Here is a 56,856-nt window from a genome sequence, read left to right as displayed (position 1 = left end):
TCCCCATTGAAAAATGGATTATTGCAATCGGCAAGCACCGAGGCACAATGCCGGGTAAAAAGTGGGTAGCCGTTCAAAGAATTTTGGAGGCGGACAGGCCGGACGGGAAAAGGCCATCCAAGCTGCATAACGACTATTCCTTGTTATCGGGACTGATCTTTTGTGGGAAGTGCGGGGAAAGAATGTTTGCAAAAACCCGCAGCAACGGCAGCGCCCAATTTGACTATATGTGTAATGGCAAATTGCGCGGCGGGGCCGAGGTGTGCGACTGTCAGAACTTGGGCGGCCAGCAGGCCGACGACATTGTTTGCGAATATCTGATGGAGTACGCCAACGAAAGCAGCGATATTTATAAGCTGCTCGAAAAACTCAAAGAGGAATTGCAGGGGGAACAGCGGAAAGACCCGCTTGCCATTGTGGACGAAAATATCAAAAAGTGCAACGACGAGATCGACGGCCTTGTATCCTCTATGACAAAAACAAAGATCGGCCCAGCGTTTATGAAGCACGTCAACGCAAGAATTGAAGAACTAGAAAGCGAGATCACCGAACTAACCGCCGAACGGAATCGGCTGCAAAAAGATATTAGTATCATTACCGACAAGCAGATACAACTTGACCTATTGGCGTCGGCCCTTGCCAGTCTAAAGGACAATTTCAAAAATCTGTCTATCCATGAGCGCCGCACATTGATTCGCCTGATGGTGAAGAAAATCGTGTGGGACGGAAAAGACCTCCATATTTTTATGGACGGCGAATAGTGCCTTGTCGGCTGTCTATTCGTCGTTTGAGGATAGTTTGCCCTTAGATTGGTGGCGTTTTGCCGCCGCCATACAAAGGGAAACAAACGCGGTTTTTGAGGCTGAAAACGAAGAAAATCTCATCAAAACAACAATTTCGTTTCCCTTACAATGGAGGCTATATCATCACGAGAACGGAGTTGGGAAGTCCTACGCGCAACAGATTTGAGAATTTCGGAAGCGCCGCCAGATGACGCAAAAGGAATTTGCACGACTGGTTGGTAAATCCGAGGGTACCATTGGTCCTGGGAGCAAGGCAAGACAAAACCATCCTATAAAGTCTGGAAACGGATAAAAGCAATTATGACGACATAAGGAGAGGCCGCGAGCGATTTTTTCCGCTTGCGGCCTCTTTGTTATTGATGAGATAGTTCTTCGATTACTTGGTCCAAAATTGTCAATTTTTGTGCAGGAGAAAACAGTGAATTACGGAGCCGCCTTTCTATGATCTCGGCATGAAATTCATTGACTCGTTCCTTAACAGTCCTTCCATCTGGTGTGGGGACAAAGTATACCCGAACATTTCGGATTTGATTTCGCCTCATTCCGCCGCCCCCTTGTCACAGGGTATGCGGAACGCAATTTGTCCTATTCGAGGGCACTCAATCCCCTCCGCTTCCGCCGTGATGCAGAGAGGCCAGATAGATGCGCGTAACGTCGTCTCTAGTGTGGCCGAGCAGCTTCGATACCTTCTTGCGGGCCTCCAGCTTCGAGTAACCCTGGTGGAGAAAGTCCTCTTACCGCTCCGCCGCGCAGGTGTGGCGCAGACCGTGAAACGTCATCGGCCGGGGGAGGCCTGTCCGCCATCCCAATCAAACGTTATATTCTCATCCCTATCCATGGCCTTTGGCCTCGGCCGGGGACACGCGCGAAGCGCGCGCGGGAGAACGCATCACAAGGTTTTAGCTGAACGCAAAAAAAGGACCCGACCAATGGTTTTAAGCACTGATCGGGTCCTGGACTGGATTGCGGGGATTCAAAAAAATATCGTAAATACAGTATATAAACCGAACAGCCACGGATGGATCATTTTGATATAGGCTGATTCCAAGATGCCCCAAAAGAACATATAGGTGATACTGGTCCGCCCATTCAAGAGGGAGAACCTCTGCCCAAAATATTCCCAGGAAACCGTGCCGTAGGCTTTCTCTTGGAAGAGGCTGCGACCATTCCCCGGCGGTTTTCCAGCCGCCCAGAAACGAGATAAACAAGATGGTTTCCACCACCACACCAAGTATGGAACCTACCGTAAAAAGTAGTACAATGTTCATTAACAACATGAAGATGTCCCTGCCGGTGGGCGGTCATATGGCGCCAAGTGCTTCAAATAGACGGCTTCCACCCATCGCGCCAGTCCTTCCTGGCGTGCAGGGTGCACAGATCCCGCCGTAGAGGCGCACAGGCGGAGCCGGTCTTAAACGCGGCTACCCCGAAAGCGTTTTACTGCCATGCAAAACTCCTCCGCCGTGCGGAAGAGAAACCCGTTTACACCCTCCGTAACCTGTCCGGGGTTTTTCTCGTCCACCCGATAGAGGACGGGAAGTTCCATCGCCATGGCCTCCAGCATGGAAATGGAGTTGACCTCGGAGAGGGAGGCGGTGGCATACAAAGCGCAGCAGGCGAAGAACTCGGGCATACGCTCATGGGGCACCGATCCGGTAAAGACCACGATGCACCCGTGAGCGAGAAAAACGATCCAGTTACATAGCATTGGGGACGATGTTGGCCTGCCGCTGTACGCCGCAGTCCTTCAAAAAGCCCTGCACTTTGGTGGAGGGGCCAATGACTTCATCAGCTTTCTCCGCCAAATACCCAATGTATGCCCGGGCCGCCTCCCGCGCGAGGGGATAAACGGCGCGCGGTACAAAATAGTGGAGGTATTGATCCCACATGGTGTGCAGCGTGTAGATGAGGGGAATCTTTCGCCTGCGGGCGGTCTCAGCGCCGAACAGGCCGATACCAAATTCTGTGTGGACATGGATGATATCAAAAGAGAGGTCCGCGAGAGTGTTTTCTCGCTCTGTACTGTGGGAGGACGCCATTCCATAACCGTACAGTTCCTTAATCTCGGTGGCGGGGCAGCGGAGTATGCCATCCTCTATACAATGGACGGAAACACTGGGATCGGCAGTCACCACCGTGACCTGATGTCCGATGCGCTCCATGCCCTCTTTGAGCGTTTTGACATGGGTGGCCACGTCGTTGATCTGGGGAAGGTGGGTGTCGGAAAAAAGTGCAATTTTCATAAGAACATTTCCCTTTCTATGAGGCCTTTTCCGCAAACTGACTGTTATACAAATCCGCATAGAAGCCTTTCAATTTCAAGAGTTCCGTGTGGCTGCCCCGCTCCACGATGTCGCCGTCCCGGACCACGAGGATGAGGTCGGCGTTCTGGATGGTGGAAAGCCGGTGGGCAATAACGAAGCTGGTCTTGCCCTCCATGAGTCGGGCCATGGCCTTTTGAATTTCCACCTCGGTGCGGGTGTCCACACTGGAGGTGGCCTCGTCCAGCACCAGAATGGCGGGGTCGGTGAGCATGGCCCGGGCGATGGTCAAAAGCTGCATCTGGCCTTGAGAGACTCCGGCGGCCTCGCCGGATAGCACTGTGTCGTACCCTTGAGGAAGCGTGCGGATGAAGTGGTCGCAGCAGGCGGCCCTGGCGGCGGCCACGATCTCCTCCCGGGTGGCGTCCCGTTTCCCATAGGCGATGTTTTCCGCGATGGTGCCCTCAAAGAGCCAGGTGTCCTGAAGCACCATGCCGATGCGCCGCCGCATCTCACACCGCGGCATGGAGGTGATGTCCTGCCCGTCGATGGTAATGGAGCCGCCGTCCAGCTCGTAGAACCGCATCAGGAGATTCACCAGCGTGGTCTTGCCGCCCCCCCGTGGGGCCGACGATGGCCACCATCTCGTTGGGACGCACCTCCAGATCAAGGCCGGTGATGAGCAGCTTGTCGGGCGTGTAGCCGAACCACACGTTTTGAAAGGCGACGTGCCCCTCGGTGATGGCGGCCGCGCTGCCGTCCCCGTCGGGGCATTCTTCCTCCTCGTCCAGCAGGGCGAAGACCCGCTCCGCACCCGCGATTGCGGCTTGGAGGGAGGTGACCACGTAGGCGGTCTCGGTCACCGGCTCGGAGATTTGATTCACATACTGCAAGAACGCCTGGACGGTGCCCAGGGTGATGGACCCGGCCAAGGCCATGCCGCCGCCGAGGACGGCGGTGGCGATGAAGCCCAGCTGCCCCAGCGCCCGGATGGTGGGGTAGATGGTGAAGTCGGCGAACTGGGCGTTTCGCTGGGCGCGGTACTGCCGTTCATTGAGCGCTTCCGCCGCCGCCAGCATTGCCTGCTGCTGATTGAACACCTTGACCACCCGGTTGCCCGCGTAGACCTCCTCAATCTTGCCGGTCAGCGCGCCCATGGACGCCAGGTTTTCCCCGTAGGCCCGCTGGGCCAGGGTGGAGACATAGCCGGTGGCAATCATGCTGACCGCCAGAGAGACCACGACCACGGCAAAAAGGGTTGGGCTCAGCACCAGCATGGTGATCGCGGCGAACAGAATGGTGAATCCCGAGGAGATGAACTGGGGCAGGCCCTCCTGCATGGCGGCGGACACCTTCTCCAGATCGTTGGTTACCCGGCTCATGACCTCGCCGGTCTTATGGGTGTCGAAGTAGCGCAGCGGCAGCCGGTGCAGCTTTGCGCTGATATCCCTGCGGAAGGAAAGGGTCAATTCCTCGCCCACGCTGGCGATCAGATACTGTTGAAGATAAGCCAACAGGCCGCTGATCAGAGCCGAGGCGGCGATAAGCGCCACAGGCAGCCAGAGGACCTGCAGGGCCGTCTCCACGATCCCGACAGAGCCGTCGTAGGTGCGGATGGCCGCCACCAGCGCGTCGATGCCCCAGCCCACGGCCAGGGGCAGGGCGGTGAAAGCCGCCGAACTGAGCAGCGTGGCCATGACAATCACGATCAGCTTCCGCTTCTGGCGGCCCAGCCGGCTCAGAAGCCGCTTGGCGGTCTCTTTGGTATTCCGGGGGATATCTTCATGGACGAGATTCTGTTTTTTCTGATTTTTCTGATTTTTTGCCATTGGTCACGCCTCCTTTTTCTGCATTTGGCTTTCGGCAATCTCGCGGTAGACGGGGCAGTGTTCGAACAATTCCTGATGGGTTCCTTTTCCCACCAGCCGTCCCTTATCCAGTACCAGAATTTGGTCTGCGTCCAGGATGGTGCTCACCCGTTGGGCGATGATGAGCTTGGCGGGCGCCATCACACTTTGGAGCAGGGCCTTACGGAGGGCGGCGTCCGTCCTCACATCCAGGGCCGAGAAGCTGTCGTCAAAGATGAGAATATCCGCCCGCTTGACCAGCGCCCTGGCGATGGCCAGGCGCTGGCGCTGCCCGCCGGAGAAGTTGGTGCCGCCCTGGGCCACGGGAGCCTCCAGCCCCTTGGGCAGTCTTTTGACAAAATCCTTGGCTTGAGCGATGCGCAGGGCCTCCCAGAGTTCCCCGCCGGTGGTGTCCGCCCGGCCCATGCGCAGGTTTTCCGCGATAGTGCCGCCGAACAGGAACGCCTTCTGCGGCACGCAGGCGATGCGGTCCCGCAGCTCCTGCTGGGAGAGTTCTCGCACGTCCACGCCCCCGAGCAGGATGCGGCCCGACTGGATGTCGTGGAGGCGCAGCAGCAGGTCGGCCAGGGTGCTCTTCCCCGATCCGGTGCTGCCGATGACGGCGGTGGTCTGCCCTGGGCGGAGGGTGAAGCTGAGGTCGCGGATGACCGGCTCCTCGGCCCCTTCATAGGCGAATGTCACATGGTCAAATTCCACCGTGTCGGAGGGTGCAGGCAGCGCCGTCATGGGAGAACGGATCGGGTCGGAGACGGCAGGCTCGGTGTTCAGCAGTTCCCTCAAGCGCTCCAGACAGGCGCGGGCCTTCGGCAGGGTGGTGAGCACCGAGGCCGCCATGATGAGATAGGCCATCGTCAGGGTGGAGTACTCGGCCACTGCGGTGATCTGCCCCACCGCCATGCCGCCGCCCAGGGAAAGGGCCCCGCCCACCCCCAGAATGACCGCCATCAGCGCTCCCATCAGCAGCCACACCACGGGGGTGATGACGGCAAAGAGCCGGTTGAGACGGATCATGTTGTCGGCGTAGTCCTCATACGCGATGCCCGACCTCTCCTCCTCATAGGATTCGTTACCGAAAGCACGGATGACCCGCACTCCGGTGACGGTCTCCCGCACCACCTGATTGATGCGATCCAGCCGGGCTTGGATGCTGCGGGAGAGCGCATTGGACTTTTTGAGGATTACAGCGGTCAGCGCCAGCAGCACCGTCATGAACGCCAGTTGGATCACCGCCATGACGGGGCTGACCATGATGGTCATGACGATGGAGACCACCACCAGGATGGGGGCGGGGACCACCATCTGAAGCATCATGCCCATGGTGCGTTGGAGGTTGATGATGTCCGAGGTGGTGCGGGTGATCATGGAGGAGATGCCCACCGAATCGAACTGCTGGAGGGAGAGCTGTTGGCTCTTTTGCAGGAGCATGGAGCGCATCTCAAATCCAAACAGAGAGGCGAGGTCACTGGTGATCCAGCTTCCCCACGCCGCAATGCCCGTGGACAAAATGGTGACGGCCAGCATCCACACCCCGATTCGGAGGACCGCGTCCATGTCGCCCTGGAGGATGCCGTGATCTACGATGTCGGCCACCAGAGCCGGGATGAGCAGCGTGCCCACCACCTGGCCCAGCAGAAGCAGCACGGCCAGGGCCGTCTTGCCCTTGTGCCGTATAAGAAACTGTTTTAAATAATTCATAGGAACCTCCTTTGCCGGTCTTGCATTTTTTCTCGCCAACGGGTATCATAATCCTTGGAGTCACTCCAATGTCAATGACTAAACTATGAATTTTTTGCGAGGCGCTTATGAGTCAAAAGAAACAGCTTTCCATTTTGGAGTTCTCCCGGCTGACGGGAATCTCACGCGACAATCTGCGGTTTTACGACCGCATTGGCTTACTCAAGCCGGAACTGCGGGGGAAAAACGGGTACCGCTACTACACACGCCGCCAGCTTGGTTCCGCCTACCTGATCGGCAGCCTGCGGCTGTTGGGGGTGGGGCTGGAGGATATTCGGCGCTACTCCGCGGGCCGCACGCCGGAGGAGATGCTGGCCTTGTTTGCCGAACAGGAGGCGCGCATCCAAGTGGAGATCGAAAAGCTGCAAGAGACCAGTGAAATCATGAAGCTGTACGCCGACATGGCGCAGGAGGCCCTTTGCCACAACGAAGATGAATTTTTGGTGGAGGAGCGCAAACGGGAACGAATTTTCCTTTGCCCGTCTTTCCCGGCCGCCCGGGATGAGGATGAGGCGGAAATCCTAGCCTATGAGTACGCCGGAAGTCACGGGATCAACCTGGGGTATCCCATGGGCGTGATGGTTTCCCGGGAGGATCTCCTCACCGGGGTGGAGGCCCCGGCCTGCCGATACTATTTCAAGTCGGCCAGGCATGGGAACGCCTGGAAACCGGCGGGACTTTATGCTGTGGCTTATGGCAAAAGCGAATACCAGAAGCCGCAGGACACCTACCTGCAGTTATTGGGTTTTATTCGGACACAGGACTTGAAGGTGGCCGGGAACGCTTACGGGGAGTATCTATTGGATGATCTGGCGGTCCATGAACCCGATCAATATTATGGCCGCATGGAAGTTTTGGTGGAGCGCAGATCGGACAAAGCGATATTAGGCAGGGCAATCATTTTCTGAACGATGGTCGCTGTTGGTAGCCATAATAGAACGGATGACCAGGCGCCTGAGTATTTTCAGGCGCCTGGTCATCCGTTTTGAGCAATCATTTTTACTGTCATCCCGGCGGCTTTCAATCACATAATTCCGGCGATTAAGGCAAGCATATCCGCTTTGGACATGGCAATCCATCAAAGTAGAGGCCGCGCCGCTGCCGGGTATCATTCGCCGGGCTCCCGGCCGACCGGAAAGACCGCGCGCGCATAGAAACGTCCGTCCGCACAGCCGCTTTCAAAGGAGCCGCCATGGCTTCGCAGAATCCCGGCGCAGGTTTTGAGCCCGATCCCGGTGCTGGCCGCGGCGTTACGCCGCGTCATCGCGTTGCCCACTGTCAGGGCGAGCGTACCATCCTCATGGAAGACTTCGATCGTCACCGGATGGTTCGGGTCCGCATATTTGCGCACATTTGAAAAGAGGTTGTCAACCACCCTTCGGAACAAATCCACATCAACCAGCAAGGTGCAGCGGATTTCCGGCGGTTCCCAGTGAACAGTAAATCCCTGTCCCTCCAGTTCAAATACACTTTCTCCCACCGTCTGCTGGACGAGTTCCATCGCGTCCACCGGTTGAAGATCCAGGTTTTCCGCCCCCTTGCCGTAGACGAGGAAATACTCGAACAGCTTGTCCGAGAGTTCCTTAATCTGAAAAGCCTTTTTTCGGCTGGCGTCCAAATAGCGCTTCCCTTCTCCCGGGCCAAAGCGGCCCATCTCCAAGATATCCAAATATCCAATCAGGGCGGTCAGCGGGGTGCGCAGATCGTGGGACATGGCGGTGACCAGCGCATGGTTGGCCATGCGGGCCTCCTCCTCGTCCCTCTGGCGCTCAACAACCGCGCGGCGCATATTGTTGACGCCGTGAGCCAGTTCACACAGCTCATCCCGGCCCTGTTCGGTGATCTCATAGGAGAGATCGCCGCCCTCCAAAATCTCAAGTTCCCGCCCCAAAAGGCTGACATAGGCGACTTTTCGGCGTATGAGAAGCATTAGCGAGAAGACGAACGCCAAAAAGCCGAGCAGAAAAGACGCAATATTGGCCAGGTTATAGTACGCGAACTCGTAATAGCAGAGGATCTGCGCCTGGACGGAACCGTCCGCGAAGCGGATGGTGTGATAGGTGTACCACGGGTAGTAGGAGTAGTCGAGATCCGCCTCACCGCCGTACGACAGCAGTCCATATTCCGCCGGGACGCTGGAGTCGTAAATCAGCCGCCCGTCGCGGATAAGCAGGAGGGTGACGTACCGCTCCTTCGCCGCCCATTCGTCCAGCGGCTCCCGCTCGCGGAAGGAAAGCCGCTGTTCGTCCACATACGCCTGAAGCCGCGCGGCGCAGGCGGTCTCCTGCCGGTCCTGAAACTCCTGTGAAAGTACCCGCCGGTCAATCGCGCTGCCCAGCGCCCAGCGCGCGCCCACCAGCACCGCCGCAGCCACCGCCAGCGAGAGGAGGCTGACCAGTACCAGTTCCAGGCTCAGCCGGCTCCTCCAAAAACGTTTATTCAATGCGATAACCCTTCCCCCAAACATTTTTCAGATAGCGCGGGTTTTGTGGGTCGTCCTCGATCTTCCTGCGCAGGTTGCGGATGTGGACCATGACCGTGTTGCTGCAGGTGTAGAAGTACGGCTCCCCCCAGACGCTCTCATAGAGGTTTTGCGCGGAAAAAATCTTCTTGCGGTTTTGGGCGAGCAACAGCAGGATGCGGTATTCGAGATCGGTAAGCAGAATTTCCTCCCCATTTTTGCGCACCTCGTTGCAGTCGGTGTGCAACGTCAGCCCCGGCAACTGGATCTGCCCGGCCTGCGCGGTGCCGGATTGCCCCCCGTAGACGCAGTAGCGGCGCAGCATCGCCTTTACCCGGACAGCCAACTCGGCGCAGGAGAATGGTTTCACCAGGTAGTCGTCCCCGCCCGCAGAAAAGCCGACCATCTTGTCAGAATCCTGGCCCTTTGCCGTCAGGAAGAGGATGGGGATGGCATACCGCCGCCGGATCTCCACGCAGGCCGAGATGCCCGTGCGCCCGGGCATCATGATGTCGAGGATCACGAGAGCGAACGTATCGTCAATCTTCGCAATGGCTTCATTCCCGTCCGCGGCCTCGATAACGGCGAAGCCTTCCCCTTCCAGCAGGATGCGCACCACCTCGCGGATCTCCGGGTCGTCGTCCGCGAACAAAATTTTTTGCCGGTCCATACGCGCGCTTCCTCCCGTTTCCATCATAAAACACCTGCTTGATAGTCTGATGATACCATGCCGTCGGCATATTTGCCACCCACGCGGCAAAAGATTCAGATTTCTTAAGAAAATCAACAGCCATTTCTTAAAAGAAAATCAGATAGAATGTTGGGGAAGGGGGCGAAATGATGACAAAAGAGATTGCCATTGAAGTGCGCGACCTGCAAAAGGAATATCATGTGGGGGACGAAGTGGTCGTCGCGCTGCACCGAATCAATCTGTGCATCCTGCGCGGAGAGATTTGCTGTATCTTTGGTACATCCGGCTCGGGAAAGAGCACCCTCTTGAACCAACTGGCGGGCATGGAAAAGCCATCCCGGGGCGGCGTAATTGTGAATGGGGTGCCGATTTCCCTGCTGGACGAAGAGCAGCTCGCCGCCTTCCGGCAGAAGAATATCGGCTTTATTTTTCAGTCCTACAATCTGCTGCCCTCCCTGACTGCGACCGAAAACGTCGCCCTGCCGCTGATGTTCCGCGGGGTGGACCGGCAGGTCCGCGAGAAGGCGGCGAACGAGCTGCTGAGCAGAGTGGGGCTGGCCGGACGCCTGAGTCACTACCCCGGGCAGATGTCCGGCGGACAGCAGCAGCGTGCCGGAATCGCCCGCGCGTTTGTGTCTAGACCTTCTATCATCTTTGCGGATGAACCCACCGGGAATCTTGACACCAAGACCACCGCTGAAATCATGCAGATGATGACCGCTTTTGCCCGGAGGTACCGCCAGACGATCATTCTTGTCACCCACGACCCCGAGATGGCGAAATACGCCGACCGGATCGTCACCCTGATTGACGGAAGGATCGTCAGCGACACGAAAGGAGACCGTATCGAATGAAATGGAATTTGGGAATCGCCCTCGCGCTGGCGTGGGCGCTGCTTTTGCCTGTGCCCGCCTTCGCGGTGGACACTCCGTCCAACAGCGACTACCTGTTCGTGGACGGCTACACCGTCCATGAAGCGTTTTGTCAAGTGCTTTTTAGAGTTATTGACGCAACATAGGCTCTTTTTTCCACGATAAAGCCCCCACGCGGTCATACATGGGGCGGTGGGATTATGGTTGAAGTGGCGAAGTGGCAAAGTGGCAAGGTATCTGGATTTTGCCACTTGGATTTTGCCAGTTCACTTTTTTAGGGCGTGATACCATGCTGCGCCGATACGCTTTGAGGTAATGCGCCCGTCAAGGTTTTTCTTTGCCGCCCGGACAGTACGGGCAGAAATCCCCGCGTCGGCTGCGGCTTTCTCTATGTCCTCGCTGGCAAGCTCTTTTCCGTCTGCCAGTAGGTCAAGTATCAACTTTTCAGCCTGTTCGGTTTTGGTGGCGTTGTTGCCGCCCGCGCCGGACAGCAGCTCGTCAGCGGTTATATCATATTCGCCTATCCACTCAAAGCCTGTTTCCGGGTCAAGACAAAAGGCAACGGGCTTTCCCTCCGGCGCAAGGGAAGATTTGTCGTGAATGATAACACGAACATTCGGCTCACGCTTCACACGCCCGATTAAAAGGACGCTCCTTGCTGCGGCTCTAAAGTCGATAGAACCTAAGCCCCTGTATGCGCTTTGTCCTCCGGCAGCTTTGTTGAGGTGTCCGATAAGGATAACAGCGCACCCTGTACGCTCCGCAACTTCGGCAAGGCGGCGAAAAATAGGGCGCACCTCGTTTGCCTTGTTCATATCGGCTTTGTCGCCCATATACGCCTGTATGGGGTCAAGGATAATCAGACGCGCCCCGTTCTGTATGATTGCTTTCTCTATGCGCTCGTCGGACAGGGTAAGCTCCCGTTTTGCTTCATCAATCACAAGCACCCGGTCAAGGTCTGCGGCGGCTTCTATCAAGCGGGGTTTGACGGTATCTCCCAAACCGTCCTCGGCGGTCTGATAAATCACTTGAAACGGCTGCATGGGCTTCATGCCCGGAAGCGTCCCGCCAGTAGTACAGGCAGCGGCAAGGCGCAGCGCAAAGGTGGTCTTTCCCTCGCCGGGGTTGCCCTGTACTATGGTTACTTTCCCAAAGGGGATATACGGCTCCCATAGCCATTCAACGGTCTGTGTGTCAACCTCGCTCATGCGGATAATTTCAACGGTTTCTTCCTGTGGCGGTTCTTTCAATCCATAGACAGCTTCCCGCAGATATTTCCCGTCTGTGATTTCGCCCCGGCGCGTCTGCACCTCGTTCCAGTCTTTGAAAAGGGGAATAAGGCGGTGGACGGTCAAGCCCTCCAGCATAAGCTCCACAAGGCGGCTGCAAGCGTCGTTTCCGGCTTGGTCGCTGTCAAGGCAGAGATATACGGTCTTGATGTTCGGGCGGTCAGAGAGAAAGCGCATAAGGGCTTTTTCGCCCACGCCACCCAGCGCAAGATAGCTTTGCTTCTGCCAGTCCTTTTTGAACAGACAGAGAAAAGATAACAGGTCAATAGGGGCTTCAAAGACAAACAATCTTTCGCCCTCGCCCCGATAGCAGAAGTTAAAGGCTTTGTCGCTGCCTTTCACATCAAGCCGGAAGTTCCCGGCTGTGCCGCGTTGGTGGGCGTATCGTGGTACTCCGTCCTCGTCCCGTCCTACGAATACGGCGTTATGGTGGGCGGCTTCCTCGTAAATATCCCCGGTGGAAAAGAAAAAGCCCGACACATCTTCATCAATGCGGCGGGCGGCTGTGAGGTAGTTCCTCGCTATGCGGTTATCGGTGCTACGGGGCGGCAGTCGGAAGTCAGAAAAGGACGCGGGACTTGGTCTGTCCGGCGGTTGGGCTGCGCCTTTTTCTCCTGTCAGCAGTTCTACGGCTTCGGTAAAGCTCTTTCCGAAAAACTCCATGACAAAATCAATGGGTGCGCCGCCTTTGCTTTGGCTGTGCCTGTACCATTTGTTTCCCCGGATAGTCAAGCTGTCGTGCCGTTTCCAACGGTATTCCTGTCCGGCGCGGGTAAGCTGCTCGCCCTGTCCTTGCAGAAAAGAAACAAGGTCGGCTTGGTTGGCGCGGTCTATTTGTTCTTGGGTGTAATACATAGTTGATACCTCTCTTTCTGTGGTTGAATTGTTCATAGTTTTGAAGTAAAATAAAGTCAACAAATTTTAATTTGACAAAGGAGTGTGATTGTATGAAAAGGCAACTGCAAGGTATAGCATTGATTTTAGTTAGTATCCTGCTGATGTTAGGATATGGCAATGTGGCTTTTTTTGATTTGAGTTTCAAATGGGCTTTAATCTTTTCAGTTATCGGCATTACTGGCGTTATAATGACATTTTTACCCGATAAGAAGTGAACACATTCCTTTGTCGGATGGGAATAGAGGACGGACAGGCAAATGCTTGCCCGTCCTTTTCTTTATCGCTCCTGTTCCTGCCGCTTGGTGCGGTTCTGTGTCTGCTCCGGCTGCTCGGCTTTCAGTGCAATATCAACGCACTTGCGTATCTTCTGAAGCTCGGCAACTTCGGCGCGGGTAGCTTTCAGTTTGGTGTAGTCGGTATCTCTCTGCTCTTTGAGGTCGGCGTATTCCTGTTTCCATTTGGAGATAGGCAGCGTCTTTGTATCTGTCAGATTTGCATGGAGATAGCGGCTTGCTGCGTTCCATAAGGTCAGCTCGGCGCGGTGGGCTTCCTCATACTTATCCCGTTTGTTCGTCCAGCCGTTTTTCAGCTTTTTCAGTTCGGCATGAATGGGCTTGTACTGCAAATAATTCTCTCCGTTCTCTATCAGCTTTTGCAGCTCTTTCATGCGCTGCTCGGCGGCTTTCATTCCCTCCCGGATAGAAAAGGCTTCATCACTGACAGAGGAAAGAGAAGCGTCCAACTCGTCAAGTGTAGAGATACCATGCTCCGCAAGATAATTGGCTGCCTGTGATATGGTTTTCAGTTCGTCGGCTGCGTGTTGGTGTTGCCAGCTCTGCGAATACTTCCGGCTCTTTTCCCTCTGAACGCTCAAATACTTCATCAGAAGATTTGCAAGGTTCGGGGACTTCGGCGGTTGTAGTTTTCTTGGGGTAGTTTCCCACGCCGCAAGCAGTCCGGCAATCCATTCTTTGAGGTTGCCGATCTGCGCCCGGATTTCCTTTATCAGTCTGTTTGATTTGCGGATAGCCCGGTTCAGTTCACCTTTCTCGGTGGCTATGCCTTTCTTCTCCATTTGACAGGCGGCTACGCCCATGTGGACAGTGGGTATCTCGTCAATTCCTCTCTCGGCGTTGCTGCGGTGGTCTATACGCTCTGTGCTTCCGGCGTGTTCAAGATAGCTGTTTGAAATATCAGCCCACGCCTTGCGCCACAAGAGGGCGTTGCCTTTGTCGTTCCAGCCTGTGAGGTCAACCTTGTGGGTCTTGTATCTGCCATTCGGCAAGCGTATGCGCTCCCCGTTTTCATCAAGGTCATATTCCTTTTTAGACTTCGCCGCCCACGCGCCGCGCTCGTCAAGTGGTCGCATGGTCAGCATGATATGACAATGGGGGTTGCCGCTGTCGGTGTCATGGATAGCAAAATCCACACACATTCCTTTGGAAACAAATTGAGAGGAACAGTATTCCCGGACAAGCCGTATCTGTTCCTCTCGTGATAATTCTATGGGGAGTGCTGCGTCAATCTCACGCGCAAGCTGGGCGTTCCCGGCTTTCTCGTAAAGCTCTACGCTGTTCCATAAGGTAGAACGGTCAGAGAAAGAGGGCGGGGCATGGGGCGGCAGCATGATTTCGGTATGGACAACGCCGCCTTTTCGGGTGTAGTCGTGGGTCATTCCGTCCCACTCGTTTGTCAGCTTTTCGCCGCTTCGGTAGGCGGCTGCGGCAACGGCTGATTTGCCTTTGCCCCGGCTGACTATGCTGATGTTACAATGGTAAATGGCTATGGGTATCACCTCCAGTATAGCGGATATAAAACTTGTGGAAAATGAATAGCTTGCGTAGCAAGGTGTTCGGTTTCCGCAAGTACACAAAAGGGTAGACAGCGCAAGCTGTCGCAGGGGAAGTGTAGCGTCCCCTGTCTGCGGCAAAGCCGCCAATCGTAGCGCGGGGTAAAATCCCTGTGCGGAGATAAAGCCCTCGGCAGAGCGCACACGCCCGTTAGGGTGTATAAGTGCGCCCTTAGTGTCTAAGGGATTTATTCAGCGTTCCCGTTCTCGGCTCGTTTTTTCAGATATTCCCGTACCGGCTCACTCGTCAGTGCAAACCTAAGAAGTGCGGCGGCTTCCTCGTCGCTCATGTTCTTTGCTTCCGGCACAATGCTTTCAAAGACTGCGCCCCGGACGATAAGACGGTGGCTGCGCGTTCTGCGTTCCTCTTTGGATAGCTTCTGACGCAACATCTTTTCCCGGTTCTCAAACTGCCGGATTTTCTTCTTTCCGTCCTCAATCTCGGCTTGCAGTTCCTCGCGGGTTTTCTCTTTTGGTTTTGTCATGGTTGGTCGCTCCTTTCTGCTCATAGACATAGAAAAAGGACAGTCGATTTTCTCGTCTGTCCTGTGGGTGGCTTATTTAGTTTTGCTGTGTACTGTTCGATAAAGTGAAATTATTTATCTAAAGTCTACAGGCACATGGCAATATGGCTCCTGTGTGAAATCCAGATTATCGTGTTGTTCATCAACTAATTCTCCATTCCATTCAAGTCCAGTCTGGAAGCCATTTGCAATAGCTTTTGCTTCCATTTTTGTCAAGAGTAACGCCGTATCTCGGTTCACATCTTCTTCACTGCACTTTGACGGACTACCATAATTATCATAATAATAGCTCGGCTCGCAAAGCCAGTACACCATTTTGGCGGTAACTATATCGCAAGCCGGATTCATTACAATCTGTTCAACTGTAAACATTCCATCGTCATAATTGTAATCTGCAATCATATAATGGAGTTCTTCGGCAGATGTGATATGCGCGAATAATTCGGCAATCTCCTTTTGGTAAGCCTCAAACCCTATTTCTCTCTGGCGACAGAAACCTTTGTAAAATTCTTCATCTTCACTTCCTTCCATTTCCTCGTCAAACTCATCTTGTTCCATATCGAAATAGTATTCATCTCCGGCACAAGACGCACGCTCCATAAGAGCATCAAGTTCTTCTTTTCTTTCTTCTGACAGCATAATAATGTCCTCCTTAAAATTAAATATCTCAATCCCAATTTTTCGCTCTGTTTCTTTAAGAAAAGTATATCACACAACTATGAACAAATCTACATTATTTCAGCCTGTCGGCGGTGTTGTTCTCTCTGGCAAACTGCCGCGCCGCTTCCCGGCGTTCCTCACTGTATGGGGCGGTCAGACGGAAAGAGAAACGCCCCTTTGCAATATCAAACTCCATGCAGCCTGTTTCGGGGTCTGTGTCGGTCTTGCAGCACTCGTCGGGGTACTGCTCGGCATAAGCAGCAAGCCGCCTTTTGAGGTCGGTGTTGTGGGTGCGGATATGGATAAAGGGGTCTTTCTCGTCAAACCAAATATCGGTGGTCTTTTCCTGTTTGGTAAGCCCTGTTCTCATGCAAACTCCTTTCTGCGCCCCTGTTACGCAATAGGGGCATTTTTCGGGTGTTTTCCTCGGCTCTTGACTTGTGGAAAACGGCGTTTTTGACGATAAAAACCGCCCGGACGGGGAATGTATCATCGGGGCGGCTGTTATCGCAAGATTTCTGTTTTTTCCGGCTCTTGACCGTCAGACGCAGAGAAGCGCAGACTGTCGGCAAGTATCGTTTTCAGCAGCTTGTCGGAGAATGTTTCTGTGCCGTTGGGATTGAAAAACAGCTCCGCAACAATGGTCTGCCCGTTCCTCTGTGTCGTGATAATTCCGTCCGGCTTGGTCGGCGGGGTGGGTGTTCCTTTCTTTTCTGTCAATAGGTTGCTCCTTTCTCCGGGCGTAAAAAAGGGACTTCCCGTAGTTCGGAAAATCCCTCTCTGATGTTGCTATTCTGTTTTATGGTGCGGACAGTGCGGCGGCAGCCTGCGCCTTTTTCTTCGCCCGATATTCCCGCGCTTTGATACGGTCATACTCCCGCCTCTTTTCAAGATTTCTCGCCCGGTATTCTCTTGAATAGTTGCGGTGGTAGGCGCGGCTCTTTTCCTTTCTTGCTTCTTCGATTTCCTCCCGCATTTGCCGGATTTCCTGCTCTGTCGGCTCTGCAAGCTGTGTCAGTTCATTTTCAAATCTGCCGATATGGTTAAAGTATATCCCGATATGCTGAATAGCCTGTTTCGCCCTTTTCTTGTCGCGCTCATGCACTTCAATCCGGCTGATAAACTCGTTGAGGATAGTCGGGGTAAGGTCGGTAAAGTCAGCGTAACGGTCTATCAGCTTTACAAACTTCTGCGCCCGTCCTCCCGCGTTCTCAAAAGCGGATAGCTGTTCCCTAAGCTGTTCAAGCTCGGCTTTCAGCGTGTAGTATTCTTCGGAATACTTCTGCGACATCTGCTCATAGCGGTCTTGCGGGATACTGCCCAGAGCGTTGTCCTCATAAAGTTTATTCAGTACCTTGTCAATCTGTTCAAGGCGCGTCGTGATTTGCGGGATACGCTTCTGCTGTTTCTTTGTCTTGTCAGTCTGCTGCATGGCAAGACTCTTTTTCACTAAGGCTTCAAACTCTACCCGGTTGCTGATAGAGTATTCCGCGATTTTTTTCAGCACATCTGTGACGGTCTGCATAAGCAGATCCGCGTCCATGATGTGCGGAGAGCTGCACTTGGGATTTTTGGCTTTTCCCTTGTGGTACTCGCTGCAATAGGCAACATGACGCTTGCCGCCGTTCCTGTAATCTATGCGAATGTGCATTTTTGCGCCGCAGTCTTTACAGAAAAGCAAGCCGGACAGAGGGTGGATTTCTCCGTCCCCGTTGGGGCGTTTGACAGGTGCGTTTTCCAAAATCCGCTGCACATTTTCAAAGTCGGTGCGGTCAATAATCGGCTCATGCACATTTTCTGTGATGTGCCACTGGCTTCTGTCTACATAGTGGTTTCGCTTATCCCGAAAATGCTTTGTAGTCTTGAAGTTGACTACATCGCCGCAATACTCCTGCCGCGTGAGGATATGGGTCAGCGTGGCTTTGTTCCACTTGTAACGGTTATCCTCGTTGAGCGTCTTATTTTTACAAGTTCCCCGCCCGCGGTCTTTCATGTAGAAAGTGGGGGTTGGGATTTGCTCCTGCGTCAGATATACGGCGATTTGGTTTCGGTTTTTCCCGTCCAAAAACAGACGGAAAATAAGGCGTACAACCTCGGCGGCTTCCTCGTCGATTATCCAAAAATCCTTGTTGTCCGGGGCTTTGATATAGCCGTAAGGGGCTTCGGTGGCAATCGGCTTTCCACTCATGCCTTTGGTCTTAATGCCCGTTTTCACTTTCTTGCTGATGTCCTTTGCGTACCACTCCGACATGATATTGATAAAGGGGGCAAACTCTAATGTGTCGGGGTTTTCGCTGTCTATGCCGTTGTTGACTGCGATAAAGCGCACATTGTTCCGTCTGAAAATCTCCATAGCGTTGCCGACTTGGAGATAGTCGCGCCCCCAGCGGGTAAGGTCTTTCATAATGCAGACACCGATTTTGCCGCTTTCCACATCTTCAATCATGCGGGAGTAGGCGGAACGGTCAAAGAACCTGCCGCTTTCGTCGTCGTCAATGTAGTGGCGGATATTGGTTAGGTGCTGTCCTTTGGCGTAGTTCTCTAAAAAGATTTTTTGGTTCTGTATGCTGTTGCTCTCGCCGCCGTCCCTGTCCTCGTCGCCTACGGATAGGCGGGAGTAAAGGGCTGTGATTTTATTGTAATTGCTCATGTGCATATCCTCCTGCGTCTATAAAGTCGTTGTTTACAGTTAAGATTATGCACTCCAGAGGGACGGAAAGGACACCGAACGTGTGCGCAAGGACGACAAGGTGACCGTGGTGGCCACCATCAGACAGACGCAGCTCATAACCTCGGCGGCCGGAAAAGTCAGCGCCACCGTCAAATCAGACAGTTTCCGCATCGGAAAAGACAGCAAAGTCTCGGTTGCGGTGGACTCTGGAGACACCGATTTGCTGACCCTCAAACTCACTGTTTCCAACATCATCTACAAGGGCACCGGGGACTCGCTGCGCTTTCAGCTTACCTACGGAGGGGGCGCTCCTCCCGACCATGGCGAAATACATCTCTTTGAGTGTATAGAATACGAAAAACCCAAAAAGGAGGATCCCGACGAGGACGACAAGCCGAAAAAGGTCACGCATTACGGCCCGCCGGTCCTACTGATCAGCCGAGGGGCGTTTGAAAGCCCGCTTAAAGCAGGTGAGAAGTTCCAAGTGAAAATTCTGCTGCGAAATGCCAGTACCCGGCTTACGGCTTCAAACCTCGTCGTAAGTTTTGAGCCGTCGGAGGGGATCACCTTGCTTGAGAGCACGGCTTCCCAATATTTGCGTACGCTGCGCACGCGAAAGACCGAGGAGCTCATCGTTTTGCTGCGGGCTGAAAAGGATATCCAGAGCCCGTCTCAGAGTTTGGGCGTTTCGGTCAAGTATGACTATGTGGAAAATGATGAGCGTGCTTCCTCAACCGTCTCGGAGAAACTGTTTCTGCCATTTGACGAGTCGATCGGGAAGGGCGGCTCACCAACCCCAAATCTGATCGTGAGCCGCTACAATTACGGTGACCAGGTGGCCGTCGGGGATACGTTCGATCTGACGCTCGCGTTTCGCAATACCAGCCCTGAAACCGGGGTGGAAAACATCGTGCTCTCGCTCGACACCACCGACGGCCTCTCCATTGCGGACGGGTCGAACACCTTCTATTTCCCCGCGCTCGCGCCGGGCGGCAGCATTTCGCAAAAGGTGCGTTTCCAGGCGGTCCCGCAGGAAAAGCAGGACTCCCCTAAAATTGAGATCTCCTTCAAGTATGAATACATGGACGGCGCAAAGCGCAGCCAGGCCACCGCCAGCGAACGAATCGCCATCCCGGTCGTCCAGCCGGACCGCTTTCAGGTTTCCGCGCCGAATCCGTCCGGCCCTGTGCTGCAAAACGAGGAGACGACCATAACCCTGCCCTATGTAAACAAAGGCAAGGGCCAGGTCTACAATGTGGAGGCCGCGCTGGAGGGCGATCTGGAGGCATTGGAGGCACATCAGAATCTCGGAAATTTTGAACCGGGCAGAAGCGGAACCATCGACTTTGTGGTAACTCCGCACACAGCCGGAGCCATTTCGTGCAAGGTAATTGTCTCCTATGAGGACGCAAACACCAAACTCAAAAAACTCGAATTCCCACTTACCTTACAGGTGGAGGAGGCGTTTCCCGATCCCGATCTTTCCGCAACGGATGTGGGGCCTGTAAACGAGACCCCAACCATCCATTGGGCTGTTTGGGCGGTGGGGGCAGGGGCCTTGACGCTGTTGGCAGTTTTGCTCTGGCTGCGCCGCCGGCGCCGCAAGAAGCAGCCGGTCGCAACGGTGACTGACTTCAGCTGGGAACCGGAGGGGCAGGCGCTTCCCGCGGCGGACGAGGAGGATCCCCATGAAGCGCAGTGATCTCATCCGTATGTGCCTGCAAAACCTATTTCGCCATCGGGCGCGCACCCTGCTGACCGTCCTTGGGGTGGTGGTGGGCTGCTGCTCGATCATCATTATGGTCTCCATCGGCGTGGGAATGCGGGAATCGCAGGAGAAGGTGCTCTCGGAGATGGGGGATCTTACCATCATCACCGTCACCTCCGCCGGCAACGACAAGCGCGCGGCCAAGCTGGATGATCAGGCGGTGCGGGAAATGAAACGCATCGCCCGGGTAGAGGTTGCCACGCCGAAGCTCACCGCAGACAATGTGCAGTTCCAATTTTACGCCGGCCAGAATCGCCGTTACGTCTGCACCTGGTCGGATGTGGTGGGACTGGAGCCAGAGGCGGTGGAGAAGCTGGGGTACCGGCTGACTGAGGGGGAATTTCCGGGCAAAAAGGCCTTTACAGTGTTGGTGGGGCAGGATTTCGAGTACTCCTTTTCGGACTCCAAGCGACCGGAAGGACGCAATATGGTCGATCAATACGCCAATGTGATCGTAGCGGACGGTGCGGGTGAGGCAGTGGCCGCCGAATCCAAGAAGCCGGACTCCTATTTTACAGTGTCGAAAACCCCGGTGGAACTGGAAATGGGCGACGAGAAAAAGGTCAGCAAGAAGTTGGTATTTGCCGGCCGGATGAAAGCGGACAATGGCAAGGGCTTCGAAACCTCCCAAGGAATTGTGATGCGAATCCAGGATCTCGCACAGCTGCTTGACCAGGCGAGCCGGGCGGCCGGTAAAAAGGCGAAATCTACAAAATCCTATCCGACCGTTTTGGTCAAGGTTCGCTCCATTCAGGATGTGGAGGAGGTCGAGAACACAATCAAGGGGATGGGCTTTCGCACCAGTTCGATGGAAAACATCCGCAAGCCGATGGAAAAAGAAGCGCGTCAGAAGCAGATGATGCTTGGCGGCCTCGGTGCGATTTCGTTGCTGGTGGCGGCTCTGGGGATCACCAACACCATGATTATGTCGATCACCGAGCGTACCCGCGAGATTGGCGTGATGAAGTCGCTGGGGTGCTTTGTGCGGGATGTGCGAACCGTCTTTCTGCTGGAGGCGGGCTGCATTGGCCTGCTTGGGGGGCTTGTCGGCATTGTGGCGAGCGGTCTCAATTCGGTGGTGATGAATCTGTTCTCCAACCGGGCGGCCGTGACTTCGTTTTCTGCAGCGCTGGCCGTTCTGGGGGAAAAGGGGAGTCGCATATCGGTGATCCCGGTCTGGCTTGTTCTTTTTGCGCTCGCCTTTTCAGTATTGATCGGTCTGGGGTCGGGCTACTATCCCGCCAACAAAGCGGTGCAGGTTTCGGCGCTGGAGGCGATCAAGCACGATTGATCCTCGCCGCTTCCCAGCTTACAGCGAGGCGCAAAAACGCCTTATGCCACGAGGGGGCCTCGTGGAGTCCAGTGCCGGGGCGTGCCTCGCCGAAGGCTAGCCATAGGATTTCCAAGTTCACTTGGAAATCCTATGGCAGAGGCTGAGCAGACTGGTGAAACCAGAGCGGCGGCCTTAAAAATCACAGTCTTTTTTTTATGGAGATAATCGCTTTTACATAAGCAGAATTAGAATTTAACATTGTTGACTCTTTTTCTATTTGCTATTAAAATGAACTTTGATAATAGTTTGAAAGTTAAAGCCCGCTTTAAATATAAATTTGAATCAAGTTTAAAGCAGGATATTTTAACAGGACAGGAGGTGGCGATCCCAAATGAAAGTTTTCATTTACAGCCGCAAGTCGGTCTGGACCGGCAAGGGCAAATCCATCGAAAACCAAGTGGAGATGTGCCGCCAATATATTGCCAACCGGATCGACGGTGGCAAGGACGCCGAGATCGTCATCTACGAGGACGAGGGTTTTTCCGGTAAAAACCTTGACCGGCCGCAGTTTCAGAAGATGCTGGCCGACTCCAAGCGTCAAAAGCCGGACTATATCGTCTGCTATCGTTTGGACCGGATCAGCCGCAGCGTGGGGGACTTCGCACCGCTGGTGGAGGACTTCATCGCACGGGATATCGGCTTCATCTGCATCAAGGAGCAGTTCGACACGTCAACCCCGATGGGTAAGGCGATGATGTATATCGCCAGCGTGTTTGCACAACTGGAACGGGAAACGATTGCCGAACGGGTACGGGATAATATGCTCATGCTAGCCCGCACCGGACGCTGGCTGGGCGGTGGCCCGCCGACAGGTTTCACCTCTGAAAAGGTGGAGGAGGTTGTGGTTGACGGAAAGGTTAAGACTTCCTGTAAACTCAAATGGAACACCGAGGAAATTGAAATTGCAAAGATGATCTATGAAAAGTTCTTAGAAGTTCATTCGGTTTCCGGTGTCAGCAAATTTTTAATGCGTTCCGGCATCAAGTCCCGCAGCGGTAACTACTTTTCCTTACCGGGTATCCGGGATATTCTGTCTAACCCGGTCTACTGTATTGCCGACAAGCAGGCGCGTGACTATTTCCTTGCACATGACTCGGATGTCTGCTTCTCGGAAGAAGCCTGTTCCGATAAGTACGGCTTGCTCTCCTATAACAAGCGGGATTACAGTAAAAAGGGGTCTCCACGGCTGGAAAAATCGGAATGGATTATCGCGGTGGGGAAGCACAAAGGGATTATTTGCGGCCGGGATTGGGTAAGCGTTCAGAACATATTGGAGGCCAACAAGCCGGAAAGCCGGGAACGCAATATGCACAACGATTATTCTCTCCTATCCGGTACGCTGATCTGCAAGAAGTGCGGAGCACGGATGTTTGCAAAGCCCCGCTCCAACGGCAAGGGGCTGTTTGATTACATCTGCGACAACAAGTTGCGCGGCGGTATCACCGTCTGCGATTGCCAGAATCTCGGTGGACAGCAGGCCGACGATTTAATCTGCCGTTACTTGCTGGATTATGCAAAAGAGGATTCCGGTATTTGTATGCTTTTGGAGCAACTTCGACAGAAGATCAAAGCGGAGGATCAGAGCGGAAAGATCGAAGCGGTAAAGCGGCAAATCCAAAAGGTCGAAGCGGAGCTTGACCGTTTGGCGGCCTCCATGTCTCAACCGGAATTGGCGCCGGCGCTGGTGAAGCGGGTCAGCGACCGGGCAAGCGAGTTGGACCGGCAGCGGGAAGTTTACCGGGCCGAACAAGAGCGTTTGCAGTCGAATGAGCAGGCACATTCCGATTCGGAATTGCAGCTTGATTTGATGGTTCATATTTTGGCACATTTTCAGGAGAGTTTTGATAACCTGTCCATCCATGAAAAACGGGAATTGGTTCGCCTGCTCGTCCAGCGGGTGGAATGGGATGGAGAAAACTTCGATATTTTTCTATACGGCGAATAAGGCCCTTTCAGCCGATTGTTCGTCGTCAGGGCAGATTGCCCAGTACGGAAACCGGGACTTGCTGTTTCTTCGGCGGCGCATTCCCGACCCTTATCGCAATCATCACGATGTTTTTCGTCGGGGGCGCAATGGGCGCGTTTTCCTCCGTCGTCTCGACCCTGATCCTCACCGCGGTCATCGTGCTCGGCGTGCTGATGACCTTTGCGGTGTCGGCGCTCCTCTCCCGCACGATCCTCAAGGGGGTGCCGTCCTCCTTTACCCTCGAGCTGCCGCCCTACCGCCGTCCGCAGATCGGCAAGGTGATCGTCCGCTCGATCTTCGACCGGACCCTCTTCGTGCTCGGGCGCGCGATTGCCGTCGCGGCGCCGGCGGGGCTCGTCATCTGGGTGATGGCCAACGTCACCGTCGGGGATATGAGCCTGCTGGCCCACTGCGCGGGCTTCCTCGATCCCTTCGCGCGGCTGCTCGGGCTGGACGGTGTGATCCTCATGGCGTTCATCCTCGGGTTCCCGGCCAACGAGATCGTCGTGCCGATCATCATCATGGCCTATCTCGCGACGGGGAGCATCCTCGATTTCGACAATCTCGCACAGCTCAAGACGCTGCTCGTCGACAACGGCTGGACCTGGCTGACGGCGGTGTGCACAATGCTCTTTTCGCTGATGCACTGGCCCTGCTCGACGACCTGCCTGACCATCCGCAAGGAGACGCAGAGCTGGAAGTGGACGGCGGTCTCCTTCCTCGTGCCGACGGTGATCGGCATGATCGTCTGCTTCCTCGTCGCGGGCGCGGCCCGGCTGCTCGGGCTGGCATGACAAAAAAGCGTCCCGCATTCAAGCGGGACGCTTTTTCACAGGTCCTTGACGAAGCCGCGCAGGACCTCGCAGGAGGCATGAAATTTTTCTTCCTCGGCGCCGGTGAGGGGGAGGCGGACGATTTCCTGGACCCCGCCGCGTCCGATGACCGCGGGCACCCCGCAGAAGACGCCGTATTCCCCATACTCCCCCTCGAGCAGGGTGGAGACGGGGATGATGCGGTTTTCGTCGTGCAGGATGCACTTGATGATGCCCGCGGCGGTGGTGGCGATGCCGTAGTAGGTCGTACCCTTGCGCTTGAGGATTTCCCAGCCCGCTTGGACGGTGTCGTGGACGAGCCGGTCGAGGTCGACCCCCTCGAAGCGGCCGGGATTGTCCCGCAGGACCTCGGCAAAGGTCTTGCCGCCCACGGTGACGCGCGACCAGGGGACCATCTGGCTGTCGCCGTGCTCGCCGAGCGCGAAGGCGTGGACGCTGCGCGGGTCGACGCCGACCAGCCCGCCGAGGAGCGCCTTGAGGCGGGCGGAGTCGAGCGCGGTGCCGGTGCCGATCACCTGGCTTTTGGGGAGGCCGGAGAGCTTCCAGACGTCCTGCGCGATGAGGTCCACCGGGTTGGAGACGATGAGGAAGATGCCGGAAAATCCGGCGTCCATGACCGGCCCGACGATCGAGCGGACGATCTCCTTCGAGAGGCCGAGGGTGTCGAGCCGGGTCTGGCCCTCGCGGGGCGGCGGCCCGGCGGTGATGACGACGATGTCCGCGTCGCCGCAGCCGGCGTACCCGCCGGCCGTCACCCGGATGTTACGGCCAAGGTAGTCGATGCCGTCCCGCAGGTCCATCATCTCCCCGTGGGCGCGTTCGGCGTCGCGGTCGACGAGCAGGATTTCGTCGCAGAGCCCCTGCGTCAAAAGGCTGAACGCGGTGGAGGAGCCGACGAGCCCCGCCCCGATGATGGCGACCTTGCTGATATGCTGTTTCATGGGATCACCTCGAGAGAATCATTTCTCCCTAGTATGCCCCAATCAGTCGAGCAGATGCTTCGAGCGCCAGTTCCCGCTGCGCCAGCGCAGGAAGGAGACGAGCCCGCGGAAGCACTCGTCGCAGGTCATGGCGATCCAGATGCCGGGCAGCCCGAGCCCGAGGACGACGCCGAGCAGGTATCCGCCGCCGACCGCGACCGTCCAGACGGTCGTGACGTTGAGGCAGATGGGGAAGCGGATGTCGCCCGCCGTCTGAAGGGCGCGGAATAGGACGATGTTGGCCGCGCGGCCGAGCTCGAGCAGGATTTCGATGCCCATGATCGTGCGGCACATGGAGAGCACCTGCGGGTCGCTCGTAAAGAGCCCGAACAGCGGCTCGCAGAGCAGGAAGAGCAGCAGCGAGATCACAAAGGAGACGAGCATCGCGGCGCGCAGCGTCGCGTTGACGCGGCGGTCGGTCTCCTCGACTTTTCGCGCGCCCATCAGGTAGCCGACGATGATCTGGGTGGCCTGCGCGATCGCGGACCCGTAGATGTAGGAGAGCATCGCAAACATGTTGGAGTAGGCGCGCGCCGTGATGACAAAGATGGGCAGGGAGTTGCACATCGTCTGAATGACGATCTGAGTCAGGTTGTAGGAGATCGATTCGCCGCCCGAGGGGATGCCGATCTTGAGCAGGCGCTTCAGGTGATCGAAGGGGAAGGGCCGCAGGTTCCGGAAGTCGACGGGGGTGCGGATCGTGCGCTTAAAGAGCCAGATGACGATGACGACGCCGACCAGGCGGGACAGGTCGCTCGAGATGGCGGCGCCCGCGACGCCGAGCATGGGGATCGGCCCCATGCCGCCGATGAGCACAAAGTTGCCGGCGATGTTCAAAAGGTTGATGACGATCGAGATGAACATTGTCTGCTTGGTGAGGCCGTGCGCGCGGAAGAAGGCGACGAAGGTCAGGTGGATGGCTTGCAGGGGCATGCCGATGCCGATGATGCGCAGATAACCGCTCGCCTCGGGCATCAGCTCGGGCGGGACCCCCATCAGCCCGTAGATCTGCGTGGAAAAAAAGGTGAGGGCGACGAAGATGACAAGCGAGAGCGTGACGTTGACCACGAGCGAAACGGTGTAGGTCTGGGCGACCCGTTCGGTGCTGCCCGCGCCGATGTACTGGGTGATCAGGATGGTCGCCGCCATGCAGATGACCGAAAAGGAGATGAGCAGCAGATTGGTGATGACGTTGGCGTTGCCGATCGCCGCGACGGCGGTGGGGGAGGTGCGGGCCACCATCATCTGGTCGACGTTGCTGACGAGCATCTGGAGGACCAGTTCGACGAAGATCGGCCAGGTAAGCTGGAAGAGGTACCCGCGCGAATTGACATTTTGATCCATAAGCGTCCCCTGTTTACATCATAATAACGGAGTCATTATAGTACCTGCACGAAAAAAGTCAATGGATTTTCAGCACATCGCACAAATAAAGCGGACAGCACAAAAATGCTGTCCGCTGTAAGCCCGTGGTTCGTTATTTTGACATGAGGTCGCAGATGGCGTTGGAGAAGGCGACGGGGTCGTCGATCGACATCCCTTCGATGAGCAGTGCCTGCGAATAGAGCAGGAAGGCGTACTGTTTCAGCCGGTCGCGGCCGCCCTCATCCCCATAGAGCTTTCGCATTGCCGCGAAGACGGGGTGGGAGGCGTTGACTTCCAGCACCCGCTCCGCCTTGGGCTTCTGCTCGCCGGGCATCGCGCTGAGCACCTTCTCCATCTCGAGCGAAACCATGCCGTCGCTCGAGAGGCAGACGGGGTGGGACTTAAGCCGGCTGGAGAGGCGCACCTCCTTGACCTTACCGTCAAGGGCGTCCCGCAGAAAGCCGAGCAGGTCCTTGTTCTCCTCGTTCTGCTTTTTGATCTCTTCCTTTTCCTCCTCGGTCTCCAAACCGAGGTCCTTGTCGGCGACCGACTTGAATTCCTTGTCCTCGTACTTGAAAAGCATCCGGAGCGCAAACTCGTCGACGTCGTCGGTGAGGTAGAGGATTTCATAGCCCTGATCGCGGAGCAGCTCGGTCTGGGGCAGCAGGCCGATCTTTTCCACCGTCTCGCCGCAGGCGTAGTAGATGTATTTCTGCGACTCCTTCATGCGGCCGACGTACTCCGACAGGGTGACGAGCTTTTCTTCGCTCGACGAGTGGAAGAGCAGCAAATCCTGCAAGAGGTCCTTCTTGGCGCCGTAATCGTTGTAGACGCCGAACTTGAGCTGGAGGCCGAAGTTCTTCCAAAATTTCTCGTATTTTTCCCGGTCGTTTTTGAGCATCGAGAGCAGCTCGGAGTGGATCTTCTTTTCGAGCCGCCCGGCGATCACCTTGAGCTGGCGGTCGTGCTGGAGCATCTCGCGGGAGATGTTGAGGGAGAGGTCCTGCGAGTCGACAAGGCCCTTCACAAAGCTGAAGCAGTCGGGCAGCAGGTCGGCGCACCTGTCCATGATGAGAACGCCCGAGGCGTAGAGCTGGAGCCCTTTCTCGTAGTCGCGGGAGTAGTAGTTGAAGGGGGCGCGGGCGGGGATGAAGAGCAGGGCGTTGTAGGTCGCTGCGCCCTCGGTGGAGCTGTGGATGACGAGCGCCGGGTCCTCGAAGTCGAAGTATTTCTCCTTATAGAAATTGTTGTAGTCCTCATCCTTCAGCTCCGACTTGTTCTTCTTCCAGATGGGCACCATGCTGTTGAGGGTCTCGTGCTCGGTGTAGTCCTCGTATTCGGGCTTGTCCTCGGGGCAGCCCTCCTTGAGACGGCGGGCGGGCATGTCCATGCGGATGGGGTAGCGGATGTAATCGGAGTACCGTTTCACGAGCGCGGAGACGCGGTGCGGGTCGAGGAACTCGTCGTAGTTCTCCTCCCCCTCGTTCTCCTTGAGGGTCAGCACGATCTTTGTGCCGTGGCCGTCCATTTCGCAGGGCTCGATCGTGTAGCCCTCGACGCCGCGGCTCTCCCACTTCCACGCCTCGTCCGAGCCATAGGGACGGCTGTAGACGGTGACGCGGGAGGCGACCATGAACGCCGAATAGAACCCGACGCCGAACTGGCCGATGATATCGATGTCCTCCCGGTGCTCGCCGTCCTCCTCCTGCTTGAAGGCGAGGGAGCCCGACTTGGCAATCGTGCCGAGGTTGCTTTCGAGCTCGTCCTTCGTCATGCCGCAGCCGTTGTCCGTGATCGTAAGGGTGCGGGCGTCCTTGTCGAGGGCCAACTCGATCGAGAAGTCGTCCCTCGAAAGCCCGGTGAGATTCTCCGAAAGGGAGTGGTAGTAGAGCTTGTCGATCGCGTCGGAGGCGTTGGAGATCAGTTCGCGTAAAAAGATCTCCCGGTGGGTGTAGATCGAGTTGATCATCAATTCGAGCAGCCGTTTGCTCTCGGCCTTGAACTGCTTGGTGCGCATGAAACCAGACCTTTCTATCAGAATATCATTAAAAACGAAAAGTTAGCACTCAATTAGTTTGAGTGCTAACTATACTATAATATAAGTCGCAGGAAAAATCAAGTCTAAATTGTGAACATTTTCGGCAGTAAAACGCGCTCTTTCCGACACTCATCTTACAGAAGGACAAAAAGGGGGGACCGGCATGGGCCGGATCAATCATCTGCTGAAGTTCGTCTGCATCGCGGCGGCGCTGACACTGCTAGCCGCTTCCCCGGCGCTGACCGCCCGACCGCCCGAGCCGCCGGCCGAGACGGTCGAGATGCGCCTGCTGCCCGACGACCGCCCGATCCGCGTGATGGGCGACGGCCGGGTTCTCGAGCTGCGCGCTCCCGCCGCCGAGCAGCTGCCCTCCCACGGCTTTGACGCGGAGCTGATGCCCGTCTACGACACGGCGGAGCCGGTCGCCATCGCGCAGATGCCGGTGCGGGACACGCCGGAAACGCCGGTTCCCCGCGCCTGCCCGTTTGACGGGGGAGCCGTGTGAAACGCCGGCAGGCATTGGCCGCGGCAGCGCTGACCGTCCGCTGTCTGGGGGTCTGGCTGACCGAATAAGAATAAAAAAAGAACCGCCGGACGGCGGTTCTTTTTTTGTGCGTTAAGACTGGGTATAGGCCTGGCCCGTGTGCTCCTTGTAGTGGTGCGCTTCCTCGAGCATCATGTCCTTGACCTTCATCAGGCGGATCTGGGTGCTGCGTTCGTTCTCGTCGAGCTTCATCGTGATGTACTTGATGTTCTCCCGCAGTTCGGGGATCACGACGTGTTCGAGCGCGTTGACGCGGCGGCGGGTCTTCTCGATCTCGGCCGCCATCAGCTGGCAGGACTTCTCCACCTCGGCCAGCCGCAGCAGGTCGGGCAGGATGTCCGAGAGGGACTTGATCGCGCCGTCGAGGTCGGAGGAGGTGAAGGCGAAGCCGTAGGAATAGATGTTGTTTTCGTCGCCCGAGCGGGTCTTGTACTCGAAGACGGGAATCTCGACGCTCATGACGTTGCGCTCCGACGCCTCGAGGTAAACCTCCTGCATCGGGGCCATCATCGCCACGTTGAGCACCTCGTCGTCCATGCCCGCGCGCGCCAGCACGAAATTCTTGTTGGCGGCGGCGATGCCCGCCTCCACGGTTTCGCGCAGGGTCTTGTTTTCCCGCACCAGCTCGAGGAACTGACGCATCAGCTCGTCGCGCTTATCCTTGAGGAGCTTGTGGCCGCGCGTGGCGGTGACCAGCTTTTTCTTGAGCCTGGTCAGCTCCATGCGGGTTGGGTTCACCTGTGTTTTTGCCACGGTGCATCACCCCTCCTGCTGGCCGTAATACTGATCGAGGAACTTGTCGTCGATACGTTTCAGCTCGCTGCGCGGCAGAATGCGCAGCAGCTTCCAGCCGATGTCGAGGGTCTCCTCGATGTCGCGGTTGGCGTCGTAGCCCTGCGAGACGTACTCCTGCTCGAACGCCTCCGCGAACTTGGCGTAGAGCTTGTCGATGTCGGTCAGCGCGGCCTCGCCGAGGATGACCATCAGCTCCTTCGCGTCCTTGCCGCGGGAATAGGCGGCGAACAGCTGGTTCATCGTGTTCGCGTGGTCGGCGCGGGTCTTGCCGGCGCCGATGCCCTTGTCCTTCAGACGGGAGAGGGAGGGCAGCACGTCGATCGGCGGGGTGACGCCCTTGCGGTAGAGCTCGCGCGACAGGATGATCTGACCCTCGGTGATGTAGCCGGTGAGATCGGGGATCGGGTGGGTCTTGTCGTCCTCGGGCATCGTCAGGATGGGGATCATCGTGATCGAGCCGGTCTTGCCCTTCTGGCGTCCGGCGCGCTCGTAGAGGGAGGCGAGGTCGGTGTACATGTAGCCGGGATAGCCGCGGCGTCCGGGGACCTCCTTGCGGGCGGCCGAAACCTCGCGCAGCGCGTCGGCGTAGTTGGTGATGTCGGTGAGGATGACCAGCACGTGCATGTTCTTCTCAAACGCGAGGTACTCAGCCGCGGTCAGCGCCATGCGCGGGGTCGCGATGCGCTCGACGGCGGGGTCGTTCGCGAGGTTGATGAAGAGCACGGCGCGGTCGAGCGCGCCCGTCTCGCGGAAGGACTCGATGAAGAAGTTGGACTCCTCGAAGGTGATGCCCATCGCGGCGAAGACGACCGCGAACTGCTCGTCGGTGCCGCGCACCTTCGCCTGGCGCGCGATCTGCGCGGCCAGCTGGGCATGGGGCAGGCCGGACGCCGAGAAGATGGGCAGCTTCTGGCCGCGGACGAGGGTGTTCAGCCCGTCGATCGCGGAGATGCCCGTCTGGATGAACTCCTGCGGGTAGCTGCGGGCCGCCGGGTTCATCGGCAGGCCGTTGATGTCCATGCGCTTCTCGGGCAGAATATCCGGGCCGCCGTCGATCGGGCGGCCGAGGCCGTCGAAGACGCGGGAGAGCATATCCTCCGAGACGCCCAGCTCCATGCTGCGCCCGAGGAAGCGGACGCGGGAGTTGGAGAGGTTGATGCCGGTCGAGGACTCGAAGAGCTGGACCAGCGCGTCGCTGCCGTTGATCTCCAGCACCTTGCAGCGGCGCTTTTCGCCGCTAGCAAGCTCGATCTCACCCAGCTCGTTGAAGGTGACGCCCTCCACGCCGCGGACCAGCATCAGGGGGCCTGCGACCTCCTGTATGGTACGATATTCCTTCGGCATTAGAACTCCTCCTTCTGTTTGGCTGCGAGCTCGGCGATCTCGCTGGCGAGCTCCCGCTGGATCGACTCGTACTCCGGTCCGATCTGGTCGGGCAGGATGTACTTGAAGCGGCCGATCTGCTCGCGCACCGGCAGGTTGACGAGGGAATCGACCGGAATGCCCTTGGAGAGGCCCCCGACCGCCGCGTCGTAATAGTCGAGCACGAGCTTCATCATTGTGAACTGCTTGGGCAGCGGGGTGTAGGTGTCGACGTCGTGGAAGGAGTTCTGGTGCAGGAAGTCCTCACGGATCGACCGCGCGGCCTCCAGCTTGATGCGGTCGGGCGCGGACAGCGCATCCATGCCGACGAGCTGGACGATCTCCTGCAGCTCCGATTCCTCCTGCAACAGCAGCATCATCCGCTGGCGCAGGGAGGACCACTCGGCCGCGACGTTCTCATTGAACCATTTCTCGGTGGTATCAGTGTAAAGGGAATAGCTTGTCAGCCAGTTGATGGCGGGGAAGTGGCGCTGGTAGGCCAGCTGTGCGTCGAGGCTCCAAAAGACCTTGACGATGCGCAACGTCGCCTGCGAGACCGGCTCGGAGATGTCGCCGCCCGGAGGGGAAACGGCGCCGATCGCCGAAAGGGAGCCCTCGCGGCCCTCGGAACCGAGCGTGATGACGCGGCCGGCGCGCTCATAGAACTGCGCGAGGCGGCTGCCGAGGTAGGCGGGGTAGCCCTCCTCGCCGGGCATCTCCTCGAGTCGGCCGGACATCTCGCGCAGGGCTTCCGCCCAGCGGGAGGTCGAGTCGGCCATCAGCGCGACCGAGTAGCCCATGTCGCGGAAATATTCGGCGATCGTGATGCCGGTGTAGATCGACGCCTCGCGCGCCGCGACGGGCATATCCGACGTGTTCGCGATCAGCACGGTGCGCTCCATCAGGCTGCGGCCCGTTTTCGGGTCCTTCAGCTCGGGGAACTCGTTGAGCACGTCGGTCATCTCGTTGCCGCGCTCGCCGCAGCCGATGTAGACGACGATGTCCGCCTCGGCCCATTTCGCCAGCTGGTGCTGGATGACCGTCTTGCCCGAGCCGAACGGACCGGGGACGGCGGCCACACCGCCCTTGGCGATGGGGAAGAGGGCGTCGATGACGCGCTGACCGGTGACCAGCGGCATGTCGGGGGAGAGTTTTTCCTTGTAGGGGCGGCCGCGGCGGACCGGCCAGCGCTGCATCAGCGTCAGGGGCTGCTCGGTCCCGTTGGCCGTCTCGATGACGGCGACCGTCTCGGTGATGTTGTAGTCGCCCTCTTCGATCGATTTGATCGTGCCGACGACCCCCACGGGGACCATGATCTTGTGCAGGACGATCTCCGTCTCCTGCACGGTGCCGATCACGTCGCCCGCGACGATCGCGTCGCCCTGGCGGACGACGGGGGTGAAGTGCCATTTCTTCTCCCGGTCGAGGGAGGGGACTTCGACGCCGCGCGCGAGCGAGTTGCCGATCTTCGCGCGGATCTCCTCCAGCGGGCGCTGGATGCCGTCGTAGATATTCGAGATGAGGCCGGGGCCGAGCTCGACGCTCATCGGCACGCCGGTCGATTCCACCGGCTCGCCGGGGCCGAGGCCGGAGGTCTCCTCATAGACCTGGATCGACGCCTCGTCGCCGTGAATCTCGATGATCTCGCCGATGAGGCGCTGCCCGGAAACGCGCACCACGTCGAACATGTTGGCGTCGCGCATCCCCTCGGCGATGACCAGCGGGCCGGCCACCTTTTTGATCGTACCTTTGCTCATAGCTTGCTTTCACCTGCTCTATTCCGGTTTCGGAGGCCCCGCAGCGGCGGGGTCCGCGAAAGCCCTATTTTGCCGGCGGTCAGTTGCCGCCGAAGATGATGTCGGAGCCAACTGCCTGCTCCACCGATTTTTTCACGTTCCGGATGCCCATGCCGGTGTTCCCCGAGACGCCGGGGATGGGGATGATGGCGGGGAGGCGCTGGGCGCGGTAGCGGTCGATCTCCGTTTCGAGCTGGGCGGCGAGCGCCTCGGTGACGTAGACCACCGCGTAATCGCCTTCCGCGAGCCTGCGCAGCTGCTTTGCGGCCTCGACCGGGTCGGTGACCGGGAAGGTGTCCAGGCCGAGCGCCGCGAAACCGTAGATGCTGTCCCGGTCCCCCATGACTGCTGTCCTATACATACATCTCCCTGATCCTTTCCCGGATCGACGCCTCCGGCAAATCGTTGAGCTTGCCGGAGAGGATGATCCGCACGCACTTGATCTCGTTTTCCCGCCCGAGGATATAGGCGGCGAGCGGCCCGATGCCGAACGCCTGGAACTGCTGCGGGCGGATCGACTCGATGATCACGTTGTCGCACCACCGCTCGAACGCGGAGGGCGACTGCTCGAGCGCCGAGACGGCGGCCGCGTAGTCGGTCGTGGAGAGGTAGTCGCTGACCGCCTCGAGGCTGTCGGCGGCCGCGCGTGCGAGCTGATAGACGTCGAGCGACCGGCAGGGCGCCAGCGCGCGGCGGATGAATTCGAGGGACTTGCCCGTCTTCTGGCAGCGCACGGCGGTCTTGATGTCCGCCGCCGCGACGGTGAGCTTGGCGTATTTGGCGATCAGCTCACTGTCGCTCTCCCGCCCGGCGCGCTCGATCGCTTCGAGCGCGGCGCGGTCGATGACGATGTCGCAGAGCTGGCCGTCCCGGGTCTGGGAGAGGGCGGTATACGCCTCCTCGGCCGGGGCGCGCATCGCCTCGGGCAGCAGGCCGAATTCCTTCTGGCGCACGGCGTCGAGGATCGCGCGATAGTCGACCGTCCCGTGTGAAATGAAGATGCCGAAGTCCTCTTCGCCGGTGCAGACCAGCTTGACCGCGGCCTTGAGATTGTGGTAGTCGTTGGCGTAGAGGAAGACGTCGAACACCGACATGTCCTCCACCAGCTCCCCGATCAGGCTCCAGGTCTTCTCCCGCTCGGCCGCGAGCATGCGCTCGGCGCCGATTCCGGGCTCGCCGTCCCCCCAGCCGCGGTCGGCCAGCAGGCGCATGCACTCGTCGTAGCTTTTGGCCGCGAGCAGCTGTTCGATCGCCTGTGAGTTGAGGAGGGAGAGCTCCTTGGAGCGGATACGCGCAACGGCATAGGTATATAACGAATCGGACATTGCCTAACCTCCTTTGCGCGAATTAAGAGAAGAGAAGCTCCTGGACCCGGTCCTGCAAACGCTCGCGCGCCGCGTAGAAGAGCGCCTCGATCGAGCAGTTCTCCTCGATGCCGCCGTAGCTGAGCACGAAGCCTCCGTCGATGTCGCGGGTCTCCCGCGAGACGGTGAGCTTCCCGTTCGCGGATTTCGCGAGCGAGGTCTCAAAGCTGGCGGGCAGCCGCCCGAGGTCGGCGGGGGAGAAGAGCAGCTCGCCCTCCTGCGGGAGGGAAAACTTGCTGATCATCTTGAGGATCAGCGCGAAATAATCGGAATCGGGGAGCTTGTAGATCGACTGGCGGGCGCTTTCGATCGCTTCGCCGATGATCTCCTGCTTGGCGGCGAGCACCGCGCGGCGCTGCGCCAGTTCGGCGGCGGATCTCGCGGCGGCCAAATGGTTCTGCACGTCGGTTTTCGATTTGGCCAGGATCGCGCCGGACTGCGTCCGCGCGTCCTCAGCCGCCTTCGCGGCGAGCTGCCCGGCCTCCTCCTTCGCCTGTGCGATGACCGCGTCCGCGGCCTGCTGCGCCTCGTCCCGAATCTGCTGTACAATTTTTTCTAGTCCGGTCATAGCAGAATTCTCCTTGCTTTGAAAGTGCGGAACATTCCGCCGGGGATCACAGGCTCAGGCCGCCGACGCCGAAGATCGAGAGGATCGAAACGAGCAGGGCGAGGATCGCGTAGGTCTCGACCATCGCCGGGAAGATCATGGACTTACCGAACGTCTCGGGGCGTTTGCAGATCATGCTGATCGAGGCGACGGAAGCGCGCGCCTGGCGGATCGCGGACCAGAGGCCGACGAACGCCATCGGCATGCAGGCGGCGAAATAGAGCAGGCCCTTGACGAGGGAGATGTTGGGGTCGCCGCCGAGGATGCCGATCTGGGTGAGGGTGATGAAGGCGATCAGCAGGCCGTAGATGCCCTGCGTACCGGGGAGAAGCTGAAGGATCAGGACTTTACCAAAGCGGTTGGGGTCTTCGGTGACCGCGCCAGCCGCGGCCTCGCCGGCCATGCCGACGCCGATCGCGGAACCGATCCCAGCCATCAAAGCGGCGAGGGCCGCACCAAGCAACGCAAAAGCAATTCCCAAAGAACTCATTTCAGATTTCCTCCTTAAATTTGTAATATTTCGTATGGGCGGCGAACGGCGTGAACGCACGGCCGCCCCCCTCATAGAACTTGCCGAAGAACTCGACGAACTGCAGGCGGTTGGTATGGACGTAGGCGCCCAGCAGGTTGATGCCGATGTTCAGCGTGTGCCCGATCAGAAATACGATGATGAACATGATCGCGCCGACGATGCCGCCGCCCGCCATGCTGCCCATCTTGTTGAAGACCTGCGCGATGACGCCGGTCGCGAGCCCGAGCGCCAGCAGGCGGGAGTAGGAGAGGATGTCGCTGAGGTAGCCGGTGACGTTATAGGCGCTGTAAAGCCCCTGCGCCAGCCGCGCGAACGGGTTTTTGGAGTCCCGCCCGCCCGTCAGGATGATCCCGACGAGCCCCGCGAGCGCGCACCATGCCGCAACCGTCGCGGCAATCGGCGGAAGCTGGAAGGGGATGCCGAGCATCTCGGTGATCATCGGCATCGTCAGCAGATAGACGATGCCGCCGCCGACCAGCAGGTACCAGAACACGACGTCGCAGACCGCGTCGTAATATTTCCCCTCCCGCGCGTACTGGTAGAACTTGAGCCCCAGCCCGACGAAGAGGTGGATGATGCCGATGAGGAAGGAGAAGGTCAGCAGGCGGATGGGCTCGCTGACCGGCTCGAACCAGATGGGCCGCAGCGCCAGGTCGCTGTGGAAGAAGGTCGACGAGATGACCGCGACCGCGTCCCCGAAGAAGCTGCCGAACATGAATCCCCAGAAGGTGGTGGACAGCCCGCACCAGAAGAACATCTTGACCATCTTGCCGATTCCGGGCTCCATGTTCTTGTACTTGAGGATCACGACCGCGCAGGCGATCGTCATGACGAGGCCGTAGCCCGCGTCGGAAAGCATCATGCCAAAGAGGATGTAATAGAAGAAGGACATGATGGTCGTCGGGTCGATCTCGTGCCTGCCGGGGAGGCTGTAGCTCTCGACGACCGATTCGACCGGGGTGGAGAAAGGGTTGTTCTTGAGCACGACCGGCACGTCCTCGTCGGGGTCGGGAGCGGTGAGCTCGACGGCCACGTCGAATTTGGAGGAGAGCTCCTCCGAAAGCGGCCGGGCGTTCCGCGCGGTGACGTAGCCGGAGAGGATGAACGCCCGCCGCGACTGCATGAGCCGCCCGATGACGTCGTATTTTTCCGCCCGCAGCCGCAGGTAATCGGCCAGCAGCTTGAGGTCCGGGCGGTCGCCGCCGCGCGAGACGATCTCCGTCCGGGCGGCTTCGATCGCCTCGTTTGCCTGCGCGACCTCCGCTTCGAGCAGCTTTTTGCGCTCGGCGGGGCTCTCGGCGGGCGGGGAGGCGGGCCGGGTAAAGCCGATGGCGCGCAGCGCCTCGTCGACCGCGGCCGCCTCGGCGCGCGGGGCGACGATGAAGACGCAGGTCTGGTCCTGCGAATGGCTGACGAGATCGACGTTGACCGTCGCGTCGGGGGCCTGTCCGGCGATCCGGGAATAAACCTCGTCGAGGGAGAGGTCCTCGGGGAAGGAGCCGATAAACGCCGCCGTGGAGCGCGTCCCGGTGAACCGAAGCGGGACGTCGAGCCCGAGCCAGGGGACGAGCGCGTCGAGCTGGGTCTCGAGCTTGAGGATCTCCGCGCGGTTCTCCGCGATCTTTTTCGAGAGCGCGTTCAGGCGCAGCGCCTGTGCGAGCACGTCGTCGGCGCGTTCGCCGAACGCGGCGTACTCATCGGCGGTCAGCGGCCCGCGCCCCTCGAGCGAGGAAAGCAGGGAGGACTTGACGGGGGAATAGGCGTCGAGCACCTCCAGAGCCTGATTGACGGCGGAGAGGTCCTTCTCGAACTGAGACCGGACGGCGGAGGTGTCGGCTTTTTCAAAGACGCTGTCCTGCAGGGCCAGGTCGGAGATTTCGACGACGCCGCGCCGCTGCAGGGCTTCAAGAATGGATTTGCGGTCTTTTTTCAGCGCGCATATGCTGATGCGCTGCATCTGCAGCACCGCCATGAAACGGATGCCTCCTTTTTCATGAAATTGGGCAGGGGGATCAGATCAGCTCGGAGAGAATCAGGCGACGGACCTCGGCCCCCTTTGCATCCGCGCTGGCGCGCAGCGAAGCGATTTCCTTCTTGACGGATTCGAGCGCCGCGCTCTGCATGGCTTCGCCCTGTTGCTTTGCTTCGGCAAGCGCCGCGTCCGCCGCGGCTTTCGCCCCGGCGACCGCCTGGCCGACCGCTTCGGCGGCGTCGGCTTTCGCGCGAGAGAGAATCTCCTCCCGTTGGCGCGCCGCCTCCTGCTCGATCTGTTCGGCTGCAAGCTCCGCTTCGCGGACAGCCCGAATGGTCTCCTGTTCCATAGTATCACCACCCACTTATCTGATTTTACTTGATCCGTGTATGGAAGGCCCCATGGCCGGGTAAACGTCGTTGGGATATCCTGTATAGTATACCGCCTTTTTTAGGAAGAATCAACAAAGCGCGGCCCGCTGAAGAAAAAATACAATAATTTTTTATTACCTTTCCACAAATTGGGCCGATGACACGCAATCGGGCATTTTCCAGCCCGTTAGCTACATTATTACAATAAAAAAGGAAAAAACATACTGATATTGTACTATATAAAGGCAACAGAATCAAGGCATTATCGGAAGTAATTTTGTGAAAAATAATAATTTATTATTTTGCGGAAACACAATGGAAGAAAAAACCGTTTGGGGTTGAACGGGAAGGGAATCCGTAGTAAAATGGCGATAGAAGGCGGCCTGTGTCAATCATAGCATGCCGCGCCGGGGCCGTAATTAGACAGATTTACCGGATTGTCGGAAAACGAGACGGTTTTCGCAATCTGTATGGACAGATCGGGGGAGACGGGATGATCAGAGGCCGACGCATATGGTACCGGTGGCTGGCCGCCGCGCTGGCCCTGCTGTTCGCGTGCGCGGGGCAGCCCGCGTTCGCGGAGGATGCGGTCGAACCGGCCGTTTCTCCGACGGAAAAGACGCTGGATGAGGGGAAGAGGCTCGCGGATATCGCGTTCACCGCGAAGGACGGGAATGATACCGTGTTGGGTCATTTTGCCTGGGCGCCCGAAGTCCCTTATGATCAATCTCTTACGCAAGCGGATTCCGGATCTTATACGGTCATCTTTACGCCGGAGCCTGTTGAGCAAAACGGGAAGGTTTATTCAGAGGCGCGGCAGGCGGTCGCCGTCACCGTTATGCCGAAGGAATCACCCGACCCCGCCTACGACACCGCGTCCGCGATCACCGACGCGGTCCGCGGCATCGCCGATCGGTCGGACGACGAGGTCCGCCGCATCGCCGAGGCGATGCGCGCGCTCAGCGGCCGCGAGCAGGACAGGCTCTCCCGGTCGACGCTCGAAAAGCTCGACGCGGAGTACTGCAAGCGCTTCGGGTACACCCATGAGACGGCGGTCGACGTGCGCGACGACGGCGTTTCAAGCAACCGCATCCCGCGCGGTTCCCACGCCTACGGCGTGGCGGCCGCCACCGGGGGGAACCGCACGGTGAAGCTCTACCAGCAGAAGCCGTCGGGCAGCTCGGTGCTCCAGTTTGAGCTGGAGGTGGACGGCGGCTCCGCCTCGCTGCCCGCGCCGATCGTCGTATACGTCGCGCTTCCCGGCAATATCAGCGGTTCCCGCGATTATTACCTGAAAAGCACGGACGGGGAGATCTCCGCGAGCGTTTCGCGCGACTATCTCGCCTTTACGACCAGCACCCTCGGCCGGTTCCGCCTCTACCGGGAGCGCTCCTCCGGCCGGGACGACGATGACGATGATGACGACGACCGCTACCGCTATCGATCCCGGAACACCGGCCGGGATTACGTCGTCACCTCCTTTTGGGAGTCGGTGATCGACGCGGTCCACGACGCGAAGGAGGGCGACCGCCTGCGCGTCAACATCGGCGCCCGCACCGAGATCCCCGCCGACCTGCTGCGGGAACTGAAAGGCCGCCGTGTCATGCTGGTGCTGAGCCCCTCGCGCGGGGACAGCGTTACGATCCGGGGGGAGGAGGTCGTCTCCATCCCCGTTTCGCGCGACTACTACACGATGAAAAACCTGCTTTCCCTCTATGAGCGGGGGGACCGCTTCGACGATCCGCCCGCATCCGGTGAGGCGGCTCCCGCCGCTCCGGCGCCGCCCCCCGTGGCACGGCCGCCGGCGGCTTACGTCCCGGCCGCGCCCGTCTACGCGCCTCCGGCCGCGTCTTCCGCCCCGGCGGAATCCGCCGTGAGCGTGACAGAGCCCCCTGAGGAGGAGCCGCTTCCGGACGTGGAGATCGCGGCGGAGGAGGACGACCCGCCCGCATCCTCCGAGGAGCAGCCCGCCAAGCCGCAGGAGCCGACCGGCGGCGAGGAGAACCCCTTCGGGCTGGCGTTATTCGCGGCGGTTGCGGTAGCGGCCGCGGCCCTGCTCTCCTGCGTGCTGACGCTCGCCATCTGGGGAGCGCGGCGCAGGAGGGGAAGATAGGCGAAAACAGTTGACTTTCCGCAAGTTTGTGCTATATTGAAGACAGAGTCCGAGGTCCGGAATTTAGAATGACATCTTCACACCCTCACCCCCTATAGCATGGAGCGGTCCGCGCATCTGCGCGGGCCGCTCCGCTTTTTGTGTGAAAAAGTAAGAGAATTGTAAGAAAACTGTTGCAAAATCAGTAAGAACCGTTCGGTATGCTCTTTTTGTGTGAAATAGATGTTGACATTTTTTTAGCAATACTGTATTATTGTACCGTTATGTTAATACAATAGGCGGAAATAATTTCACATGTCTGAATCCAAACGGCGGGGAATGTCGTTTGTATCAACAGAGTTTCATGGCAGCCGGGCGGGCGCCCGGCGGAAAAAGATTCTTGAACGAAGGAGTTATGAGGAATGCTTGGGATAAAAAAGAAAAATCCGGAATCTGCCGCGGCGGGCGCGGAACAGGAGGCGCCGAATTCGACCGCCGGGGTGAGTCAGGACATTGCACGCTTCACCAAGCGCAAATCCCATAAGAAGCGGATTGCCATCGCGGCGGTGGCGGTCGTGGTGGTCGGCGCAATCGGATGGAAGTTCCTCTTCGCGAGCGCGCCGGCGATGGCTCCGGTCATGTCCACAGCCTTGCAGAAGACCGAGCTGGTCAACAGCATCAGCCTGACCGGCACGGTGGAAAGCGCGGAGGCTTCCTATGTACATACGACCCTCAACAGCACGGTGAACACCGTTGCGGTAAAGGTCGGGGACCACGTGGAGGCGGGCGACCTGCTCGCCCAGCTCGACACCTCCGATCTCGAGCTGTCGATCGCGGAACAGCAGGCGGTCATCAGCAAGATTTCCCGCCAGAACCAGTACGCGATGGAAAACGCGCAGAAGAAGCTCGAGGACGCCAAGAGCGACATCTCCAACAACGTGGACGCGGAGCTGATCGCGGCGGAGAACGCCCTGCGCAGCGCGCAGCAGAACCTGAACGACGCGCGCCGCGACCTCAACGACCACAAGGATGACCTCGAGTACGCGGACGATGTCATGAACAACCTTGAGAAAAAACTCAACCGCGCGCGCAATGAATACCAGGACGCGGAAAAGAAATACCAGATCGCCGAGCGGGAACACAAGGATAACGGCACCCCGATCCCGCAGGACGTCATCGATGAGCTTGACCGTTCGGAGAAGGCTTACGATGAGGCGCTCAAGGAGTGGCAGAAGAACGACAACGAGTACGGCGGCGACCTGAGCAGCTACAGCAAGGAGTACCGCTCCGCGCGTATCGCTTATGAGAACGCGCTCGCCAACAAAAATGCGATTGAAAACAGCGTCAACCGCAATCTCGACAACCTCGAAACCAGCATCAAGGGGCAGGAGATCGACGGCGACCTCACCTCCCAGCAGATCTCGCTCAAAAAGCTGCAAAAGGATCTCAGCGAGTCGACGGTTACCGCGCCGATCTCCGGCACGGTGACGGCGGTCTACGCCAAGGAGGGGGTCCCGGCGGCGGGGCTGCTCTTTGTGGTCGAGAACACCGACGACCTGGTCATCAAGACCGCACTCAAGGAGTACGACGTCGCGACGGTCCAGGAGGGGATGCCCACCGAGATCAAGTCGGACGCGACCGGCGAGGAGGTCTTCGAGGGGACGGTCGGGCGCATCTACCCGACGGCGGTCAAGGCGTCGGACGGCTCCACCAGGACGGACGGCGGCGTTGAGTTTGAGACGGAGGTCTCGATCAACGATCCGGCTTCCACCGGGCTGCGCGTCGGCATGAACGTCCGCCTCAACATCGTTACGCAGAAAAAGGAGAACGTCTGGGCCGTCCCGTTTGAGGCGGTGGGCACCGACGCGCAGGGCCAGAGCGTGGTCTATGTCGCCAAACCGAACGAGGAGGGCGCGATGATCGCAACCGCCGTTCCCGTGACCACCGGCATGGAGACCGACTTCTACCTCGAAATCTCTTCCGACGGCCTTGCGGACGGCGACCAGGTGCTCTCCGACGCGAGCACGGTCATTCCCGGCATGCCCGTCACGCTGGCGGCCGGCATGGGCGGCGCGGCTCCCGCGGGCGCCGTGATGGAGGGCTGAGCATGAGCGACGAAAAACTTGCCTGGAGCCCCATGCCGGACGGCAGCCTGATCATTGACATGCAGGGGATCTACAAGCGCTTTTACATCGGCCAGCCCAATGAGCTGGAAATCCTCAAGGGCATCGACCTGCAGGTCGGCCGCGGGGAATTCGTTTCGATCGTCGGCGCTTCCGGTTCCGGCAAGTCGACGCTGATGAACATCATCGGCGCGCTCGACCGGCCGACCGAAGGAAGCTACACCCTCGACGGGGTGCCGATGCGCGACGTGCCCGACAACATGCTTTCGGAGATCCGAAACTGCAAGATCGGGTTCGTCTTCCAGACCTTCAACCTCATCCCGCGCACCTCGGCGCTGCGCAACGTCGAGCTTCCGATGCTCTATTCGGGCATGGGCGCTTCGGCCCGCAGCCGCCGCGCGAAGGAACTGCTCGACATCGTCGGCATGGCGGACCGGATGAAGCACCAGCCCAGCGAGCTGTCGGGCGGACAGAAACAGCGCGTGGCCATCGCGCGCGCGATGGCCAACGATCCGGCGATCATCCTGGCGGACGAGCCGACCGGTGCGCTCGACACCCAGACGGGCCATATGGTCATGGACCTCTTCCACCGCCTGCACCGGGAGGAGGGGAAAACGATCGTGCTGATCACCCACAACCCTGAGCTTGCCGCCGAAACCGAACGGATCGTTACGATCAGCGACGGGCGGATCATCCGTGCCGAGAAAGGGGGGATGCCGCGTGCAGCTGTTTGAAAACATTTCCCTGGCGGTCGCGGGCCTGCGCGCCAACAAGATGCGCGCGCTGCTCACGATGCTCGGCATTATCATCGGCATCGGCTCGGTCATCACGATCGTTACCGTCGGCGACGCGATGACCAATTCGGTCACCGCCGTCTTCAACGACATGGGCGCGAATTCCTTCCAGCTCTTCCTGTCCGACAAACCGGATGAAAACGGGGCCTTAAATTATAACCGCAGCTACGAGGCCGAGGACTATTTGAATGACGACATCCTCAGCCTCTACACAGAACGGTTTGACGATGAAATCGAAAACTGGGCCGTCACCGTCAACGCGGGCAACGGCCGGGCGCAGGTGGGCCGCCGCCAGACCGACGCATGGGTTTACGGCGTCAACGCCAATGCCCTGGGCATCCAGAACATCACCCCGATCGCCGGGCACGACCTCAACGACCGGGAGGTCAGCGGGGAAAAGTACGTGGCGGTGGTCTCCAAAGGCATGCTTGAAAAGCTGCTGCCCGGCGTCTCCCCGCAGCAGGCGCTTGGGCAGGAAATTAAAGTGCGTCTCACCGCTGGGCTCTATACCTTCAACGTCGTGGGGGTCTATGACTACCAGATCTCCGGCATGATGGCGAGCATGGCGGGGGACACCAGCCGCCAGATGTTTATTCCCGTGGGGGTGGCCAAGCAGATCGCCAAGGACGGCGGCGCGGAGGCCAAGAACGTCGACGGCTACTATGCCGTGCAGGTCAAGGCGAAAGCGGGCGTGGACGTGCAGGACTTCGCGGATCGTTCCACGGAGTATATCAACCGCTCCTTCTACCGGGACAACAAATATGTGAAAATCGAGTCCCAGAACATGGACAGCATGATCGGCCAGATGACGGCCACCCTGGGCACGATGAAGATGGCGGTTTCAGTCATCGCGGCGATCTCCCTGCTGGTGGGCGGCATCGGCGTCATGAACATCATGCTCGTGTCGGTGACCGAGCGGACCCGCGAGATCGGCACCCGCAAGGCGCTCGGCGCCAAGAACAGCGCCATCCGCGTGCAGTTCATCGTCGAATCGATGATCATCTGCCTGATCGGCGGCGTCATCGGCGTTTTGCTCGGAACCACGCTCGGACGGCTCGGTTCGGTGGTGCTCGGCGCGCCGAGCTGGCCCTCGCCGGTCGTCGTGCTGGTGGCCGTCACCTTCTCGATGGCGATCGGCGTCTTCTTCGGATATTATCCCGCGAACAAGGCGGCGAAGCTCGACCCGATCGAGGCGCTGCGCTACGAATAAAACTTACCAAAAAGGACGGGCAAAAGCCCGTCCTTTTTGGAATTGCGCCGGTCGGACAACATGGTATAATAGAGGTGTTCAGGCAACCCGATATTTTGGAAGGAGCTGTTTTTTATGCCGTTGGTCACTACCACCGAAATGTTCAAGAAAGCCTATGAGGGCGGGTACGCGGTCGGCGCGTTCAACGTCAACAACATGGAGATCGTCCAGGGGATCACCGAGGCCGCTTCCGAGCTGAAAGCGCCGGTCATCCTTCAGGTTTCCGCGGGTGCGCGCAAATACGCCAAGCACGCCTACCTGGTCAAGCTGGTCGAGGCCGCCGTGGTCGACTGCCCCGAAATCCCCATCGCGCTGCACCTCGATCACGGCGCGGATTTTGAGATCTGCAAATCCTGCATCGACGGCGGGTTTACCTCGGTCATGATCGACGGCAGCTCCCGCGCCTTCGAGGACAATATCGCCGAGACCCGCAAGGTCGTCGAATACGCCCACGCGCGCGGCGTCGTGGTCGAGGCCGAGCTGGGCAAGCTCGCCGGCATCGAGGACGCCGTCAACGTCGCGGCGGACGACGCGCAGTTCACCAACCCCGCCGAGGTCGAGGAGTTCGTCAGCAAGACGGGCGTCGACTCGCTGGCCATCGCCATCGGCACCAGCCACGGCGCCTTCAAGTTCAAGCCCGGCCAGAAGCCGCAGCTGCGCTTCGACATCCTCGAAGAGGTCAGCCGCCGCCTGCCCGGCTTCCCGATCGTCCTGCACGGCGCTTCCTCCGTTCCGCAGGACCTCGTAAAGGTCATCAACCAGTTCGGCGGCGCGATGCCCGACGCGATCGGCATCCCCGAGGAGATGCTGCGCCAGGCGGCCACGATGGCGGTCTGCAAGATCAACATCGATTCGGACGTGCGCGTGGCGATGACCGCCGCCATCCGCAAGTACATGGCGGAGAATCCCAGCCACTTCGACCCGCGCCAGTACCTGACCCCGGCGCGCACCGCGGTCAAGGAGATGGTCTCCCACAAGATCACCGAAGTGCTCGGCTGCGCCGGAAAGGCGTAAGCGGTTTTCACCCGGAAAAGCCCGGCGGACGGCGTCCGCCGGGCTTTTTTGCGTCAGGGCGCGCCCGGCGCGCATAGGATGGGGCAGGAGGTGAGCGCATGGCTTCGTACTATTACGGTCCGCGCCCGGCCCAGATCCCGATGCGGCACCACGGGCGCAACTGGCCGACCAATATCAATACCCCCGGCGTGCACGCCTTTCAGAGGGGGCCGCGGAGCATCTTTGAGGAGCAGGAGTATTTCCGCACCGATCCATACGGCCGCCCGTTGCCCCGCTGAGGGGAAAGGAAGCGGCGGGGCGAGCGCCCCGCCGCTTTGATCTATGGAAAGCCGGCGCTACCCTTCGGCCATCATCCGCTGGGCGAACCGGCGCATGTCCTCGATCGAGTGGATCTCGCCGGCATGCTCGTTGATCGCGAGCTTCACCTCCAGCGGGAGCGCGTCGAAATAGCTGGCCATCGTCACGTCCGCGCCGAACCCGAACGAAAAGAAGTTCGGATAATCCTGCATGAAAATCACCTCCGCAGATAGCTTGCGCGGAATTTGCGATTCCATGTGAGCAATTTCTGGATAGAAAAAAGGCCGGGCGCATGCCCGGCCTTTTTTGTCAGACGTTATTTTTTGGAGGCGGTTTCGCGCTCTTCGCGCCGCTTGCCCTTTTCGCGGAGGTTGTCGTTGATGTCGATCATCCGCTGTACCGCGAGATCGAAGTCCTTGATCTCCTCGTACTGCTCGACGAGCGGGCTGGTGGCGAGATCGCTGTAGGTTTTCTCCTTTTCGCGGTAGACCAGCTTGAGCAGGACCGGCGTGACGATGGTCGTCACGACCACCATGATCACGACCGGTCCGAAGAAGTCCTGCTTCATCAGCCCGGAGGAGATCCCCTTGTTCGCGACGATGAGCGCGACCTCTCCGCGGGAGATCATGCCCACGCCGATGCGCCTGCACTCCTCATTGGAATAGCGGCAGAGCTTCGCGCCGAGCCCGCAGCCGACCACCTTGGAGACGATCGACCAGAGCACGAGCAGGACGGAGAAAAGAACGATCGCCGTGCTCATCTGCGGCAGGACCACCTTGGTGCCGATGCTTGCGAAGAAGATGGGGGAGAGCAGCATGTAGGACACCGTCTCAAAGCGGGTGGCGACATAGGTGACCTTGGTGGTGTTGGAGATGATGAGCCCGGCGATGTAGGCGCCGGTGATGTCCGCCACGCCGAAAAACCGTTCGGCCGCAAAGGCGTAGAGCAGGCAGAAGGCGAAGGAGATCACCGCGTAGCGGCGCTTGTCGTCGTGCCCGGTCATCCATTTTTCAATCAGCTTGTGCAGCAGGACGCCGACGGCAAGGCTCAGCGCGAAGAACGCGACGATCTTGACGAGCACGGCCACGATGTTGATGCTCGGGTCGGAGACGCTCGTGATAAGGGTCAGCGCGATGATGCCGAGGATGTCGTCGATGAGGGCCGCGCCGAGGATCGCGTTGCCGGAACGGGTGGAGAGCTTGCCCATCTCCTTGAGCGTTTCCACGGTGATGCTCACGGAGGTCGCCGTCAGGATGACACCGATGAAGAGGTTCTGCAAAAAGTTTTCGCCGCCGCGGTTGAAGAACCAGGAGAGCAGGAATCCGCCGGCGAGCGGGACGAGCACGCCGCACAGCGCGATGACGAAGGAGGCGCGCCCCGACCGCTTGAGCTCGGCGATGTCGGTTTCAAGCCCGGCGGTGAACATCAGGACGATGACGCCGATCTCGGCGCACTGGTCCAGGAAGGCGGTCTCATGCAGGACACCGAGCATGGCGGGTCCGAGCACCAGCCCCGCGAGCAGGGCGCCGACCACCTGCGGCATGGCGATCCGCTTGGTCAGGATGCCGAGCAGCTTGGTGCTCAACAGGATGATCGCCACGCTGAATAAAAAATTGTAGGATTCCACGGGAATCCCCTCCCTTCCACAAGAGCCCTCCCGGGCGATTTTTAAAAAACATCACCCAGTATAGTCCTTGCGGAGGCAATTTGCAACATGAAATCTGGTCAAGAAATGTATAACATCGCGGATGAATTTGGCTAATTTGTCGATGAATTGCGGAAGCCCTCTTTTCATCGCGCGTCGGATATGTTATAGTGTGATAAGAAAAATTTGGAAGGGAAGAGAAGGCTGAATGAAACCCTCAAAGGTCTATTACACCAATCTGCACACCACGCTTGAGGAGAACCTGTTGCAAAAGCTCCGCAGGCTCGTCAAGGCCGCGGGGATCGATTCGATCGATTTCAAGAACAAATACACGGCGATCAAGATCCACTTCGGGGAACCGGGCAACCTCGCGTTCCTGCGCCCGAACTTCTCCAAGGTGATCGCGGACATCGTCAAGGAAAACGGCGGCAAGCCTTTTTTGACCGACTGCAACACCCTCTATGTCGGGCGGCGCAAGAACGCGCTCGACCACATTGAGGCGGCCTACGAAAATGGCTACACCCCCTTTTCGACCGGCTGCCAGATTTTGATCGGAGACGGGCTCAAGGGCACCGACGAGCAGATCGTCCCGATCGGTGGGGAATATGTGAAGGAGGCGAAGATCGGCCGCGCGGTGATGGACGCGGACATCGTCATCAGCCTCACCCACTTCAAGGCACACGAGTGCACCGGAATCGGCGGCGCGATCAAAAACCTCGGCATGGGCTGCGGTTCCCGCGCGGGCAAGATGGAAATGCACTCGGCGGGCAAGCCGTTCGTCGACCGGAGCCTCTGCGTCAGCTGCGGCATGTGCTTTAAGAACTGCGCGCACGGCGCGATCTCCTTCCCCGGGAAAAAGGCGCAGATCGACCATGACAAGTGCGTCGGCTGCGGCCGCTGCATCGGCGTCTGCCCGGTCGACGCGGTGCAGGCCGCGCAGGACGAGGCGTTCGACATCCTCAACAGGAAGATTTCCGAGTACGCATGGGCGGTCGTCAAGGACCGCCCGGGCTTCCACGTCAGCCTGGTGCTCGACGTGTCCCCCTTCTGCGACTGCCACCCTGAAAACGACGTGCCGATCGTGCCCGACGTGGGCATCTTCGCCTCCTTCGACCCGGTGGCGCTCGACACCGCCTGCGCCGACGCGGTCAACGGGCAGCCGGTCCTCCCCGACAGCCTGCTCGCCAGGCGGGACGCGGAGGAAAAGGACCACTTCCATGCGCTGCATCCCGACACCAACTGGCGGGCCGGCATCGAGCAGGCTGTCAAAATAGGGATGGGAAGCGCGGAATACGAGCTGGTCGAGATCAAATAGCAGGAAAAAGCCTCCCGCAGTATGCGGGAGGCTTTTATTGTTTCGTGGAGCCGGGGAGGACGCCGTCACTGGGCGCGGTAGCCGTGCTTGAGGAGCAGCTGGCGGATCTTCTCGTGCGGGTCGATGATCGCGCTGACCGACATGTCGTGGTTGATCGCGGCGATGAAGTAGGCGATATACTTGGAGACGTCGACCTCGTGGAACCACTCGCGCGAGAGCAGCTCGGGAGAACGGTAGGTGAGGTTGGTGCCGAACACGCCGGAGAGGAGCCCCTCCTCGTAGGCCCGGTCGAACTCGTCAAGGCCGTTGGTGAAAATCGCGTAGGTGGCGTAGGCGAAGATGCGGGAAGCGTTGCGCTTTTTCAGCTCGCGCGCGACCTCGAGCATCGACTCGCCCGACGAGATGATGTCGTCCGCGATGAAGACGTCCTTGCCCTCGAGGGAGTTGCCGAGATATTCGTGCGCCACGATGGGGTTGCGGCCGTTGACGACGCGGGCGTAGTCGCGGCGCTTGTAGAACATGCCCAGGTCGATGCCGAGCACGGAGGCGTAGTACATGTTGCGGCTCATCGCGCCCTCATCGGGGCTGACGACCATCAGGTGCTCGCGGTCGAGCCGGATGTCCGGGATGCTGCGCAGCAGGCATTTGAGGACCTGGTAGGAGGGGGAGACGTTGTCGAAGCCCATGAGGGGGACCGCGTTTTGCACGCGCGGGTCGTGCGCGTCGAAGGTGACGATGTTGGAGACGCCCATGTTCTGGAGCTCCTGGAGCGCCACGGCGCAGTCAAGCGACTCCCGGTAGTTGCGGCGGTGCTGGCGGCTGCCGTAGAGCATCGGCATGATGACCGTGATGCGGTGCGCCTTGCCGCTGGCGGCCTGGATCAGCCGCTTCAGGTCCTGGAAATGGTCGTCGGGGGACATGGAGTTCTGGTGTCCGAAGATGTTATAGCTGCAGCTGTAGTTGCCGACGTCCACGATGAAGAAGAGGTCGTCCCCGCGGATGGTCGACTTGATAAGGCCCTTGCCGTCGCCGGAGGAAAAACGGGGACATTCGCTTTCAACGATGTAGCTTTCCTTGTAAAGGGGGCTGCCCTCCGCCCATTTCACGAGGTGCGCGTCGATCTTCTCGGTCAGCTCGCGCGCGCCGGTCAGGCTGATCAGCCCAAGTTCCGCCACCCGGTCACCCGACCGGAAGATGTCTTCCGCATCAATCTGCCCTGCCATTCATAACGCTCCTTTTCGTTCCGCGGTCCCCAAAGGGCCCGCCGATCCTTATCTGCGGCCCGAATTATGCAAAATCGGGTCGAAAAAATACAATTTGATTATACATGATCGTTTCAGGATTGTATACGCTTTTCATCCCCGAATCTAAAAAATGGGTAATATCTACAAATTTCGATCTCCGCTCGGGAGAGATTTGTCCGTTGCCGTCATGCGCCGCTTTAAAGGAAGAAAAAGGCCGGGACCGCACGCGCGGTCCCGGCCGGTTTTTTCTAGTCGGCGAAATTGTCGAAATATCCCTGGATGAGGACGATGGGCGTGCCCTTGTCTCCGCTGCCGCTCGTCAGGTCGCACAGGCTTCCAATCAGGTCGGTCAGGCGTCGGGGGGTGGTGCCCTGCGTCTCCATCGTGCCCTTGAGGTCGGCCTTTTTGTTGCGGATGTACTCGGAGACGGCCTGCTTGAGCTCGCTGCCCGAGAGGTCGCGGAACTGGTTGTCCGCGAGGTATTTGAGCTTGACCTCATTGGGCAGGCCGCTGAGCCCCTCGGTGAATCCGGGACTGACGACCGGGTCCGCAAGCTCCCAAATCTTACCCACCGGGTCGCGGAAGGCGCCGTCGCCGTAGACGAGCGCCTCGATCTGCCTGCCGGTCGCCTCGCTCAGTTTGCGCTGCAGGTCGTGCGCGAAGGCGGCGCAGTCACGCGGGAAGAGCTTGACGCGGCTCTCGGTCGACTTGTTGCTGCCGAGCAGGCCGTAATCGGCGTTGAAGCCGCTTCCGTTGACGGGGGCGGAGAGGATGTCGTCGAGGCCGTAGACCGTCTCGGCGCCCGCCGCGCGCAGAAGGCGCTTGGTGCGCTCGCGGGTGTGGATGTCGCAGCAGAGGACGTGCTTTGTATGGTCGAGGACGGCGGTGGGGCGGTTTGCAAAGAGGATTTCCACGTCGGCCCCCTCCTCGCGGATGAGGGAGGCGTAGTATTCGACGTAGTCCACGCCGGTGAACAGGTGCTTATTCTCCCCGAAGAGCGCGCGGTAGCGCTTCTCGTCGAGCACGTCGGCCCACGGGTTGACCCCGGCGGCTTCGAGCTTTTCCTCCGAAACGAGGGTGTTGCCCACCTCGTCGCTCGGGTAGCTGAACATCAGCACGATCTTTTTCGCGCCGCGCGCAATGCCGCGCAGGCAGATGGCGAACCGGTTGCGGCTGAGGATGGGGAAGATCACGCCGATGGGGTGATCGCCGAATTTGGAGCGGACGTCCTCCGCGATGTCGTCGGTGGAGGCGTAGTTGCCCTGCGCCTTGGCGACGACCGCCTCGGTCACGCCCACGACGTCGCGGTCGTGGAAGGAAAAGCCCTCGCTTGCGGCGGCTTCGAGCACGGAATCGGTGACGATCTGCGCGAGGTCGTCCCCCGGCCGGATAATCGGGGCGCGCACGCCCCGGACAGTGGTACCGATCATTCTTGACATGAGTGAATCCCTCCGATGGCGGCTGATCCGCCGGTTTGCACGCCGGAACGGCGCGGCGGCCCTCCCTGCGGGAAGGCCGTACCTTAATCCCCATTATACAGGAATTCGCCGTAAGATACAATGATTCTGCAAAAAAGCGGAAAAAAATTTGCGTTTCCCGCCAAAAAAACAAAAAGGACGGAATCAACCGTCCTTTTCAGCGGCCCGTCAGGGCTCCACCTGCACCACGCTGAATTCTTCGCCGCAAAAATCCGACTTTCTGAAGTAACGCCTGGCCATATTGGTGGTGGAGAAGGGCTTGGCAAGCGCGATATCGTTCAGAAGAATCCGCGTGTTGAAGAGATAGCGGCTGTCGCCCTGCCGTTGGATCCGGATGACGTAATGCATCGCCTGACACTTCCTTTCCTCCATTTTGTGCGTAGAGCAGGAGTGTCAGTATAGCACGCTTTGGATTCCAGAACAAGTAATATCAGGGAAATTTCAGCGTATTATGTAAAATTCGGAAGGCCGATTGTCGCAAAAAAGACAAAAACGCCCGCCGGTTCAACCGGCGAGCGTTTTGGATAGGGCGCGGATGCGTTCCCGGCAATCGGCGCCGAGCCGGTTGAACCAATTGGCAAGCGCCTCCTGCCATTCGATTTCGTCGAGCGGGCGCAGCGCCCCCTCCTCCCACACCGCCCGGATCCGGCCGAGCAGCAGGGCGGCGGTCGCCTCGTCAAAGGAGGAAAAGATTTCCGCGTATTCGTCGTCGTAGACGCACCCCGCGCCGAGCAGGTCGCAGAGGTCGTCGAGGCTGCGCAGCTCCTCCCGGATGATCCGCGCCTTGCGCGCGGCGTCGTCGCAGAGGAGCACCTCGTCGGCGACGGCGCTGAACGCGTCGTTGCCGAGGCGTTCCCCGTCGATGAAGAGGAGCGTCGCGTCCTCCTCCGCGACGACAGCGAAGGGAGTGAGCGCGCCGCCCGCGCGGTTGACTTCCCCGGCGAAGCGCGCGGCCCCCTCTCGGATATAATCGTTGAGGCGGGCGTTTTCAAAGGCGCAGGAATCGATCAGGCCTTCCGCGGCCCGCAGCAGCAGCGCCGCGCGCTGTTCGGGGGCGAGGGGGCGCAGCCGCTCCTCCAGCCCGGCGCGTTCCCCGGCGCCGAGCGCCGCGTCCTCCCGGCCGAGCAGGCGGGCGAGCAGCAGGTTTTGGAGCGCGATCGTAAAGAGGTTCACATAGGCCTCGGCGGGGGAGGTGCGGTTTTGGCGCGCCCAGCCGCGCAGCAGGCCGTCCAGCACCGGTGCGAATCGGCCGCAGAAGCGGTTCTCCAGCGCGAGCGACTCGAGCCGCTCGCGCACGCCGAAGATCCCGCTCGCGGAGACCTCCCGCGCGAGCGGATACTCAGTGAGCACGACGAAGTCTCCCGGGTGCCTGCGGACCTTCCAGTCCCGCAGGTACTGGGGGAAGGTGACGTCGAGCAAAATCCGGTAGCCCTCGTTGACGGTGGGGGTTCGGGTCGCGCGCACCCGGGAGAGCAGGCCTTCGCAGGCGCGCTCCTCCCGGTCCAGAAGCCCGGTCCCCATCCGGTAGAGCGCGTCCATCGAGTGTTCCCGGAGCAGCGCGAGGCTCTCCTGCGGGGTCGGAGCGTGTTTGAGCGCCACGTCGATGCAGTAGCCGATATCGTCCATCAGCTGGTCGGCAGTCTCCGCGGGAACGGAGCTGCTCTCGCCGCGCGTGATCTCCTCGATCTGCGACCGGAGGAGCCCCAGCAGCCCCTCCTGCATCGCGGCGAGCGCGCGTTCGTCCAGCAGGCCCGCGTCCGCCGCCCGCCGCATGAGCGAGGCGGTGTAGACGCCGTAATCGATCCCGTCGAGCGGGGTTCCGCTTAAAAGCGAACGGTTCTCCACTGTTCGTCCTCCTCCACCGCGTAATCGCCGGCCTCCCCGGCGGGCTTGTCCGATTCAAGGGGCGCCTCGACGCTGCCGTAGGCGCGCACGTTGCGCGCCATCGTTTCCATGTCGCGTCCCGCGAGCAGTTCGAGCGAACCCTCGCAGTCGCCGTCAAAGCACTGCTTCATCACGGCGATCAGCTCGTCGTCGGGCAGGGAATCGAGCGTGTCGTTTTTGAGGTAGTAGAAGAGCTCGGTCAGCGCGCAGAGGGTGTCGGCATAGTTCTGCCCGTCGACGTAGGCGGAATCGCAGAACGCCTCGGCGAGCTTTTCGAGCACGCCGGGGCCCACCTCGATGCGGCGGCTGTTTTTAAGCGCGTCGGTCCGTACCTTCAGCAGCGCGACGGCGTCTTCGTGGGTCAGCGACAGGCCGTAGGGGCGGGTGAGGTCGTTGAGTCGAAGCAGTTCGTCAGCGTCGCGGCGGATCAGCGCGTCGTCCTGCCGGCTGAGTAGGGAGAGTAGTCCGCTCATGCCATTCAGCTCCTTTTACAGATTGGTACTTGACAAAACCCGGGGAATGTGCTATAGTGTAGAAGGAAAAATTTATGGTTTTTCGGAAAAATCCAACAAAGATTATCATAACACAAGCCGGGTGGGATGTCAAGCAGCCGCCCGGCTATTTTTATCGCCTTTTGGGCGGACATCTGCCGGACGGAAGGGCCGCAAACTGAAGAAGCGCCGCATCCACCGGATGCGGCGCTTCTTGTGAGAGGGGGAGATTATTCGAGGTTGAGCCTGTGGGAGAGGATGTAGTTGGTCAGGATAAAGTAGACGACCGAGAAGATGACCGTGATGATGAGGGTCGGGATCACGATCATATGCATCGCGCCGACGAATTCCCGCGCGAAATCGTAGGCCCCGTAGCCGAACTGGTAGGACCCGTAGCTGCCGTAGGGAATCGTGTGGTCGTAGATGCGCCCGACCAGGGAAAAATAGAGGTTGGTGATGATCTGCTCGACAATGCTCAGCCCGATATAGGCACCGAAGGCGGTGAGCACCCGGTGCTTGCCGACGAGATGGCCGATCGAGATGGCGGCGTAGATCATGAGCACGCTGCCGATCGTGCCGATGAGCATCAGGAAGACGAACTCGAAGAAGAGGGTGACCTCGCTGATGCCGACATAGTGCGCCAGGAAATCGGACAACTGGCGGAGGAACTCGGGGATCTCCCGAAGCAGATCCAGGCTGAACGCCATGATGAAGACCGACAGGACGGTGACGAAGGTGCAGATGGCCAGCCACATGATCGAGACGATCAGCTTGCTGGCGATCAACTGCCAGGTCCGGACGGGCAGGGTGAACATGAGGTAGCCCTCGTCGCGCAGGAGGTTCTTATAGAACCGCTGGATCATGACGACATAGACGAGCACGAAGAGCGCGATGATAAGGATGACGTAGAGCATCATGGTCAGCACGGTCGCGAAGTCAGGAATGTCGTTGAAGTTAAAAAAGATGTTGTTGAGGATCGCGAGGAGCAGGATCGCGCCGAACACCGGCAGGAAGAGCCGCGCGGTGGCGCGGATTTCGTATTTAAGCAGTTTTTTCAGCATCTGAATACCTCCCGGAAGAGCGCGTCGACCGACATGCCCTTTTCCTCGCGGATCTGATCGACCGAGGAAACCATGATGATCTCGCCGCGGCTGATGAAAATGACGTCCTCCAGCACCTGCTCGATATCGGTGATGAGGTGGGTGGAGATGATGATCGTCGCGTTTTCATTGTAGTTGCCCAGGATGGTGTTCAGGATGTAGTCGCGCGCCGCGGGGTCGACGCCGCCGATCGGCTCGTCGAGCAGGTAGAGCTGGGCCTCCCGGCTCATGACGAGGATCAGCTGGACCTTCTCCTTGGTGCCCTTGGACATCGTCTTGAGCCGGTCGTTGGGGTTGATGTTCAGGCGGCTGAGCATGTCATATGCCTTGGCCTCGTTGAAATTTGTGTAGAAATCCCGGAAGAAGGCGATCAGGTCGCGGACCTTCATCCAGTCGTTGAGGTAGGTGCGTTCCGGCAGGTAGGAGACGACCTCCTTGGTGTCCGGCCCGACCGGGAAACCCGCGATCGAGAGATCTCCGAGGGAAGGGGTCAGCAGGCCGTTCGCGAGCTTCATAAAGGTGCTTTTGCCGCTGCCGTTGGGCCCGAGCAGGCCGACGATCCGGCCGCGCCCGACGTTCAGGTTGATTTGATTGAGCGCACAGACTCCGCTTCCGTAGAACTTGGTGAGCCCATGGCATTCCAGTATGGTGTCCACTTATCTTACCTCCTCGGCCGCAGCGGATTCCACAAGCGCCACCGTCTGGGGCGTGGTGAATCCGAGCGCGCGCATTTTTTGGAAAAAGGCATCGATCTGTTCCTGTGCGAGGGCTTTTTTTGCAGCCTCGATCAGCCCCGTATCCTCCGTGATGAACCGGCCGCTCGTACGCTGGGTATAGAGCAGCCCGTCCCGTTCCAGCTCGGAGAGCGCCCGCTGCATCGTGTTGGGGTTTACGGCCGCTTCGGCGGCCATGTCCCGAACGGAGGGCAGGCGTTCTCCCGGGCGGTAGAATCCGGAGATAATGCGCAGCTTGATCTGTTCGATCAGCTGCGCATAGATCGGGCGGTCATTTTTCAGCTCCCACGTCATTGTGTTCAGCTCCTGTCCCGATAGAATTGTATTAATAACCTAACACAATAATACGATACCATTTCCAATTTGTCAACCCCTAATTTGGAAAAAGAAGAACCCCGCCCCGCTTTCGCGGGGCGGGGTTCGGGGGAATCGCTCACCAGCGGCGCGCCCCCTCGATATGGACGCCGCGCGCCTGCGCGTAGACATAGCTTGAGAGGGGGCGGCGGTAGGCGTCGAAGGTGTGGGTGGACACGAGGATTTCGTCCCCTGTGACTTCCGTCACAAAGAGGGAGTGGTACCATTTGTCCGAAGCGTCGCCGAGTTGGATGAGATCTCCCCGCTCCAGCTCTTCGAGCGCCGCCGCCCGACCGTAGGGCCCGACCGAGCGGTTGCCCGTCAGGAAGCGGTAGAGATAGGGCACGCCGCTCCAGGCGGCGGCGCGGTCGGAGGCGGAATTGTAGTACCAGCCGGTATCGCGGGTGTAATTCATGACGCCTGTGCCCGCGTAGAGGCACTGGGAGACGAAGCTGGTACAGTCGCCGCCCATGCCGTCGAAGCTGATGTAGCGCGGATTGCGGGAAAACGCCCATTTTTCGGCATAGGCGGCGGCCTTGGACCGGTCGTAGGGGATCTGGGTGGGCATAGGGATCGCTCCTTTCCATGGTACAGTATATGCAGTTGACTTTTTGCCGGGATTCCTTTAAAATTTAAACGACGAAACGCATCCAGTTGGCAGGACCATGCCATCCGAAAGCAAGCTGCCGCCGGATGGTTTTTTTAATGTTCCGGGCCGATCGAAAAAGGAGGGACGCGCCGTGGGCTTCGACCGATATGTGCTGAGCGGCGGGAAACGCCTGCGGTGCGGCTTTACGACCGGTTCCTGCGCGGCGGGGGGGGGGGGGGGGGGGGGG

The 56,856-nt window shown here is 59.0% G+C and carries 54 protein-coding genes and 1 pseudogene (1 of these 55 only partly in view); 17 read left to right on the top strand and 38 right to left on the bottom strand.

The window, feature by feature from the left end; translation table 11 throughout:
• Window positions 1–761: the 3' portion of a recombinase family protein gene (locus tag NE609_RS05670; protein WP_256151982.1), read on the top strand. It extends 868 nt beyond the left edge of the window; 761 of the gene's 1,629 nt are visible here — the last part of the coding sequence; the start codon falls outside the window, past its left edge; its stop codon occupies window positions 759–761.
• Between the two features lie 1,015 nt (window positions 762–1,776).
• On the opposite strand, the gene NE609_RS17765 is transcribed toward NE609_RS05670, so the two are convergent.
• The 6 genes from NE609_RS17765 to NE609_RS05645 all read right to left on the bottom strand — a co-directional run bounded on the left by NE609_RS17765 (window position 1,777) and on the right by NE609_RS05645 (window position 6,627).
• On the bottom strand, window positions 1,777–2,031 hold the full coding sequence (locus NE609_RS17765; RefSeq protein WP_370867142.1) for a hypothetical protein: 255 nt from the start codon (window positions 2,029–2,031) through the stop codon (window positions 1,777–1,779).
• Window positions 2,032–2,214: 183 nt separating this feature from the next.
• A complete protein-coding gene (locus NE609_RS05665) occupies window positions 2,215–2,469 on the bottom strand; it encodes a glycosyltransferase (RefSeq protein WP_256151981.1) in 255 nt (84 codons plus the stop codon).
• Window positions 2,470–2,500: 31 nt separating this feature from the next.
• A complete protein-coding gene (locus NE609_RS05660) occupies window positions 2,501–3,046 on the bottom strand; it encodes a glycosyltransferase (protein ID WP_256151980.1) in 546 nt (181 codons plus the stop codon).
• A gap of 16 nt (window positions 3,047–3,062) precedes the next feature.
• Entirely contained in the window at window positions 3,063–3,650 is a 588-nt protein-coding gene (locus NE609_RS05655) for an ABC transporter ATP-binding protein (protein ID WP_256151979.1), read from the bottom strand.
• Window positions 3,577–4,893: an ABC transporter ATP-binding protein gene (locus tag NE609_RS05650; RefSeq protein WP_256151978.1), complete on the bottom strand. Its 1,317-nt coding sequence runs from the start codon at window positions 4,891–4,893 to the stop codon at window positions 3,577–3,579. The genes NE609_RS05655 and NE609_RS05650 overlap by 74 nt, the downstream gene beginning before the upstream one ends.
• Window positions 4,894–4,896: 3 nt before the next feature.
• A complete protein-coding gene (locus NE609_RS05645) occupies window positions 4,897–6,627 on the bottom strand; it encodes an ABC transporter ATP-binding protein (RefSeq protein ID WP_256151977.1) in 1,731 nt (576 codons plus the stop codon).
• 107 nt (window positions 6,628–6,734) lie between these two features.
• On the opposite strand from NE609_RS05645, the gene NE609_RS05640 reads away from it, so the two are divergent.
• Window positions 6,735–7,574, top strand: coding sequence for a MerR family transcriptional regulator (locus NE609_RS05640; RefSeq protein WP_256151976.1), 840 nt, complete (start codon window positions 6,735–6,737; stop codon window positions 7,572–7,574).
• Window positions 7,575–7,774: 200 nt separating this feature from the next.
• Here NE609_RS05640 and NE609_RS05635 read toward each other — a convergent pair whose 3' ends face one another.
• Window positions 7,775–9,109: a HAMP domain-containing sensor histidine kinase gene (locus tag NE609_RS05635; RefSeq protein ID WP_256151975.1), complete on the bottom strand. Its 1,335-nt coding sequence runs from the start codon at window positions 9,107–9,109 to the stop codon at window positions 7,775–7,777.
• On the bottom strand, window positions 9,102–9,797 hold the full coding sequence (locus tag NE609_RS05630; protein ID WP_256151974.1) for a response regulator transcription factor: 696 nt from the start codon (window positions 9,795–9,797) through the stop codon (window positions 9,102–9,104). The genes NE609_RS05635 and NE609_RS05630 overlap by 8 nt, the downstream gene beginning before the upstream one ends.
• Before the next feature lie 170 nt (window positions 9,798–9,967).
• On the opposite strand from NE609_RS05630, the gene NE609_RS05625 reads away from it, so the two are divergent.
• Together NE609_RS05625 and NE609_RS05620 are read left to right on the top strand one after the other, a co-directional pair.
• Window positions 9,968–10,672, top strand: coding sequence for an ABC transporter ATP-binding protein (locus tag NE609_RS05625; protein ID WP_370867141.1), 705 nt, complete (start codon window positions 9,968–9,970; stop codon window positions 10,670–10,672).
• Window positions 10,669–10,836 carry a hypothetical protein gene (locus tag NE609_RS05620; protein WP_256151972.1) on the top strand — a complete coding sequence of 56 codons (168 nt, stop codon included), beginning with the start codon at window positions 10,669–10,671 and terminating at the stop codon, window positions 10,834–10,836. The genes NE609_RS05625 and NE609_RS05620 overlap by 4 nt, the downstream gene beginning before the upstream one ends.
• A 120-nt stretch (window positions 10,837–10,956) precedes the next feature.
• Here NE609_RS05620 and NE609_RS05615 read toward each other — a convergent pair whose 3' ends face one another.
• Window positions 10,957–12,834, bottom strand: coding sequence for an AAA family ATPase (locus NE609_RS05615; protein WP_256151971.1), 1,878 nt, complete (start codon window positions 12,832–12,834; stop codon window positions 10,957–10,959).
• 92 nt (window positions 12,835–12,926) lie between these two features.
• Here NE609_RS05615 and NE609_RS05610 point away from each other — a divergent pair, with 92 nt between their 5' ends.
• Window positions 12,927–13,091 (top strand): hypothetical protein, encoded by a 165-nt coding sequence (locus tag NE609_RS05610; protein ID WP_158538937.1) that lies wholly within the window; start codon window positions 12,927–12,929, stop codon window positions 13,089–13,091.
• Between the two features lie 62 nt (window positions 13,092–13,153).
• Here NE609_RS05610 and mobQ read toward each other — a convergent pair whose 3' ends face one another.
• The 6 genes from mobQ to NE609_RS05580 form a co-directional block, all read right to left on the bottom strand.
• A complete protein-coding gene (gene mobQ, locus NE609_RS05605) occupies window positions 13,154–14,671 on the bottom strand; it encodes a MobQ family relaxase (protein WP_196057958.1) in 1,518 nt (505 codons plus the stop codon).
• 242 nt (window positions 14,672–14,913) lie between these two features.
• Window positions 14,914–15,210, bottom strand: a complete 297-nt coding sequence (locus NE609_RS05600; RefSeq protein WP_238135263.1) for a DUF3847 domain-containing protein — start codon at window positions 15,208–15,210, stop codon at window positions 14,914–14,916.
• Window positions 15,211–15,324: 114 nt separating this feature from the next.
• Window positions 15,325–15,888, bottom strand: coding sequence for a DUF4274 domain-containing protein (locus NE609_RS05595; RefSeq protein WP_196057960.1), 564 nt, complete (start codon window positions 15,886–15,888; stop codon window positions 15,325–15,327).
• Between the two features lie 94 nt (window positions 15,889–15,982).
• Window positions 15,983–16,279, bottom strand: coding sequence for a hypothetical protein (locus tag NE609_RS05590; protein WP_238135264.1), 297 nt, complete (start codon window positions 16,277–16,279; stop codon window positions 15,983–15,985).
• Between the two features lie 134 nt (window positions 16,280–16,413).
• Entirely contained in the window at window positions 16,414–16,629 is a 216-nt protein-coding gene (locus NE609_RS05585; protein WP_107632102.1) for a transposon-encoded TnpW family protein, read from the bottom strand.
• 79 nt (window positions 16,630–16,708) lie between these two features.
• Window positions 16,709–18,559: a recombinase family protein gene (locus NE609_RS05580; RefSeq protein WP_238135265.1), complete on the bottom strand. Its 1,851-nt coding sequence runs from the start codon at window positions 18,557–18,559 to the stop codon at window positions 16,709–16,711.
• A gap of 82 nt (window positions 18,560–18,641) precedes the next feature.
• On the opposite strand from NE609_RS05580, the gene NE609_RS05575 reads away from it, so the two are divergent.
• The 4 genes and pseudogenes from NE609_RS05575 to NE609_RS05560 form a co-directional block, all read left to right on the top strand.
• The gene (locus NE609_RS05575; protein ID WP_256151970.1) at window positions 18,642–20,282 is read left to right on the top strand and encodes a COG1361 S-layer family protein; all 1,641 of its coding nucleotides are present in this window, start codon (window positions 18,642–18,644) and stop codon (window positions 20,280–20,282) included.
• The gene (locus tag NE609_RS05570) at window positions 20,269–21,639 is read left to right on the top strand and encodes an ABC transporter permease (protein ID WP_256151969.1); all 1,371 of its coding nucleotides are present in this window, start codon (window positions 20,269–20,271) and stop codon (window positions 21,637–21,639) included. The genes NE609_RS05575 and NE609_RS05570 overlap by 14 nt, the downstream gene beginning before the upstream one ends.
• A 373-nt stretch (window positions 21,640–22,012) precedes the next feature.
• Window positions 22,013–23,626 carry a recombinase family protein gene (locus NE609_RS05565; protein ID WP_256151968.1) on the top strand — a complete coding sequence of 538 codons (1,614 nt, stop codon included), beginning with the start codon at window positions 22,013–22,015 and terminating at the stop codon, window positions 23,624–23,626.
• Between the two features lie 74 nt (window positions 23,627–23,700).
• A pseudogene (locus NE609_RS05560) lies at window positions 23,701–24,441 on the top strand (nucleoside recognition domain-containing protein); the annotation flags it as partial.
• A gap of 35 nt (window positions 24,442–24,476) precedes the next feature.
• Here the strand turns inward: NE609_RS05560 and NE609_RS05555 are convergent.
• From NE609_RS05555 to htpG, 3 genes are all read right to left on the bottom strand, one after another.
• Entirely contained in the window at window positions 24,477–25,421 is a 945-nt protein-coding gene (locus NE609_RS05555) for an L-lactate dehydrogenase (RefSeq protein WP_256151966.1), read from the bottom strand.
• Window positions 25,422–25,463: 42 nt separating this feature from the next.
• Window positions 25,464–26,804 (bottom strand): MATE family efflux transporter, encoded by a 1,341-nt coding sequence (locus NE609_RS05550; protein ID WP_256151965.1) that lies wholly within the window; start codon window positions 26,802–26,804, stop codon window positions 25,464–25,466.
• Between the two features lie 133 nt (window positions 26,805–26,937).
• On the bottom strand, window positions 26,938–28,842 hold the full coding sequence (gene htpG / locus NE609_RS05545) for a molecular chaperone HtpG (protein WP_256151964.1): 1,905 nt from the start codon (window positions 28,840–28,842) through the stop codon (window positions 26,938–26,940).
• Window positions 28,843–29,026: 184 nt separating this feature from the next.
• Here htpG and NE609_RS05540 point away from each other — a divergent pair, with 184 nt between their 5' ends.
• Window positions 29,027–29,368 carry a hypothetical protein gene (locus NE609_RS05540; protein ID WP_256151963.1) on the top strand — a complete coding sequence of 114 codons (342 nt, stop codon included), beginning with the start codon at window positions 29,027–29,029 and terminating at the stop codon, window positions 29,366–29,368.
• A 111-nt stretch (window positions 29,369–29,479) separates the two neighbouring features.
• On the opposite strand, the gene NE609_RS05535 is transcribed toward NE609_RS05540, so the two are convergent.
• The 9 genes from NE609_RS05535 to NE609_RS05495 all read right to left on the bottom strand — a co-directional run bounded on the left by NE609_RS05535 (window position 29,480) and on the right by NE609_RS05495 (window position 38,184).
• Window positions 29,480–30,160, bottom strand: a complete 681-nt coding sequence (locus NE609_RS05535; RefSeq protein ID WP_121585539.1) for a V-type ATP synthase subunit D — start codon at window positions 30,158–30,160, stop codon at window positions 29,480–29,482.
• A gap of 6 nt (window positions 30,161–30,166) precedes the next feature.
• On the bottom strand, window positions 30,167–31,546 hold the full coding sequence (locus tag NE609_RS05530) for a V-type ATP synthase subunit B (RefSeq protein ID WP_256151962.1): 1,380 nt from the start codon (window positions 31,544–31,546) through the stop codon (window positions 30,167–30,169).
• Window positions 31,546–33,321 (bottom strand): V-type ATP synthase subunit A, encoded by a 1,776-nt coding sequence (locus NE609_RS05525; protein WP_121585541.1) that lies wholly within the window; start codon window positions 33,319–33,321, stop codon window positions 31,546–31,548. The genes NE609_RS05530 and NE609_RS05525 overlap by 1 nt, the downstream gene beginning before the upstream one ends.
• 79 nt (window positions 33,322–33,400) lie before the next feature.
• Window positions 33,401–33,721 (bottom strand): V-type ATP synthase subunit F, encoded by a 321-nt coding sequence (locus tag NE609_RS05520; RefSeq protein ID WP_101550451.1) that lies wholly within the window; start codon window positions 33,719–33,721, stop codon window positions 33,401–33,403.
• The gene (locus NE609_RS05515) at window positions 33,714–34,685 is read right to left on the bottom strand and encodes a V-type ATPase subunit (RefSeq protein WP_256151961.1); all 972 of its coding nucleotides are present in this window, start codon (window positions 34,683–34,685) and stop codon (window positions 33,714–33,716) included. Before NE609_RS05515 ends, NE609_RS05520 begins: the two co-directional genes overlap by 8 nt.
• Before the next feature lie 22 nt (window positions 34,686–34,707).
• Window positions 34,708–35,292: a V-type ATP synthase subunit E gene (locus NE609_RS05510; protein WP_256151960.1), complete on the bottom strand. Its 585-nt coding sequence runs from the start codon at window positions 35,290–35,292 to the stop codon at window positions 34,708–34,710.
• A 46-nt stretch (window positions 35,293–35,338) separates the two neighbouring features.
• A complete protein-coding gene (locus NE609_RS05505) occupies window positions 35,339–35,821 on the bottom strand; it encodes a V-type ATP synthase subunit K (protein WP_101550457.1) in 483 nt (160 codons plus the stop codon).
• A gap of 1 nt (window position 35,822) precedes the next feature.
• Window positions 35,823–37,835, bottom strand: coding sequence for a V-type ATP synthase subunit I (locus NE609_RS05500; protein WP_121585543.1), 2,013 nt, complete (start codon window positions 37,833–37,835; stop codon window positions 35,823–35,825).
• Between the two features lie 40 nt (window positions 37,836–37,875).
• Window positions 37,876–38,184 (bottom strand): hypothetical protein, encoded by a 309-nt coding sequence (locus NE609_RS05495; RefSeq protein ID WP_158595503.1) that lies wholly within the window; start codon window positions 38,182–38,184, stop codon window positions 37,876–37,878.
• Window positions 38,185–38,699: 515 nt separating this feature from the next.
• Here NE609_RS05495 and NE609_RS05490 point away from each other — a divergent pair.
• The 6 genes from NE609_RS05490 (at window position 38,700) to NE609_RS05465 (ending at window position 45,756) form a co-directional block, all read left to right on the top strand.
• Entirely contained in the window at window positions 38,700–40,319 is a 1,620-nt protein-coding gene (locus NE609_RS05490) for a hypothetical protein (RefSeq protein WP_256151959.1), read from the top strand.
• A 401-nt stretch (window positions 40,320–40,720) separates the two neighbouring features.
• Window positions 40,721–42,403 (top strand): efflux RND transporter periplasmic adaptor subunit, encoded by a 1,683-nt coding sequence (locus tag NE609_RS05485; RefSeq protein WP_256151958.1) that lies wholly within the window; start codon window positions 40,721–40,723, stop codon window positions 42,401–42,403.
• Between the two features lie 2 nt (window positions 42,404–42,405).
• Window positions 42,406–43,155 carry an ABC transporter ATP-binding protein gene (locus NE609_RS05480; protein WP_279221660.1) on the top strand — a complete coding sequence of 250 codons (750 nt, stop codon included), beginning with the start codon at window positions 42,406–42,408 and terminating at the stop codon, window positions 43,153–43,155.
• Window positions 43,142–44,425 carry an ABC transporter permease gene (locus NE609_RS05475; RefSeq protein ID WP_256151957.1) on the top strand — a complete coding sequence of 428 codons (1,284 nt, stop codon included), beginning with the start codon at window positions 43,142–43,144 and terminating at the stop codon, window positions 44,423–44,425. The genes NE609_RS05480 and NE609_RS05475 overlap by 14 nt, the downstream gene beginning before the upstream one ends.
• 114 nt (window positions 44,426–44,539) lie before the next feature.
• Window positions 44,540–45,478 carry a class II fructose-1,6-bisphosphate aldolase gene (gene fba / locus NE609_RS05470; protein ID WP_101550469.1) on the top strand — a complete coding sequence of 313 codons (939 nt, stop codon included), beginning with the start codon at window positions 44,540–44,542 and terminating at the stop codon, window positions 45,476–45,478.
• A 98-nt stretch (window positions 45,479–45,576) separates the two neighbouring features.
• The gene (locus NE609_RS05465) at window positions 45,577–45,756 is read left to right on the top strand and encodes a hypothetical protein (protein WP_256151956.1); all 180 of its coding nucleotides are present in this window, start codon (window positions 45,577–45,579) and stop codon (window positions 45,754–45,756) included.
• A 57-nt stretch (window positions 45,757–45,813) separates the two neighbouring features.
• Here the strand turns inward: NE609_RS05465 and NE609_RS05460 are convergent, their stop codons facing one another.
• Together NE609_RS05460 and NE609_RS05455 are read right to left on the bottom strand one after the other, a co-directional pair.
• Window positions 45,814–45,987: a hypothetical protein gene (locus tag NE609_RS05460; protein WP_256151955.1), complete on the bottom strand. Its 174-nt coding sequence runs from the start codon at window positions 45,985–45,987 to the stop codon at window positions 45,814–45,816.
• Between the two features lie 104 nt (window positions 45,988–46,091).
• The gene (locus NE609_RS05455) at window positions 46,092–47,402 is read right to left on the bottom strand and encodes a cation:proton antiporter (protein ID WP_256151954.1); all 1,311 of its coding nucleotides are present in this window, start codon (window positions 47,400–47,402) and stop codon (window positions 46,092–46,094) included.
• Between the two features lie 226 nt (window positions 47,403–47,628).
• On the opposite strand from NE609_RS05455, the gene NE609_RS05450 reads away from it, so the two are divergent.
• Window positions 47,629–48,735, top strand: a complete 1,107-nt coding sequence (locus NE609_RS05450; protein WP_256151953.1) for a DUF362 domain-containing protein — start codon at window positions 47,629–47,631, stop codon at window positions 48,733–48,735.
• Window positions 48,736–48,800: 65 nt separating this feature from the next.
• On the opposite strand, the gene NE609_RS05445 is transcribed toward NE609_RS05450, so the two are convergent.
• The 9 genes from NE609_RS05445 to NE609_RS05405 all read right to left on the bottom strand — a co-directional run bounded on the left by NE609_RS05445 (window position 48,801) and on the right by NE609_RS05405 (window position 56,588).
• Window positions 48,801–49,958, bottom strand: a complete 1,158-nt coding sequence (locus NE609_RS05445; RefSeq protein ID WP_256151952.1) for a ribose-phosphate pyrophosphokinase — start codon at window positions 49,956–49,958, stop codon at window positions 48,801–48,803.
• A gap of 269 nt (window positions 49,959–50,227) precedes the next feature.
• On the bottom strand, window positions 50,228–51,418 hold the full coding sequence (locus NE609_RS05440) for a coenzyme F420-0:L-glutamate ligase (protein WP_256151951.1): 1,191 nt from the start codon (window positions 51,416–51,418) through the stop codon (window positions 50,228–50,230).
• Between the two features lie 207 nt (window positions 51,419–51,625).
• On the bottom strand, window positions 51,626–51,805 hold the full coding sequence (locus tag NE609_RS05435) for a hypothetical protein (protein WP_101550481.1): 180 nt from the start codon (window positions 51,803–51,805) through the stop codon (window positions 51,626–51,628).
• Window positions 51,806–51,961: 156 nt separating this feature from the next.
• A complete protein-coding gene (locus NE609_RS05430; protein ID WP_256151950.1) occupies window positions 51,962–53,302 on the bottom strand; it encodes a DUF6179 domain-containing protein in 1,341 nt (446 codons plus the stop codon).
• Complete coding sequence (locus tag NE609_RS05425; RefSeq protein ID WP_121585548.1) at window positions 53,281–53,814, bottom strand: DUF6323 family protein; 534 nt, start codon at window positions 53,812–53,814, stop codon at window positions 53,281–53,283. The genes NE609_RS05430 and NE609_RS05425 overlap by 22 nt, the downstream gene beginning before the upstream one ends.
• Before the next feature lie 248 nt (window positions 53,815–54,062).
• The gene (locus tag NE609_RS05420) at window positions 54,063–54,893 is read right to left on the bottom strand and encodes a hypothetical protein (RefSeq protein WP_256151949.1); all 831 of its coding nucleotides are present in this window, start codon (window positions 54,891–54,893) and stop codon (window positions 54,063–54,065) included.
• Complete coding sequence (locus tag NE609_RS05415) at window positions 54,887–55,588, bottom strand: ABC transporter ATP-binding protein (protein WP_121585550.1); 702 nt, start codon at window positions 55,586–55,588, stop codon at window positions 54,887–54,889. The genes NE609_RS05420 and NE609_RS05415 overlap by 7 nt, the downstream gene beginning before the upstream one ends.
• Complete coding sequence (locus NE609_RS05410; protein WP_101550491.1) at window positions 55,589–55,960, bottom strand: GntR family transcriptional regulator; 372 nt, start codon at window positions 55,958–55,960, stop codon at window positions 55,589–55,591. It lies immediately after the preceding gene.
• A gap of 139 nt (window positions 55,961–56,099) precedes the next feature.
• Window positions 56,100–56,588, bottom strand: coding sequence for an amidase domain-containing protein (locus tag NE609_RS05405; protein WP_121585551.1), 489 nt, complete (start codon window positions 56,586–56,588; stop codon window positions 56,100–56,102).
• Window positions 56,589–56,856: the final 268 nt, after the last annotated feature.

It is taken from the genome of Anaerotruncus sp. DFI.9.16 (genome assembly GCF_024461615.1).
Lineage (GTDB): Bacteria > Bacillota > Clostridia > Oscillospirales > Ruminococcaceae > Anaerotruncus > Anaerotruncus massiliensis.
Note: the sequence above shows the minus strand (reverse complement) of the source record. Positions and strands in the feature narration are given on the sequence as shown.

Excerpts from the sequence above, each read along its gene's own strand:
- NE609_RS05625 (WP_370867141.1), top strand. The coding sequence starts at position 9,968 with ATGACAAAAGAGATTGCCATTGAAGTGCGCGACCTGCAAAAGGAATAT.
- NE609_RS05485 (WP_256151958.1), top strand. The coding sequence starts at position 40,721 with ATGCTTGGGATAAAAAAGAAAAATCCGGAATCTGCCGCGGCGGGCGCG.
- NE609_RS05460 (WP_256151955.1), bottom strand. The coding sequence starts at position 45,987 with ATGCAGGATTATCCGAACTTCTTTTCGTTCGGGTTCGGCGCGGACGTG.
- NE609_RS05640 (WP_256151976.1), top strand. The coding sequence starts at position 6,735 with ATGAGTCAAAAGAAACAGCTTTCCATTTTGGAGTTCTCCCGGCTGACG.
- NE609_RS05630 (WP_256151974.1), bottom strand. The coding sequence starts at position 9,797 with ATGGACCGGCAAAAAATTTTGTTCGCGGACGACGACCCGGAGATCCGC.
- NE609_RS05480 (WP_279221660.1), top strand. The coding sequence starts at position 42,406 with ATGAGCGACGAAAAACTTGCCTGGAGCCCCATGCCGGACGGCAGCCTG.
- NE609_RS05405 (WP_121585551.1), bottom strand. The coding sequence starts at position 56,588 with ATGCCCACCCAGATCCCCTACGACCGGTCCAAGGCCGCCGCCTATGCC.
- NE609_RS05550 (WP_256151965.1), bottom strand. The coding sequence starts at position 26,804 with ATGGATCAAAATGTCAATTCGCGCGGGTACCTCTTCCAGCTTACCTGG.
- NE609_RS05435 (WP_101550481.1), bottom strand. The coding sequence starts at position 51,805 with ATGCATTACGTCATCCGGATCCAACGGCAGGGCGACAGCCGCTATCTC.
- NE609_RS05445 (WP_256151952.1), bottom strand. The coding sequence starts at position 49,958 with ATGGCAGGGCAGATTGATGCGGAAGACATCTTCCGGTCGGGTGACCGG.
- NE609_RS05510 (WP_256151960.1), bottom strand. The coding sequence starts at position 35,292 with ATGACCGGACTAGAAAAAATTGTACAGCAGATTCGGGACGAGGCGCAG.
- NE609_RS05425 (WP_121585548.1), bottom strand. The coding sequence starts at position 53,814 with ATGAGCGGACTACTCTCCCTACTCAGCCGGCAGGACGACGCGCTGATC.
- NE609_RS05420 (WP_256151949.1), bottom strand. The coding sequence starts at position 54,893 with ATGCTGAAAAAACTGCTTAAATACGAAATCCGCGCCACCGCGCGGCTC.
- NE609_RS05465 (WP_256151956.1), top strand. The coding sequence starts at position 45,577 with ATGGCTTCGTACTATTACGGTCCGCGCCCGGCCCAGATCCCGATGCGG.
- NE609_RS05570 (WP_256151969.1), top strand. The coding sequence starts at position 20,269 with ATGAAGCGCAGTGATCTCATCCGTATGTGCCTGCAAAACCTATTTCGC.
- NE609_RS05615 (WP_256151971.1), bottom strand. The coding sequence starts at position 12,834 with ATGTATTACACCCAAGAACAAATAGACCGCGCCAACCAAGCCGACCTT.
- NE609_RS05600 (WP_238135263.1), bottom strand. The coding sequence starts at position 15,210 with ATGACAAAACCAAAAGAGAAAACCCGCGAGGAACTGCAAGCCGAGATT.
- fba (WP_101550469.1), top strand. The coding sequence starts at position 44,540 with ATGCCGTTGGTCACTACCACCGAAATGTTCAAGAAAGCCTATGAGGGC.
- NE609_RS05410 (WP_101550491.1), bottom strand. The coding sequence starts at position 55,960 with ATGACGTGGGAGCTGAAAAATGACCGCCCGATCTATGCGCAGCTGATC.
- NE609_RS05495 (WP_158595503.1), bottom strand. The coding sequence starts at position 38,184 with ATGGAACAGGAGACCATTCGGGCTGTCCGCGAAGCGGAGCTTGCAGCC.
- NE609_RS05595 (WP_196057960.1), bottom strand. The coding sequence starts at position 15,888 with ATGCTGTCAGAAGAAAGAAAAGAAGAACTTGATGCTCTTATGGAGCGT.
- NE609_RS05655 (WP_256151979.1), bottom strand. The coding sequence starts at position 3,650 with ATGCGGTTCTACGAGCTGGACGGCGGCTCCATTACCATCGACGGGCAG.
- NE609_RS05590 (WP_238135264.1), bottom strand. The coding sequence starts at position 16,279 with ATGAGAACAGGGCTTACCAAACAGGAAAAGACCACCGATATTTGGTTT.
- NE609_RS05610 (WP_158538937.1), top strand. The coding sequence starts at position 12,927 with ATGAAAAGGCAACTGCAAGGTATAGCATTGATTTTAGTTAGTATCCTG.
- NE609_RS05540 (WP_256151963.1), top strand. The coding sequence starts at position 29,027 with ATGGGCCGGATCAATCATCTGCTGAAGTTCGTCTGCATCGCGGCGGCG.
- NE609_RS05525 (WP_121585541.1), bottom strand. The coding sequence starts at position 33,321 with ATGAGCAAAGGTACGATCAAAAAGGTGGCCGGCCCGCTGGTCATCGCC.
- NE609_RS05520 (WP_101550451.1), bottom strand. The coding sequence starts at position 33,721 with ATGTATAGGACAGCAGTCATGGGGGACCGGGACAGCATCTACGGTTTC.
- NE609_RS05565 (WP_256151968.1), top strand. The coding sequence starts at position 22,013 with ATGAAAGTTTTCATTTACAGCCGCAAGTCGGTCTGGACCGGCAAGGGC.
- NE609_RS05530 (WP_256151962.1), bottom strand. The coding sequence starts at position 31,546 with ATGCCGAAGGAATATCGTACCATACAGGAGGTCGCAGGCCCCCTGATG.
- NE609_RS05620 (WP_256151972.1), top strand. The coding sequence starts at position 10,669 with ATGAAATGGAATTTGGGAATCGCCCTCGCGCTGGCGTGGGCGCTGCTT.
- NE609_RS05645 (WP_256151977.1), bottom strand. The coding sequence starts at position 6,627 with ATGAATTATTTAAAACAGTTTCTTATACGGCACAAGGGCAAGACGGCC.
- NE609_RS05505 (WP_101550457.1), bottom strand. The coding sequence starts at position 35,821 with ATGAGTTCTTTGGGAATTGCTTTTGCGTTGCTTGGTGCGGCCCTCGCC.
- NE609_RS05450 (WP_256151953.1), top strand. The coding sequence starts at position 47,629 with ATGAAACCCTCAAAGGTCTATTACACCAATCTGCACACCACGCTTGAG.
- NE609_RS05580 (WP_238135265.1), bottom strand. The coding sequence starts at position 18,559 with ATGAGCAATTACAATAAAATCACAGCCCTTTACTCCCGCCTATCCGTA.
- NE609_RS05440 (WP_256151951.1), bottom strand. The coding sequence starts at position 51,418 with ATGTCAAGAATGATCGGTACCACTGTCCGGGGCGTGCGCGCCCCGATT.
- NE609_RS05500 (WP_121585543.1), bottom strand. The coding sequence starts at position 37,835 with ATGGCGGTGCTGCAGATGCAGCGCATCAGCATATGCGCGCTGAAAAAA.
- NE609_RS05515 (WP_256151961.1), bottom strand. The coding sequence starts at position 34,685 with ATGTCCGATTCGTTATATACCTATGCCGTTGCGCGTATCCGCTCCAAG.
- NE609_RS05660 (WP_256151980.1), bottom strand. The coding sequence starts at position 3,046 with ATGAAAATTGCACTTTTTTCCGACACCCACCTTCCCCAGATCAACGAC.
- NE609_RS05650 (WP_256151978.1), bottom strand. The coding sequence starts at position 4,893 with ATGGCAAAAAATCAGAAAAATCAGAAAAAACAGAATCTCGTCCATGAA.
- htpG (WP_256151964.1), bottom strand. The coding sequence starts at position 28,842 with ATGCGCACCAAGCAGTTCAAGGCCGAGAGCAAACGGCTGCTCGAATTG.
- NE609_RS05555 (WP_256151966.1), bottom strand. The coding sequence starts at position 25,421 with ATGAAACAGCATATCAGCAAGGTCGCCATCATCGGGGCGGGGCTCGTC.
- NE609_RS05490 (WP_256151959.1), top strand. The coding sequence starts at position 38,700 with ATGATCAGAGGCCGACGCATATGGTACCGGTGGCTGGCCGCCGCGCTG.